Origin of the sequence: Roseovarius sp. 217, assembly GCF_000152845.1 — a bacterium.
Lineage (GTDB): Bacteria > Pseudomonadota > Alphaproteobacteria > Rhodobacterales > Rhodobacteraceae > Roseovarius.
Genome location: NZ_CH902584.1, coordinates 3,243,315 through 3,300,985, shown reverse-complemented (window position 1 = coordinate 3,300,985; position 57,671 = coordinate 3,243,315). Strand labels below are relative to the sequence as shown.

Annotated in this window: 53 protein-coding genes, 1 tRNA gene and 1 other RNA gene (2 of these 55 cut by a window edge); 13 read left to right on the top strand and 42 right to left on the bottom strand. The window is 58.5% G+C overall.

Features of this window, described 5'->3' with window-relative positions; translation table 11 throughout:
* The 9 genes from ROS217_RS15810 to ROS217_RS15775 all read right to left on the bottom strand — a co-directional run.
* Window positions 1-203, bottom strand: the 5' end (the start) of a protein-coding gene (locus ROS217_RS15810) for a helicase-related protein (RefSeq protein WP_083781554.1). Its footprint begins 3,205 nt before the window's first position; 203 of the gene's 3,408 nt are visible here — the first part of the coding sequence; it begins with the start codon at window positions 201-203; its stop codon lies off the left edge, out of view.
* Between the two features lie 297 nt (window positions 204-500).
* Window positions 501-794 carry a tyrosine-type recombinase/integrase gene (locus ROS217_RS25125; RefSeq protein ID WP_009818793.1) on the bottom strand — a complete coding sequence of 98 codons (294 nt, stop codon included), beginning with the start codon at window positions 792-794 and terminating at the stop codon, window positions 501-503.
* A 239-nt stretch (window positions 795-1,033) separates the two neighbouring features.
* Window positions 1,034-1,360 carry a hypothetical protein gene (locus ROS217_RS15800; protein WP_009818792.1) on the bottom strand — a complete coding sequence of 109 codons (327 nt, stop codon included), beginning with the start codon at window positions 1,358-1,360 and terminating at the stop codon, window positions 1,034-1,036.
* 151 nt (window positions 1,361-1,511) lie between these two features.
* Entirely contained in the window at window positions 1,512-2,318 is an 807-nt protein-coding gene (locus ROS217_RS15795) for an NAD(P)H-dependent oxidoreductase (RefSeq protein WP_254656441.1), read from the bottom strand.
* Window positions 2,319-2,485: 167 nt separating this feature from the next.
* On the bottom strand, window positions 2,486-3,064 hold the full coding sequence (locus tag ROS217_RS15790; protein WP_009818790.1) for a peroxidase-related enzyme: 579 nt from the start codon (window positions 3,062-3,064) through the stop codon (window positions 2,486-2,488).
* Entirely contained in the window at window positions 3,057-4,235 is a 1,179-nt protein-coding gene (locus ROS217_RS15785; RefSeq protein WP_009818789.1) for an acyl-CoA dehydrogenase family protein, read from the bottom strand. The genes ROS217_RS15790 and ROS217_RS15785 overlap by 8 nt, the downstream gene beginning before the upstream one ends.
* Window positions 4,232-5,416 carry a M24 family metallopeptidase gene (locus ROS217_RS23220; protein ID WP_050766393.1) on the bottom strand — a complete coding sequence of 395 codons (1,185 nt, stop codon included), beginning with the start codon at window positions 5,414-5,416 and terminating at the stop codon, window positions 4,232-4,234. Before ROS217_RS23220 ends, ROS217_RS15785 begins: the two co-directional genes overlap by 4 nt.
* Window positions 5,417-5,519: 103 nt before the next feature.
* The gene (locus ROS217_RS23625; protein WP_254656440.1) at window positions 5,520-6,944 is read right to left on the bottom strand and encodes an amidohydrolase; all 1,425 of its coding nucleotides are present in this window, start codon (window positions 6,942-6,944) and stop codon (window positions 5,520-5,522) included.
* Window positions 6,945-6,990: 46 nt separating this feature from the next.
* Window positions 6,991-8,085, bottom strand: coding sequence for an ABC transporter substrate-binding protein (locus tag ROS217_RS15775; RefSeq protein ID WP_009818786.1), 1,095 nt, complete (start codon window positions 8,083-8,085; stop codon window positions 6,991-6,993).
* 133 nt (window positions 8,086-8,218) lie between these two features.
* Here ROS217_RS15775 and ROS217_RS15770 point away from each other — a divergent pair, with 133 nt between their 5' ends.
* The gene (locus ROS217_RS15770; RefSeq protein WP_009818785.1) at window positions 8,219-9,163 is read left to right on the top strand and encodes a LysR family transcriptional regulator; all 945 of its coding nucleotides are present in this window, start codon (window positions 8,219-8,221) and stop codon (window positions 9,161-9,163) included.
* On the opposite strand, the gene ROS217_RS15765 is transcribed toward ROS217_RS15770, so the two are convergent.
* The 8 genes from ROS217_RS15765 to ROS217_RS15730 all read right to left on the bottom strand — a co-directional run bounded on the left by ROS217_RS15765 (window position 9,125) and on the right by ROS217_RS15730 (window position 16,663).
* Window positions 9,125-10,897, bottom strand: coding sequence for an ABC transporter permease subunit (locus ROS217_RS15765; RefSeq protein WP_009818784.1), 1,773 nt, complete (start codon window positions 10,895-10,897; stop codon window positions 9,125-9,127). The two genes, ROS217_RS15770 and ROS217_RS15765, sit on opposite strands and share 39 nt — an antisense overlap.
* Entirely contained in the window at window positions 10,894-12,030 is a 1,137-nt protein-coding gene (locus ROS217_RS15760) for an ABC transporter ATP-binding protein (protein WP_198134897.1), read from the bottom strand. The genes ROS217_RS15765 and ROS217_RS15760 overlap by 4 nt, the downstream gene beginning before the upstream one ends.
* 400 nt (window positions 12,031-12,430) lie before the next feature.
* The gene (locus ROS217_RS15755) at window positions 12,431-13,171 is read right to left on the bottom strand and encodes a recombinase family protein (RefSeq protein ID WP_009818781.1); all 741 of its coding nucleotides are present in this window, start codon (window positions 13,169-13,171) and stop codon (window positions 12,431-12,433) included.
* 127 nt (window positions 13,172-13,298) lie between these two features.
* Window positions 13,299-14,111 (bottom strand): class I SAM-dependent methyltransferase, encoded by an 813-nt coding sequence (locus tag ROS217_RS15750; RefSeq protein ID WP_009818780.1) that lies wholly within the window; start codon window positions 14,109-14,111, stop codon window positions 13,299-13,301.
* Window positions 14,112-14,262: 151 nt separating this feature from the next.
* Window positions 14,263-14,751 carry a phage terminase small subunit P27 family gene (locus tag ROS217_RS15745; RefSeq protein WP_050766392.1) on the bottom strand — a complete coding sequence of 163 codons (489 nt, stop codon included), beginning with the start codon at window positions 14,749-14,751 and terminating at the stop codon, window positions 14,263-14,265.
* Window positions 14,748-15,170 carry a hypothetical protein gene (locus tag ROS217_RS15740; protein ID WP_009818778.1) on the bottom strand — a complete coding sequence of 141 codons (423 nt, stop codon included), beginning with the start codon at window positions 15,168-15,170 and terminating at the stop codon, window positions 14,748-14,750. The genes ROS217_RS15745 and ROS217_RS15740 overlap by 4 nt, the downstream gene beginning before the upstream one ends.
* 3 nt (window positions 15,171-15,173) lie before the next feature.
* Entirely contained in the window at window positions 15,174-15,386 is a 213-nt protein-coding gene (locus ROS217_RS15735; protein ID WP_009818777.1) for a DUF7220 family protein, read from the bottom strand.
* Complete coding sequence (locus ROS217_RS15730; protein ID WP_254656439.1) at window positions 15,383-16,663, bottom strand: site-specific DNA-methyltransferase; 1,281 nt, start codon at window positions 16,661-16,663, stop codon at window positions 15,383-15,385. The genes ROS217_RS15735 and ROS217_RS15730 overlap by 4 nt, the downstream gene beginning before the upstream one ends.
* Window positions 16,664-17,112: 449 nt before the next feature.
* On the opposite strand from ROS217_RS15730, the gene ROS217_RS23615 reads away from it, so the two are divergent.
* Window positions 17,113-18,207: a GTP pyrophosphokinase gene (locus ROS217_RS23615; RefSeq protein WP_083781553.1), complete on the top strand. Its 1,095-nt coding sequence runs from the start codon at window positions 17,113-17,115 to the stop codon at window positions 18,205-18,207.
* Window positions 18,208-18,408: 201 nt separating this feature from the next.
* On the opposite strand, the gene ROS217_RS15720 is transcribed toward ROS217_RS23615, so the two are convergent.
* Both ROS217_RS15720 and ROS217_RS15715 read right to left on the bottom strand, forming a co-directional pair.
* A complete protein-coding gene (locus ROS217_RS15720; RefSeq protein ID WP_198134896.1) occupies window positions 18,409-21,393 on the bottom strand; it encodes a bifunctional DNA primase/polymerase in 2,985 nt (994 codons plus the stop codon).
* Between the two features lie 57 nt (window positions 21,394-21,450).
* On the bottom strand, window positions 21,451-21,660 hold the full coding sequence (locus ROS217_RS15715) for a helix-turn-helix transcriptional regulator (RefSeq protein WP_009818772.1): 210 nt from the start codon (window positions 21,658-21,660) through the stop codon (window positions 21,451-21,453).
* A gap of 231 nt (window positions 21,661-21,891) precedes the next feature.
* On the opposite strand from ROS217_RS15715, the gene ROS217_RS15710 reads away from it, so the two are divergent.
* From ROS217_RS15710 to ROS217_RS15690, 5 genes are all read left to right on the top strand, one after another.
* Window positions 21,892-22,782, top strand: coding sequence for a hypothetical protein (locus ROS217_RS15710; RefSeq protein ID WP_009818771.1), 891 nt, complete (start codon window positions 21,892-21,894; stop codon window positions 22,780-22,782).
* A 553-nt stretch (window positions 22,783-23,335) separates the two neighbouring features.
* On the top strand, window positions 23,336-23,782 hold the full coding sequence (locus tag ROS217_RS15705) for a DUF2924 domain-containing protein (RefSeq protein WP_009818770.1): 447 nt from the start codon (window positions 23,336-23,338) through the stop codon (window positions 23,780-23,782).
* A complete protein-coding gene (locus tag ROS217_RS15700) occupies window positions 23,779-25,089 on the top strand; it encodes a recombinase family protein (protein WP_009818769.1) in 1,311 nt (436 codons plus the stop codon). Before ROS217_RS15705 ends, ROS217_RS15700 begins: the two co-directional genes overlap by 4 nt.
* On the top strand, window positions 25,086-25,487 hold the full coding sequence (locus tag ROS217_RS15695; protein ID WP_009818768.1) for a hypothetical protein: 402 nt from the start codon (window positions 25,086-25,088) through the stop codon (window positions 25,485-25,487). Before ROS217_RS15700 ends, ROS217_RS15695 begins: the two co-directional genes overlap by 4 nt.
* Window positions 25,488-25,672: 185 nt before the next feature.
* On the top strand, window positions 25,673-26,431 hold the full coding sequence (locus ROS217_RS15690; RefSeq protein WP_009818767.1) for a GIY-YIG nuclease family protein: 759 nt from the start codon (window positions 25,673-25,675) through the stop codon (window positions 26,429-26,431).
* Here ROS217_RS15690 and ROS217_RS15685 read toward each other — a convergent pair.
* The 5 genes from ROS217_RS15685 to ROS217_RS15665 are packed head-to-tail and all read right to left on the bottom strand — an operon-like array spanning window position 26,428 to window position 32,639.
* Window positions 26,428-27,588 (bottom strand): DNA cytosine methyltransferase, encoded by a 1,161-nt coding sequence (locus ROS217_RS15685; protein ID WP_040651581.1) that lies wholly within the window; start codon window positions 27,586-27,588, stop codon window positions 26,428-26,430. The genes ROS217_RS15690 and ROS217_RS15685 overlap by 4 nt on opposite strands.
* The gene (locus tag ROS217_RS15680) at window positions 27,588-27,998 is read right to left on the bottom strand and encodes a very short patch repair endonuclease (protein ID WP_040650652.1); all 411 of its coding nucleotides are present in this window, start codon (window positions 27,996-27,998) and stop codon (window positions 27,588-27,590) included. Before ROS217_RS15680 ends, ROS217_RS15685 begins: the two co-directional genes overlap by 1 nt.
* A gap of 59 nt (window positions 27,999-28,057) precedes the next feature.
* Window positions 28,058-28,579 (bottom strand): hypothetical protein, encoded by a 522-nt coding sequence (locus ROS217_RS15675; RefSeq protein ID WP_009818764.1) that lies wholly within the window; start codon window positions 28,577-28,579, stop codon window positions 28,058-28,060.
* A complete protein-coding gene (locus ROS217_RS15670; RefSeq protein WP_009818763.1) occupies window positions 28,576-30,249 on the bottom strand; it encodes a DEAD/DEAH box helicase family protein in 1,674 nt (557 codons plus the stop codon). Before ROS217_RS15670 ends, ROS217_RS15675 begins: the two co-directional genes overlap by 4 nt.
* On the bottom strand, window positions 30,246-32,639 hold the full coding sequence (locus tag ROS217_RS15665) for an ATP-binding protein (protein WP_009818762.1): 2,394 nt from the start codon (window positions 32,637-32,639) through the stop codon (window positions 30,246-30,248). Before ROS217_RS15665 ends, ROS217_RS15670 begins: the two co-directional genes overlap by 4 nt.
* Window positions 32,640-32,730: 91 nt before the next feature.
* Between ROS217_RS15665 and ROS217_RS15660 the strand changes: the two genes are divergently transcribed.
* A complete protein-coding gene (locus ROS217_RS15660; RefSeq protein ID WP_157046624.1) occupies window positions 32,731-33,432 on the top strand; it encodes a hypothetical protein in 702 nt (233 codons plus the stop codon).
* A 295-nt stretch (window positions 33,433-33,727) separates the two neighbouring features.
* Here the strand turns inward: ROS217_RS15660 and ROS217_RS15655 are convergent.
* Window positions 33,728-33,817, bottom strand: a tRNA-Ser gene (locus ROS217_RS15655).
* Between the two features lie 205 nt (window positions 33,818-34,022).
* Here ROS217_RS15655 and ROS217_RS15650 point away from each other — a divergent pair.
* The 4 genes from ROS217_RS15650 (at window position 34,023) to ROS217_RS15635 (ending at window position 39,042) form a co-directional block, all read left to right on the top strand.
* Complete coding sequence (locus ROS217_RS15650) at window positions 34,023-35,645, top strand: GMC family oxidoreductase (RefSeq protein ID WP_009818760.1); 1,623 nt, start codon at window positions 34,023-34,025, stop codon at window positions 35,643-35,645.
* A 185-nt stretch (window positions 35,646-35,830) separates the two neighbouring features.
* Window positions 35,831-36,886: an AI-2E family transporter gene (locus ROS217_RS15645; protein ID WP_009818759.1), complete on the top strand. Its 1,056-nt coding sequence runs from the start codon at window positions 35,831-35,833 to the stop codon at window positions 36,884-36,886.
* 148 nt (window positions 36,887-37,034) lie between these two features.
* Window positions 37,035-38,330 carry a histidinol dehydrogenase gene (gene hisD / locus ROS217_RS15640; protein ID WP_009818758.1) on the top strand — a complete coding sequence of 432 codons (1,296 nt, stop codon included), beginning with the start codon at window positions 37,035-37,037 and terminating at the stop codon, window positions 38,328-38,330.
* A gap of 10 nt (window positions 38,331-38,340) precedes the next feature.
* Window positions 38,341-39,042 carry an aspartate/glutamate racemase family protein gene (locus ROS217_RS15635; RefSeq protein WP_009818757.1) on the top strand — a complete coding sequence of 234 codons (702 nt, stop codon included), beginning with the start codon at window positions 38,341-38,343 and terminating at the stop codon, window positions 39,040-39,042.
* Window positions 39,043-39,048: 6 nt separating this feature from the next.
* On the opposite strand, the gene ROS217_RS15630 is transcribed toward ROS217_RS15635, so the two are convergent.
* The 9 genes from ROS217_RS15630 to ROS217_RS15590 all read right to left on the bottom strand — a co-directional run bounded on the left by ROS217_RS15630 (window position 39,049) and on the right by ROS217_RS15590 (window position 50,586).
* Window positions 39,049-39,768 carry an alanyl-tRNA editing protein gene (locus tag ROS217_RS15630; RefSeq protein WP_009818756.1) on the bottom strand — a complete coding sequence of 240 codons (720 nt, stop codon included), beginning with the start codon at window positions 39,766-39,768 and terminating at the stop codon, window positions 39,049-39,051.
* On the bottom strand, window positions 39,765-42,185 hold the full coding sequence (locus ROS217_RS15625) for a DUF3772 domain-containing protein (protein WP_009818755.1): 2,421 nt from the start codon (window positions 42,183-42,185) through the stop codon (window positions 39,765-39,767). The genes ROS217_RS15630 and ROS217_RS15625 overlap by 4 nt, the downstream gene beginning before the upstream one ends.
* Window positions 42,182-43,213 carry a cysteine synthase A gene (locus ROS217_RS15620; RefSeq protein ID WP_009818754.1) on the bottom strand — a complete coding sequence of 344 codons (1,032 nt, stop codon included), beginning with the start codon at window positions 43,211-43,213 and terminating at the stop codon, window positions 42,182-42,184. Before ROS217_RS15620 ends, ROS217_RS15625 begins: the two co-directional genes overlap by 4 nt.
* 57 nt (window positions 43,214-43,270) lie before the next feature.
* Window positions 43,271-44,395, bottom strand: a complete 1,125-nt coding sequence (locus ROS217_RS15615) for an NUDIX domain-containing protein (RefSeq protein ID WP_009818753.1) — start codon at window positions 44,393-44,395, stop codon at window positions 43,271-43,273.
* Window positions 44,371-44,829, bottom strand: coding sequence for a TrgA family protein (locus ROS217_RS15610; protein WP_009818752.1), 459 nt, complete (start codon window positions 44,827-44,829; stop codon window positions 44,371-44,373). The genes ROS217_RS15615 and ROS217_RS15610 overlap by 25 nt, the downstream gene beginning before the upstream one ends.
* Window positions 44,830-46,101, bottom strand: a complete 1,272-nt coding sequence (locus ROS217_RS15605) for an SAM-dependent methyltransferase (protein WP_009818751.1) — start codon at window positions 46,099-46,101, stop codon at window positions 44,830-44,832. It lies immediately after the preceding gene.
* Window positions 46,102-46,104: 3 nt separating this feature from the next.
* Window positions 46,105-47,526, bottom strand: coding sequence for a cryptochrome/photolyase family protein (locus ROS217_RS15600; protein ID WP_009818750.1), 1,422 nt, complete (start codon window positions 47,524-47,526; stop codon window positions 46,105-46,107).
* Between the two features lie 48 nt (window positions 47,527-47,574).
* Window positions 47,575-48,795, bottom strand: coding sequence for an aminotransferase class V-fold PLP-dependent enzyme (locus ROS217_RS15595; protein WP_009818749.1), 1,221 nt, complete (start codon window positions 48,793-48,795; stop codon window positions 47,575-47,577).
* Between the two features lie 93 nt (window positions 48,796-48,888).
* Window positions 48,889-50,586: a BCCT family transporter gene (locus ROS217_RS15590; RefSeq protein WP_009818748.1), complete on the bottom strand. Its 1,698-nt coding sequence runs from the start codon at window positions 50,584-50,586 to the stop codon at window positions 48,889-48,891.
* A 279-nt stretch (window positions 50,587-50,865) separates the two neighbouring features.
* On the opposite strand from ROS217_RS15590, the gene ROS217_RS24905 reads away from it, so the two are divergent.
* Window positions 50,866-50,991, top strand: a complete 126-nt coding sequence (locus ROS217_RS24905) for a hypothetical protein (RefSeq protein WP_009818747.1) — start codon at window positions 50,866-50,868, stop codon at window positions 50,989-50,991.
* 44 nt (window positions 50,992-51,035) lie between these two features.
* On the opposite strand, the gene ROS217_RS15585 is transcribed toward ROS217_RS24905, so the two are convergent.
* From ROS217_RS15585 to ROS217_RS15555, 8 genes are all read right to left on the bottom strand, one after another.
* Entirely contained in the window at window positions 51,036-51,269 is a 234-nt protein-coding gene (locus tag ROS217_RS15585) for a ribbon-helix-helix domain-containing protein (RefSeq protein ID WP_009818746.1), read from the bottom strand.
* Between the two features lie 85 nt (window positions 51,270-51,354).
* Window positions 51,355-51,537: a DUF4169 family protein gene (locus tag ROS217_RS15580; RefSeq protein WP_009818745.1), complete on the bottom strand. Its 183-nt coding sequence runs from the start codon at window positions 51,535-51,537 to the stop codon at window positions 51,355-51,357.
* Window positions 51,534-52,925: a class II fumarate hydratase gene (fumC, locus tag ROS217_RS15575; protein ID WP_040651568.1), complete on the bottom strand. Its 1,392-nt coding sequence runs from the start codon at window positions 52,923-52,925 to the stop codon at window positions 51,534-51,536. The genes ROS217_RS15580 and fumC overlap by 4 nt, the downstream gene beginning before the upstream one ends.
* A 103-nt stretch (window positions 52,926-53,028) precedes the next feature.
* On the bottom strand, window positions 53,029-53,487 hold the full coding sequence (locus ROS217_RS15570) for an SspB family protein (RefSeq protein ID WP_040651566.1): 459 nt from the start codon (window positions 53,485-53,487) through the stop codon (window positions 53,029-53,031).
* A gap of 73 nt (window positions 53,488-53,560) precedes the next feature.
* Complete coding sequence (gene chrA / locus ROS217_RS15565; RefSeq protein ID WP_009818742.1) at window positions 53,561-54,814, bottom strand: chromate efflux transporter; 1,254 nt, start codon at window positions 54,812-54,814, stop codon at window positions 53,561-53,563.
* 87 nt (window positions 54,815-54,901) lie between these two features.
* Window positions 54,902-55,255, bottom strand: a transfer-messenger RNA (tmRNA) gene (ssrA, locus tag ROS217_RS23605).
* A gap of 8 nt (window positions 55,256-55,263) precedes the next feature.
* Window positions 55,264-56,625 (bottom strand): cytochrome P450, encoded by a 1,362-nt coding sequence (locus ROS217_RS15560; RefSeq protein WP_009818741.1) that lies wholly within the window; start codon window positions 56,623-56,625, stop codon window positions 55,264-55,266.
* Window positions 56,622-57,671, bottom strand: the 3' portion of a protein-coding gene (locus tag ROS217_RS15555) for a hypothetical protein (protein ID WP_009818740.1). The gene runs 153 nt beyond the window's last position; only the last 1,050 of its 1,203 coding nucleotides appear in the window; its start codon lies beyond the right edge, outside the window — the gene reads right to left on this strand; it ends in the stop codon at window positions 56,622-56,624. Before ROS217_RS15555 ends, ROS217_RS15560 begins: the two co-directional genes overlap by 4 nt.

Below are 57,671 nucleotides of genomic sequence, written 5' to 3'. Positions count from 1 at the left end.
CCAACAAGAAGACGGCATTGATTGCCCTCCCCTCCCGACCATATCGAAATAAGATCATCAATTGATTTCCAGCCACGAAGATTGAAATAGCCAACGCAGAAGTCACCGCGTTCAGAAACCTGAAGCGTTTGGCGAAGCGCAGGAAGAAGGTCGGCTTCAATGTTGTCAAATACCCTTGGCAATCTCACCTCCAAAAAATGCATGAGTCAGAAAACCACTTCTTACCCTCAGGCAGTTCAGTTGCGATCAAGACGCCAAACGAAACTGCGCTCGCCTGTGTTCCCAAACTTAGCCCTTTGTCGGCCCGTATGTCTTGAAAAACAATAAGAAAGTGCAGGATCTTTAGTGTTCCGGCCAAAACTGTGGATTGAGGCTACGGATTGACCTTTCCTCTATGAGTTCACCACCTTCAAGCTTGGCTGCAGCATCTCCCCCACCGCATTTACTCCGGCGCGCAGCGGCGAGTCGATCAAGTGGGCATAGCGCTGGGCCGTCCCAATCTAGTTGTGACCCAGCAGCCTCCCGATCATTTCCAGCGATGCGCCGACCGATACCAGCAGCGAGACGAAGGTATGGCGCAGGTCGTGGATGCGCACGTCGGGGATGTCGGCCTGCACGCGCATCCGTTCCCAGAACCTCTTGAGGTCAACCACCGGGTGGCCCGGGACGTCGCCGGGGATCAGGAACGGGCAGCGTGTGGGCATGTCGTCGGTACGCAGGTGGGCCCCCATCCCATCTTGGCGATTGAGCCACACCTTTGCTATTGCCGCGACGAGTTCCGATTTCAGGTCCATCTGGCCCAACGAGACCGGCGTCGAAGTGCAATTTCGGCACGCGGAAAACCCGTTAAGGATCAACGCATTACAAGCTCCGCACCAAATCGACGCAGTCATGAGGTCCAGAGAATATCGACCCTGAGAGAGCCCTTCCGTGCCTCATGGCGCCCAAGCCGGTGATCAGCCCCAACCGCATAACCCTCGAATATAACGGGAAAATCCGTCCGCAGGTGGATCGGGAGAACCGTTTCTCTAGGTCAAGTGGCGGAGGGGATGGGCCTGAAAGACAACCTTCTCCACCTTAAGTCATTTATATTTAATGGACATATTAGGCTCTCGAACCCGTCCGCCGCCGCTCCATGCAATTGGAATACGTTCTTTGCCAGATCGACGCCGATGATGGTAACTTCTTCCATGGATGCCCTCTCCTTTAAATTGTGCTTCGACACCACGAGTATGGCACATCGCGATGCCGTCAGGGGGAGAGCGGCATCCACCCCATCTCTGAGTTTTAGTAAGTCTATCAATAACCTATTCGAACGAGCAATCCCTATGCCGTCGCCAATTTTAACCATCTTGGCCATCGGGCACATTCTCACACTGGACAGACTAGCAGAGCACAAGATGAATGGTCGACTTGAGTTATTATTCTTCACTCAGCACGAAGATGATCTTTTTTGTCCTCGTAAGTCTCTGCTTATATTAGATTTATGAAACATGGAGACCAACCTACTGTCAGGTCCTCGTCTTCGGTGCGCTGACTGACTGGCTTGCAATTGCAGATACCGCTCGCCCAAGTGAATCCCAATCGCTCCAGACTGGAAAGCGCAAAGGTTGTTCGTCCATAACGCCGATTAGGCGCCTAGACCACTTGCTCAGCAAACCTTCCAGATAAGCCGACAGACAGTCAGCGGGCTGATAAGAATAGCCGTGTCCCTGCACGCCTGAAGAAAGCATTGGAGCCACAACATCGAAACCCATGTAGTGCAGTGAATACTGGATTGGCCACATCAACGCGTGGATGTCCCCGCCCCGACCGCAGGGTCCGAAAGCCTGCTCTGGCGCGCCGCTGGTGACGGAACATATCGCGCGTTTGCCGCGGAAGTACCCCCTATCGTAACGCATACTACTGGTGTACAAACCGCCGCTCACAAAAACACGGTCAAACCAGCCCTTTAGCATTGCTGGCTGCGCGTGCCACCACAGCGGAAACTGCAAGATGACGAGATCGGCCCATATGAGACGGTCAATCTCGCGTGCGACATCGGCCGGTAGAGTCCCGGTCTTGTACGCATTTCGCTGCTCGTTAAGTGGCGCGAAATTATCATGATCGATACGGTGTCTGTAATGGCGCTCATGTTCGACCGGATCGAAGTCCTGCGCATATAAATCCGAAACAACTACATTGGAGCCAACAGCACGGAGGGTCTCGACGGCCCTTTCGGTCAATGCAGCATTGAAACTGTTCGGGTTGGGGTGGCAGTGGATTATCAAGATGTTCATATCAGCTTGGTCTCTGTGTTTGACAGTTTCAGATTTCACGGGTGTGCCGCTTTAGGTTCCCTCCGGAATTGCGTGCTGTATCGCCCGTGCCTTAGGAGGTCTGAATCCAGCTTGGGCGAAGTCAGGCATACAAACTTCAGGAAACTCTTTAGAATGCTGAACCAGTGCCAGCATCCAAGAGCTCAGCGGCATGCTCAAATTGCTGGTCAGCAGCCACCTTGCGCTCTCCCCATAGCGAAGAATTCGACATTCGGCTGAAGGCACATGAAATTGGCCATCCGGTTAGACATCCCAAAGAAAGAGGCAATTGCTGCAATATCCCAAGCTTCCTCTTGCCCCAAACCTTGAGCGCTCAATTGGTCAAGATCCCTAGGCTCTAAAGTCTCGGCAGATTGTGCAACATTTACCGCAAAATCGAGCATGGCTCGTTGGCGCGGGGTTATATCAGCTTTACGATAATTAGTTGCAATTTGATCGGCGATCAGCGGGTCGTCGGCACGGACTCTCAGTATTGCTCCGTGTGCGATCACGCAATACAGACACTGGTTTAGGGCACTCGTGGCGACAACGATCATCTCGCGTTCGACCTTCGTAAGTGCACCATCTTTTTCCATTAAGATGTCATGATAGTCGAAGAAGGCGCGAAACTCATCTGGGCGACGAGCGAAAGCGATGAAAACATTTGGAATGAATCCAGCTTTCTCGTGGATTTCGTCAATTCGCTTGCGAATGTCCGACGGCATCTCAAAAAGTGCCGGGACGGGAAAGTGACTGATCTCAGCCATTACTTCTCCTCCGTTGCGAGAATTTGCGCCCTAACACCTCTTGGGCAACCTGATTGCGAAGCATTTGAACCGTGCCGCCCCCAATAGTGAACATTCGCACATCTCTCACCATGCGCTCTAAGGGAAGATGACGCGAATAGCCCCTCGCGCCGTGCAATTGCAGGGCGTCGCCCGTCACCTTTACCGCCGTCTCTGCGGCCAGTATTTTGGCTTGGGCTGCATCTTGGAGTGATGGAAACCCGTTGCCCGCCCTTGCTGCTGCGTTTCTTATCAGCGCTTCTGTAGCCGTGAGGGCTATAGACATGTCGGCGATCATCCACTGAAGTCCTTGAAACTCAGCGATAGGGCGGCCGAATTGCTTTCGATCAAGAAGGAAATCACGTGCAAGTTCGAAGGCCCCGACCGCAATACCGTGTGCTACCGTTGCGGCCCCAAGGCGCTGACCATTGTATGCCTGCATCAATGCGCCAAACGTTTTGCCGAAACCCTTCTCGTGACGGATCATCATAGCGTTGGGCACGAACATATCCTGAAAGTGCACTTCCGTTTCAGGTATTCCACGCAGACCCATGGCAGATTCTCTGTTGCCGATATGCAGGCCCTCAGTCTCATCTCGGAAGGCAAGAAATCCGCCAATTCCCTGCCTTTCATCGCCTTCCATTACTTGCGCAAGGACCAAATGAGTACGCGAAACGCCACCACCAGTAATCCAGTGCTTCGTGCCGTTCAGGATATAACCTCCTTCAACCCGGCGAGCGGTTGTTTTCATATCGGAGGCGGCTGAACCAGCATCTTTCTCGGTGATACAAATCGCCGGCTTGTCGCCAGCCAGCACAAGATCAGCCACCTTGGACTTCTGTTCCTTATTACCAAAGGCCATGACGGCGCCTACTGCACCAAGGTTACTTTCGACCAAAATGCGACCGGTGACACCGCAACTACGCGCAAATTGCTCAATCACCAGCACCGCCTCGAGGCAGCCCAAACCCAAACCGCCAAATGTTTTGGGAATGGTCATGCCCATGAAACCTGCGTCTCGCAAGAGTTCAACGTTTTCCCAAGGGTAAGCCTCACTCCGGTCCACCCCAGCGGCGCGCAAGCGGACAGGACCATTCGAGATTTCTCGCGCTTTCCCTAAAATCGCTTGCTGGCTTTGAGTCAGTACGGTCACCTTAATTGCTCCTGCCCTGTGGGTCTGGCATCAATTACGAAGGGTTCACGGGGAATCTCGGTTAAAGACACGGGCCCTGACTCTGTTACCTTTACAGTTTCACTCAACACGTAGCCCTCTTCCGGTTCCCAGATGCCGATAATGAGATGGAAGACCATACCAGGGACAATTTCCGTCTCGTCATCTTCCTGTAAGCTCGCCCCGCCATCGGTCCAGTCGATCCCGATAGAATATCCGATGCGAGACTCTTTGCGGATACCGTGCGGTGCGAAGCGGTTACTGAAGGCGCGCGCCACTTCGCCACAAGTATTACCGGGTCGTAGTGCGTCAAATGCGCCCTCAAAGCCGTCGAGCGCTGCTGCGTGAACGCGACGAAGGCGATCCGGCGCTGTACCAAGAAATGCAGTTCGAGACAAAGCGCAGCAATAACGGTGGCGAAAGGCTCCTATTTCGAAATTGGTCTGAAGACCCCGGGAATAACGCTGGTCGGTCCATTTTAGATGTGGGGCATTGGCTATCTTCGCCACCGGCATGGTTGGAGTTTTTGGTGGCCCTCCAGCGACACTGTCAGTTCCAGCGCAAAGCCTATGCATAATTATCCCGGCCACATCGCTCTCGCGCGCGCCCTCCGTTATAGCGCCGATGCCTTCACGCATCGCTTGGTCAACTATTTGCGCAGCCTCTTCCTGGTAGGCTAGTTCGTTTGGAGACTTCACTTTCTTCAGCTGGGACACCATTCCATCAGCGTTTCTGAACGCCTCGACACCCAGCACTTGGATCAAGTCACGGTGTTGTAGTACCCCAAAACCCGTAGCTGTCAGTTCAACACCCATTCGATGGGAGCTTGTTTGTCCTTGTACAATCTCGGCCAATCTCGCCCAAGGAGAGCCATCTGGCTTGGCAATCAGCGCCTCTTCGTAACCAGTGATGTGGCTGTCGGTGAGCCAACTTGTTGCAGTAGCACATTGCACGTCCATTTCCCGCAGAATTAGATGCGGGACATCGGAGCCTAAGGTCACGAGGGCGGCTTGCGGCACATAATCAGACCAACCTTCGTAGCCGGTCAAATAATTCATATTGGACTCGTTCAATACAAGAAGCGCTTCCATCCCCGCATTTTCCATAAGGCTTTGCAGATTGGCGACTCGTGTTTTGTACTCAGAAATCTCGAAGGCTGGCATTATTGGCTCCTTGCTTTATCTGCAGCCGCGCAACACCGTTCCGTTGCTACAGTGGCATCGGGCTACAAGTCGGTTGTGATAGGGAAACAGATCTAGGGCTTGATCAGGACACAGCCCAAGGCGGATAGGTCACATCGGAAACGGGATTGCGAAACGGTTCATTCTTGACCTTTAGGGCGTGTTCTTCTCTCGCACGTCCTAGAATGTCTGGATCGGCCAAAAGTCTCAGAGCAGTCAATGCCATCGCTTTGGCTGCCTGTACTAAACCCTTGTGAGCCGCACGAGATTTGCCTTGGGCAACTAATTGCCAAGAATGACCCGGTGTCCCGGCGGCGTAGCACGCAACGTGGCACTGCGCTGTGGGCACAACCCAACTAACAGATCCAACATCAGTCGACCCCAAGCCTTGTTGCTTCGGACCTCTAGCAGAAAGCTCTGTTGCAAGAACTGCACCCCGCGAACGATTCAATCCCCTTGCTGCGAATGCTCGATCAACTGCGCCTTCAGGCAACGTACGCGCAATCTCGATGGCGAAAGCCTCGTCAACCGCGTCAAAAACCGGCGGCCCAATATCCTTAAGTGCCTCGAACATCAGACTTTCAAGCACCGAATTGCCGACTAAGTTTGCCTCACCACTCGTTTGTTGCCATTTTACCGTAGTTCCAGTCATTAGTGATGCACCCTCAGCGATTTTGCAAACTCGACTGAACAGGGCCCACATGTCGTTTAAGTTTGCGCCTCGGATGATGTGGCGTGCCGCGGCGTAGGATTGCACCACATTTGGTGCTGTGCCACCAGTGTTTACGATGGCATAATGTAGCCGTGCATGAGGAGGAATATGTTCCCGCAGATAGTTCACACCGACATGCATCAACTCAACAGCATCGAGTGCTGAGCGTCCCTCCTCGGGAGCAACCGCCGCATGACTGGCGACACCATCGAACTCGAAAAGCACCTCCATGCATGCTAGGGAACTCGGCTCCATCAGCCCGGTAAAGGCGGAAGGATGCCAACAAAGTGCGGCACTAACATCATCGAAAGCACCAGATCGAACAAGAAAACTCTTAGCTGAGCCGCCTTCTTCTGCCGGACAGCCAATGTAGCGTACACGTCCGGCGACACCGATCTTTGCAAGACACTCCTTCAGAGCAGCTGCAGCAAGCAGCGAAGCGGCGCCGAGCATGTTGTGTCCGCAACCATGGCCATGACCATTTGGCGAGACTGGGGCTTTTCTTGCAACCCCTGCCTGCTGACTAAGGCCTGGTAAAGCGTCGTATTCACCTAGAATGGCGATAATTGGACCAGTTTCGCCTGCTTCACCGGCCAACGCTGTCGGAATGCCGCCGAATTCTTCGACAACGGTAAAACCCTCTCGGCTCAGCATGCCTGCATGCAGACGAGCACTTTCCCGCTCTTCATAGTTGATCTCTGGCACTTCCCAGATTGAGTCACTGAGTTCAGCATAGTCCTGGCTTCGGCGATCCACGGCGCCAGAGATCATTGCGGTATGATTGCTGAAGTCAATCATGTGTGCTTCCAATCAAAGAGAACCCTAAAAGACCTATCGAGGGGGTTCACAAAGACCACTTGTTCCACCTCTCGATCAAGTGTTCCACATTCGAACGTCCATCATCTCGAGCTGCGGTATACCACGAGGCCTTGATTGGTATGGAATTTGCCACGTAATCCGGATGGCTGGCTAATTGCCGAGCGCGTTCCTCCGGGATGGACTTGTATGCATTTAGATTTGATGGACCGTATGGAATTAACTGTGCGAACTCTGCTTGGCGATCCGCGCGCGTGGCAAACTGAATGAAACGCTGCGCCGCTTCCAGATTAGGACTTCCCTTCGGAATCATCCAGTAGTCCCAATTCAGCTTTGCTTGATTGCGTACAATCTCGATCTCCGCACCCTCGTTGATCAGCAACTGCGCCCGCCCATCGTAAGAATTGGTCACGTCGAAGGCTCCATCGTGCATTATTTGCTGAATCTCAGAACCAACAGTCCACCAGCGTCGAACCTCGGTCTTCACCTTGTCGAGGCTTGTGAAGATGCGATCGATATCCATCGGGTAGACTTCGCCAAGTCCGTCACCTGAAGCCATAGAAGCTTCTTCCCATGGGCCTTCTGTGCCGGAGCGCCCGGACATCAAAGTGCGGATGCCGGGGAAACGCTCTAGATCCCAGTAGTCTCCCCAGCTGCCAGGACGCGGGCCGTCTTTCGGGAACGTTTTGGTGTTCAGCACCATTACATACGAATAAACTAGGGCCGCGACGCCGAAAGGCTTTTTGGCGAAATCAGCAAGGGCTACCTTCTGCGTTTCGCCATAGAGCGAGTAGTCTATGTCTTCAAGCACACCCCTCTTATGCAAGGTTTCTCCGCCAGATTGTCCATAGCTAATGACGTCCACTGCGACATTGCCTGAGCGCGCCATGAGTTCGACCTGCGCCAAATTAACTTGATCACTAATAGCATTGATCTTGATGCCAGTTTCATCCTGAAACGGCTCGACATAGGCGGCAATATTAGCTTTAGCCCAGTCGCCACCTCCGACCAGCACATTGAGTTTTTTCGATTCGCTCGTGCCGAGTGCAGGCATCGGCAGAATCGAAAGTGCGGCAAGAGTACCGCCAGTCTGTAGTAGCTGGCGCCGAGTTGTCTTAGTCATCAGATTTCTCCCGTTACTTTCGTGCGATTTCTCATTCTAAGATCGGGAATGTCATTCAGTCTAATTATGCTTGAGCATCATTGTTATTTACTCTGCGAATGATACAGTGCTCTCATTTACCGTTGGACCATCTATGATCAACCGTCGTTATACTGATCTCAATCTGCTGAGAATTTTCCACGTCGTCATGCTGGAAAGGAATATGACGCGCGCTGCGGCGCGCCTGAATATGACACAACCCTCCGTAAGCAACGCAATCCAGCGCTTGCGCGAGGTTTTGGCCGATGACCTATTCATTAAAGTGTCTGGCGGTGTCGTCCCGACCGCAAAGGCAGAAGCAATATGGCCCACCATCCGCAACTCGATCCAATCACTAATCCAGACTATAGATCCCGAGCGATTCGAGCCCTCAGTCGCGACCGACAGCTTCCGCATTGCTATGTCAGACTTTGTGGCTACTCAATTAATCCTGCCTGTCGCCGGCCCGCTTTTCAATGCCGCGCCTCACGTCTCGCTCGTTCTCTGTCAGAATTCGGTGGACAATATTGTGCCCGGTTTGATTGATGGCCAATTTGATATGGCTGCAGGAGTCATCCCTTACAAGGAAGCTCGCATCCGCTCAATCCTACTAAAAACACTGACATATGTTTGCGCCATGCGGAAGGATCATCCGCTTGCAAAAGAACCACTTACCTTCGCCGATTTTATGGCCGCCCGGCATCTTCAGGTAAGCCTTTCTGGACGGTCAGGTTTCATTGACCGCTACTTGACGGATCGGGGAATGTTCCGAGACATAGCGCTGACAATCAGACATTATACGCTTGCACCGGAGATTCTGAGTTCGACTGATCTAATCGCCATTTTGCCATCTGAAGTCATCAGTCATTCGCACCAATACGACCTTTTGAAAACTACTGCTCCACCGATTCCAGTTTACGAAGACTCCATCTCTTTGCTCTGGCATGAGCGCAATGACGCAATGCCTGCGCACCGCTGGATGCGTGAGAGGCTTATAGACATTGTAAAGGCTCAAACGACTTCAATTGTTCCGTCTTTGGGTAAGCCGCAGGCCCACTAACCCGAGTACCGGAACTAACAACAACAAAGTCGAAACTGCCGCAATGGTCGGATTGATTTCATGGCGGATATCTTCCCACATTTTCATAGGCAAGGTCTTTTCGCCAAATCCACCGATGAAGGTGGCAACTACGACCTCATCGAAGGAATGGATGAATGCAAAGATGGCTCCTGCGATGATTCCATATTGGATTAGTGGCAAAGTGATGCGACGGAATGCCGTGAACGGATGCGCCTTCATTGACAGGGCAGCACGCTCGAGCCGACGGTCAAATCCAGCCAAGGTCGCACTGACAATAATGACGATGTAACTGATCCCTCCTAGTGTATGTGCGAAGATTAGCCCTGCATCCGTCCCGATCAGCCCCCAATCCACGTAGCCGCCATAAAGTGCGACCCCCACTACAACGATGGGAACAATGATCGGGGTCAGCAACAAAGGCATGAGATAATTCGACAGAGTTGGGCTGCGGTCGAGGGCATAGGCCGCGAGAACCCCCAATCCACAGGCGAGAAGCGTGCTTATACAAGCGACATAGACGCTCTTGCCGAGTGCTGCGATCCAACTTGGGTCAGTGAAAAACTCCTCATACCATTGCATCGATAGACCTGAGGGCGGGAATGACAGGAACGGATCACTACTGAAAGACATTACGAGCACGACCAAGCTGGGCAAGATAAGAAACCCAAGGCAGAGCACAGCGTAGGTCATTAGCAGCCCTGGCCGAAATGCTAGGAATGGATCGCGGCGGTAGAGTGACTTTTGCCACTGAGCCAGCCGCCGCTTTCGCATCACCTCTGCTGCCGCAAGGGGAGCGAGTAACGAACGTGCCCAGCGAAAACCCACACCACGCCCGCTAAAGCGCCCGGTGTCACCACCGACCAGGCCAGTGCGAGTGGACGACACATCAGCACCAAAGATTAGCAGGAAGAGAGCCGTTATAACTAATAATACGAACGCAGCAGCGGCAGCTAGTCGAAAATTCATCGCTTGGCTAACCTGAATTTCTATAAGTTCAGACAGAAGGACGTCCGACAACCCGCCAAGCGCAGCCGGTGTGATGTAAAAGCCAATAGCAAGAATGAAAACCAGAATACAGCCAGATCGGATCCCTGGCACAGTCAGCGGAAGAAAAACGCGTAAGAAGGCGCGGAATGGCGGGCAGCCCATGCTTTTCGCGGCGGGAATCAAACGCTTGTCGACCCCGTTCATTACACTCAAGATTGGCAGCACCATGAAAGGCAGCATGATATGCACCATGCCGACATATGCGGCGGTTGAAGTATAGAGAATTTGTACAGGGCGGTCTGTTAACCCTATGAAAATCATCGTTTTATTTACTAGTCCACCGTCTCCTAGCATTACGATCCAAGCATAGGTGCGTACAAGCAGGCTAGTCAAATAGGGCACAATCACAAACAGCAGCATCACAGTCCGTTTCGTGCCGGTTGTCATGTTGATGGCATAGGCCAACGGATAGCCTAAAAGAAAGCAGAGCACCGTGACAGTGATACCTGCTATAACCGTGCGGACCAGAACGGGCAAATAGCCACCGCGTGTAAAAAACTCTGTATAGCTAGCCAGCGAAATGTCTGGCCAACCGATACTCGCAAGAAAGAGGTCAAGCATCGGCAAGGCAAAGAAGGCGAACACAAACGCCACTGCTGGTAAAGCCAATAGCGCGGGCCCTAGGCGTGGAAGCCTGTCTCGGAGGGTTCTCATGTCGGCGCTCATGTCGTAGCGCCCTGTTCAAGCAGCACGAAACTGTCTGCTTGCCAAGAAAGCAAAACAGCATCTCCTACAAGAAAATGTCTGGTGCGTGGCGCAGCCATGCATTTAATCACGACATCCTGTCCCGCAGTTCGCACGGTATAGCGGCTCATTTGACCAAGATAAATCACGTCCACCACCTCGCCCCCAATCTCGACCGAGTCGTTCATTGCGGGCCTTTCCCCCCATTTATGCATTTCGATCTTCTCGGGTCGAACGGCGCCACAGGCTGACCCTTCGGGCGCGCCTGTGCAAACTGGTATAGTAAAACTTTCGTCGTCTGCCCGGAACTCGCTTGCTTCAACGCTGCCTAGAAAAATATTCACATCACCAAAGAATTCCGCCACAAAGCGCGTGCGAGGACGTTCATATAGCTCTACAGGTGCACCAACCTGCTGAATTTTGCCCTCATTCATCACTACGATACGATCAGACATCGTCAGTGCTTCTTCTTGATCGTGAGTCACATAAAGGACGGTAAGCCGCAACCGTTCCTGAATGTGCTTTATTTCAATCTGCATCTCCTCCCGCAAATTCTTGTCGAGTGCGCCAAGCGGTTCATCCATCAGCAGCAGCGGCGGATCGGCCACCAATGCTCGAGCAAGCGCCACACGCTGCTGTTGCCCGCCCGAAAGTTGTCCGGGAAAACGCTCTTGGAATTGTTCGAGCTTCACCATGCGTAGCGCCTCTTGCGTTCTCAATGCGATTTCTTTGCGAGCGATGCCGCGTGTCTCAAGGGGAAACGCGAGGTTCTCTTTGATCGTCATGTGTGGAAACAATGAATAGCTTTGGAACACTATCCCCTGATCTCGTCGCCAAGATGGAACTTTAGAGACGTCTTGACCTCCAATCATTACTCGACCCGAAGTTGGAAATTCGAACCCCGCCAATAGCATCAAAGTGGTAGTTTTACCGGAACCACTGGGGCCAAGCAGCGTGAGGAATTCTCCGGGTCGTATAGTCAAATCGAAGTCTTTCAGTGCCTCAAAGCTGCCATAGGACTTCGATATCTGCCGGAATTCCACCGCCGTGCCACGCATGGTTTGGACCGCTGAGCGCTCCGCTTTGGAGGTTAGAGCGACGATATCTTGTTCCAATTGCTGGATCCTTTCTTCGGGCCTGACGACCTTGTTTCTAGATTGGTTCGTAATTGAACCTATCCGTGCGCAGATAGTCTAATTATCGTTGTGTATAACAATCATTGTTGCCGCTTATGGTGCGACTGGGAGCAACCAAAAGGTGCCAGACAACTACGCAGATTGTTGACGATCACGCCATCGACCCGTCGCAGGTCTTCATCACGGGGATGTCCTCGGGTGGTGCCATGACATCCGTGATGCTGGACCTATCCGGAAGTGTTCGCGGGAGGTGCGATCATCGCAGGACTGCCCTACCGCAGCGCGAACACCCTGATCCCCGCGAGCGCCAGCGCGATGAACACCCAACGCAGCTTGTCGAGATACGGGTCAAGGGGCGGGATGGCCGAATGCGTTTCGGTCAAGAAACGACGCTCAACACTTTCTCATTTGCCATTTCTTTAAACTCTCTCAACCGCATCAGCAGGTTCCGCACGCTGGACACATGCCACCTGCCGCCCCGTCGGGTCATCATAGCGCGCGCGTTCAGCTGGTTGGCAATGGCGCGTAGCGAGCAATGGCCCTCATCGCGGATTGTCGCGAGCACCGGGGCCAATGCCACAGCAAATTCATCGGCGTTCTGACACACCACCGCACGCAAGGCCTCACCCCCCTCCCCGGCCCGCCTGAGCGCCGCAGCCCCGTTCGGGTTACCCAACTTTACCCCACGCGCTTTAGCGGCGGCCAGCGCCTCTTTGGTGCGTCGCGAGATGGCCTCGCGCTCCTGCTGAGCCACAAGCGCCATGATGCCCACTGTCAGATCGTTCGCCTCGGGCATGTCACAGGCGAGGAATCGCACCCCGCTGCCCTGCAGCGTCAGCAGGAAGGCGGCGTTGCGGCTGAGACGGTCCAGTTTGGCAATGACAAGCGTCGCACCAGTGAGTCTGGCGAGATCGAGCGCCTGCTTCAGTTCAGGCCGGTCATTCCTGCCACCGCTTTCAACTTCTGTGAAGCGGGCGAGGACCGTAGCCGCGCGCTCGGCCGCGAAGGCGTCGATGGCCTTGCGCTGCGCCTCGAGGCCAAGCCCGGATCGGCCCTGCCTGGCGGTGGAGACCCGTTCATAAGCAACGAGTTTAAGAGATGGGGCAGTCTCTCTGACCATGTACACACCTGCCTAACGTTGGTTGCGCAGGTTTGTACATGGCTCGACAGGTCTCGGAAGTGTAGCAGGAACTGTCGGAAAGCAGCGATTTGACACTGCCGGTGTGCGGAAAGAGCCAACGTTGGCCTCATATCGAAGCGACGAAAACATGTCCCTGTATCTTGCCAGAAATTGGTCCAACACCAAAAACTCGTTCGATATCGGCCGCCGCCGCCTCTGTAATTTTATCCAGTAAACCGGCGCCACGTTCTTCAATTTCGTTTCTCAAAGGTGTTCCTTGGCAATAGGCGAAGGCAGGAATGTAGGCGTTATCGGCACGACTCTCGGCGGTCACGGTGTTCACATCAACATGAGCGAATCCAGCATTTCTCAAGCCAAGACAGATGGCCTCAGCATCATGGAAACCATGAGGAGTTCGTGCCAAAAAGACTGGAGGATCATCGGGGAAAAAGCGCGCAGCCGTTGCTGTCACACTGTGCGCGAAATGGTTATCTTCGATCCGGTCCCAAACGTTAAAAATAAAGCGACCGTGATCTCGAAGGACTCGGAACGCCTCACGGTACCCCACGGTTTTGTCGGGTAAAAACATCATCCCGAACTGGCAGCATACAACATCAAACGTATCATCACCGTATGGCAATGCCATTGCATCAGCTTGCGCCCATTCTATCCGATCAGCATCAGGCTGCTGTCGTTGTGCGCGACTGAGCATTGGGGGATTCAAATCAGTGACAACATACCGCGTGACTGAAGGCAACAACGGCGCAAGTGCCCTTGTGACCACCCCACTGCCTGCGGCGGTCTCAAGTACACTCTCAGGCATGACGCTTGCAACCCTTCGCGCCATGTCTTGCGCATAGTGTTGAAAAATCAAAGGCACAAGGACGTCGTCATAAATGTCTGGAATTGAACCAGAAAAATTCTTGTCCTGTTCTGACATGGCAGGATGGCCCCATTGGATGCAATACAGTTCGCAAGGCGATTGTAACACAGTTTACTCACTGTGAACCCACTTGAGTCGCTCCCGTTTTCACCCGGTCCTACCATCTGCCCCACCACGTTGCCACGCCAGACAGTCCTCGCATAGGTGTTCAGCCCTCCGACACCCTGACGTTGACCGGCGGAACGTTGAGGTCATCTTCGGCACGGTCGCCGGCAGCAATGAGCGTGATGACTTTGATGCTGGTGCTGTCGTCCGCGCCACTCTCCGGCAGTCGCAACCTGGTGCGGGCCGAGGGGCTCAAGCCCAGTTCCGCCATGAAGCGCCCCATGATCTCCAGCTGCTTGTTGGCGACCGTGAGCCAGGGCGATTGCTGGACATAGCCCGAGGGCGTCTTGATCAGCGCAGCCCCCTTGGCGAGATGCTCCTCCGCCTCCACCCACCGTGCATAAGCCGCGCAGTATGCCGCCAGAGCCGCGCGATCCGCCAGTGTCAGAAGGCCAGCTTCATGCAGAGGTGTGGCCAACCTACGCCATTCCTTGCGCGCCAATTCATTCAGGTGCGCCGGGCATCGTGGTAGCGAAGCCAACGGGCGTGTCACTTGATCGCGCGCACGCGGTATCGGCTTGCGACCTCTCATGACCGGTCATCGTCTTGGTGCGCCCCGAGCTTCATTCGTTCCGAGATTTCCTCGAGACGTTTCTCTAGGCGTTCTCTCGGGCTAACGATTGTGCGGACAATATTCGTGATCCCGGGATTGGCCTGATGCTCGATGTTGGAGGTTTCACGCCAGCCGGCTTGCGTCTTGAGATAGAAAATCGAGGACGCCGTATCCCCGTTTCGTGCCCTCTGCAGCAATCCGTTCGCAACATGCGCGATGGCTTTGGCCTTGCCCTTTTTATAGCGTGCAAGAACATCCGGATCACGGTCGCAGATCGCGCGGAACGTGTTGCGGGCAATGCCGAAATAATCCGCAATCTGATCCTGGTTCAGCAAGGCCGCCAGTGTCTCCACCTCGCGCACCTGATCTGGTGCAAGTGTGCGTTTCGGACGGGCCATGCATTAGCCTCGCAATCGATTGAACACCCGCCGCAGCGCGTAACTTCGGATCAGCGAGCATGCGGTGAACGCCACACCGATCTGCATCGCTTGACGCAGGCTCAGATCAAGCCCCACCGCCGGGAAGATCAGCAACTGCATCAGGACGGCCAACACATAGCCGATGATCACGTTGGTTGCCGCCTCGATCCCCGACATCATGCGTGTCTGGCTCATGCGGTTGCCTCCGCCTTCTGCCGCGCGCCTGCGATTTCCGAGAAGCTGCGGCCATCGCCGTCGAGGACCGCGTCTTGATCGGTGAACGCTTGCCAGCGGAGCACCGCCACGTCGACATAAGCCGGGTCCAGTTCGATAGCGAAGCCGATACGCTTGGTGCTTTGTGCTGCAATCAGGGTGGTTCCGGAGCCACAGAAAGGCTCGTAGACCACCTGACCCGGGCTGGAGTTGTTCAGGATCGGCCTGCGCATGCACTCCACCGGCTTTTGCGTGCCATGACTGGTCTCCGCGTCCTGATCCCTGTTTGGGATCGACCAAAGCGTTGATTGCTTCCGATCCCCGGACCAGTGGCCCTTAGCCCGGACCGCGTACCATGCCGGTTCATGCTGCCAGTGGTAATGCCCGCGCGACAAGACGTGCCGATCCTTGGCCCAGATGATCTGGCTGCGGATATCAAACCCGCTGGCGACAAGGCTCTCGGCGACCGTGGTGGCGTGCAATGCACCATGCCACACATAGGCCACGTCACCGGGAAAGAGCGCCCAGGCGGCGCGCCAGTCCGCGCGATCGTCGTTGAGGACCTTGCCGGTGCGCTTGGTCTCCGAGGCCCCTGCCCGATTACGCCAGTCCGGATCGTACATCACGCCATAAGGCGGATCCGTCACCATCAGATGCGGGCGCACATCCCCCAACAGACGGGCCACGTCGGCCGCCGACGTCGCATCGCCGCAGAGCAGCCGGTGGGGGCCGAGGCACCACAGATCACCCGGACGCGACACCGGATGCGCGGGCGGCGCCGGCGTGGCTTCCTCTCTCGGGTCTGCCTTGTCGAGCGCGAGCAGCTCGTCGAGCTCACCGGCCGCGAAGCCCAGCCCCTCAAGGGCCACCCCGATCCCCGACAGCTCGCCCAGTTCCAGCGCCAGCAGGTCGCGGTCCCAGCCCGCCTGCTCGGCCAGGCGGTTGTCGGCGAGAATATAGGCGCGCTTCTGCGCTTCCGTGAGATGGGCCAGTTCGATCACCGGCACCACGTCCAGACCCAGCTTGCGTGCCGCCAGCACGCGACCGTGCCCGGCAATGATGCCGTTCAATCCATCCACCAGCACCGGGTTATTGAACCCGAACTCCCGGATCGAGCCCGCGATCAGCGCCACCTGCGCCTCGCTGTGCGTGCGCGCGTTGTTGGCATAGGGGATCAGATCGGCCACGCCACGCTGGTCGATAGATCGGGCCCCTGCCCCAGCCCTTGCATCCGTATTTGCTGTCTTGCGCTTCGTCATGACCCCCGCCTTGGGATAGAACCGTCCTTGGGTGCAGGATATCACGAACGGTAAATCATTGTAATCATGACAATAAATGACATAGAATGACATGAACCGCCATTTTGGACACGAACCAGGTCTCTCGCTAACGCTGGATCAATTGCGCCTACCGCAAGAACTCGACGCCAATCTGCAAGGTGAACCTCGCAGCCTCAATTGATCTGCACACTGTGCCTAATGCCTCACGATAGCGGGCTTTCGATGCACGCTATGCAAAGGACCGAGTTGCGGACTTTGCGGACGGTCGCGGCAATTCCGAAGAACTCCTTTGTGGTTACGGCATCACCAGCCTGCAGAGCCAAAAGTCGACGCTCAGTATTTTTGTGCTTGCAATAAGAAAATACCTTGCTTCCAGATAAGGTAGCGGTCACGTTTGAAAACGTAGCTTTTTTCATCCCGGACGGCTCATGCCCTTTCCCATCGACCTAATTTTCCCTGCCGTTGATCGCTATCGTCGAGAACGTGACCGATATGTAAAACTGGCTGATCGTGTGTCAGAGATTTGCCGCAATGACATCTGTGACCAGAATGCCATCCGAGCTCAAGTTACCTTCCGGGTCAAATCACTGAAATCATTCGAAGGCAAGCTACGCCGTTTTTCAATGCATGCAGATCGAAACTATCAAAGCGTAGATGAAATCTTTTCATCGATAAGCGATTTAGCAGGGGTGCGGATTGCAACTTATCAGTATGAAGACTGCGCTAAAGTTGTAGATCATCTTCGCCAAGCTTTTAATGGACCAGATGGGGATATCCAGATCGATGAGAAGGATCGCCACATTCAGGATCGAACCAATTACTACCGTGCTATTCATGCACAAGTTTGTTTGCCTGAAGATGAACTGATTGGGACCTATGACAACATTGCCGACATAAGTTGTGAAGTTCAGATATGCACAATGATCGCCCATGTCTGGAACGAGATTGAGCACGACATAGGCTATAAGCCCGAACTTGGAGGGCCTTCAGATGATGAGAAAAAACTTATCGAGATGCTTGGCCACACGGTGCGCCAAGGCGATCAGCAGATATCTATGCTTCTGGCGGCAAATGCTCGCAGATTAAGTCAATCTTCAAGTTCAACTGAGCCAGACCCTCAAACTCGGCCGTTTCGTGATGTGCATGACTTCGTTAGTAGGATGCAGGATTATCAAGATCGAGCTATGCCGAATTTTGCAAAGAATTCCGGTCAGTTGTTCGATCTGTTAGAAGACCTATCTCTGAACACGCCATCTGTTCTTGGGGAAGCCTTACAACCCTTCGATGCTGCGGCGTTACGCAACGAATCCGACCTGTTTTCAACATTCCTTGGAACAAAGGGCTTGTCGAATGTAGCGCCAGACAATTCCAGCTCCGATCTATTTTTGCTTCGCTTGTTTTGGGACAGACTGGACGCAATACTTGATCTCCATAAAGGACGAGTCGGACGGGGCAGAGGACGGCCAACCCGGCTTTATAGGCTTGCTCGCCAATATCGAGAGTGGAAAGAAGCCCAAGCTTAAGACAAGAATGGCGCCGTCGGCCGAGTAAAGCTTGTTAAGGATAGATTTGCGACTGTCTCCTATGAGGCCGAACACACTGCTGAACTCGTAAAAGGACTCTATTCGCTGCGGCCTGCCTGAATGTCTCTGATGGGCTCGATCTGGCCATTCGCATCGACTTAAAGGAACGGTTGCTTCCAAACCAGCATGTTCAAGTGCGGTCTACTCCGGCTGCCACCTAGCCAAGTCACCCAACACAGCTTCCAGATGCACCCGCACTTTCGCTTCGTCGCCGTCAATCCACCACGTGCGCTGCCAAGACCTTCCCCGACCAGCACGTCTATACGCAGCCGATTTAAGGGTCAGACCCTTTATATATACATAAGGGATTTGACCCTTAAATAGCTCTCTTCGAAACACCGATTTTGCTTGTTCAAGTGAACTGAACATCTCCGGAGAAAGCGCGTAGGCATCTGATGCGCTGTCCACGGCCGCCCCTGCCAATAGCATCTGCTCGTAGATACCCGGCTTTATGCTGTCCCAAGGGAGGATGCGATCGTGAACTAGGGGTAAAGCCACGTCGGCAAGAATATGGACATCGAGGGGACGGTCAGCTTTGCGATTGACGCCCCGACCACGCCCGATAACCTGGATCAGCTCATCATCGCAAATCGCCGCCCGAATGACCTCCGCTTCTGAATTGCCATGCCTCAAGACCCTGATGGTGCGCGAACGGCCATCACGCATCCATAACCCTGCGGCGGTTGCGTGGTACTGGCCCGCAGCCTCGGCCCCAAGATGCACACCTGCCAAAATTGATACGTCGCTATCACGCGGCAATGGACGACCGATAACGATGAGGGCGCGGACGTCCTTCCATGCGTCAATTCCTGCCACCGCGTTGAAATGCGCCGTCGAGATGTTTGACAGCCCCCTGAAGGCTGGCTCGATCTCCTTGTTGGTGACAACCAGGATTTCATTGGGGCCATACGCCCTCGCAATGAGCCGCACGTAATCAACACACTGCGCGAGAAGGCTTCCTGCGCGTACCTGCGTCTCATGCTCCGTGCTCGTCGCAAGTCCCTCGCGCAATTTGGTCTTGCTGAAAGGCCCTGGAACAAGCGTCACCGCCATATCAGGGGCTGTCGCGTCGATCGTGACCTCACGCATCTGTCCCAGAACGGGAGTGACGAGGGCGCTCCGAAAGGTTGCATCCAGATGCAGACTCGGCAGATGTGAAAATTCTGGAGCCATTTTGCGCAACCGGCTGCAATGGATGACGCTGTCTCCTGTTTTCGGGTTGGCTTCTCCGAGGCGCAGGTTGGGGCAGGACTTGGTGTCGCCTTCCAGAAAGGTTTCAAGCGCCGACCAAAGGTCCACCATCGTGTAGACGCGTTCGTTCCAGAGCGCGTCTTCGATGATTTCATTGACGCGGTCTTCATCCTGGCCAGCCGTGGTGCCTCTGGCCCTGAAACGCGTTTCCTCAAGTTCAATGGCCGCGCGACAGGCTGCTGTGTCCAGCCTTTCCTTAACACAGGCAGCACGCTTGATCGGGCCGGAACCGGAGCCCTTGAGAGCTGCGTGCAATTGCGTCCGCAAAGCCACCAGGTCAGCGGCTCGGGATGCACGGCCAATTGGCGAACCTAATGCGCGCCCCGGCGAGACGAGCTCCGCCTTTAGATCTCCAAGGCTGACACCCGATAAGATCGTCGGCGCACGTTGCCAGCAGGCCTCATCAACAACGACCACACCGACGCCTGTCATCGCTCCGGCCAGCTTCTGAAACATCGCATCGTAAGGAGCAACGATCACATCGGCGAGGCCAACCAGACGACGGTTTTCCTGTTTCGGGCATCGAGCGAAATGAGGACACCGTGTGGAAAGGTTCTTCTGACAGGCTGAACTATGGATATCGCGGCGGTTGGCAATCGCCGCCCTCACCGTCCTGAGGTTCCGACACATTGACCGACCAGTCCCAGGTTCGTTCCGCTCGTAGCCGCGCACAACTGCAACTCTAACATCTGTCTCTTCCCAAGCCGCAACCGCTTCCTCTGCCAATGCATGAGAGCTGACGAAGACCACGATGCGGTGAGGAAGACCAGCGTGTCTGAGGCGAAGCTGCAGGGCACTCAGATGCTTTCTGCTGATCACGCTCTTGCCGAGACCGACGGTGGCTCGCATAGCGAGTTTGGGCGGCTCATCCTGCCCTCCGGCTGCGTGCCAAGCGTAAGTAGCCTCGGCAAAAACTGCAATCTCACCGTCGAGTTGGTTGCGGGCTTCCGAGACGGTAAGGGTCGGCACGGCATAGTCAGGAGCGACCTCAGGCCGATCTCTTGACGGCAGAGCACCGGTCGCGTGCAACCGCATCTTGTCGTGAACCTTGCGGACAGCATCCGAGTAGGTGTAAGTCCTAGCGCCGTCCTGCCTGGGACGGGTCAAGTCGGTGCTTTCACCAAACCGCTGCCAGACCTGTGCCGCGAGTTGATCGACATCCAAAGCGTCCTCGGCCTCCAGCAGGTCATGAACGGCATGAAACGCAATCAGGCTAAGCCAGGCATCACGACCATCTGTGACGACACCCTGCGCATCGCGCACCGGATGACCGAACCCCGCGGCCTTTCGGCGCCTGCCACCGGCGTCTGTAATTGAGCGGTGGTCAGTTGGCTCGATCTCGGCAAGGAACGCCGCGATTTCCGTGTGGTCAATCACCGGAAGGTCCGATAGGGCCACATCCAGCGGGGTTTCCCCCAAGGGCCACGCGTACGGTCGGCCCGTACCGGGATGGATGCCGAAGGCCACGAACTGCTGGCCCTGCCCGAGTATTTCAACTTGCCCGGACTTCATCTTGGCGAAGGGTATCTCCGTCCGGTAGATCAGCAGCCGCTTCGGCCAGCACCCTACCCTTACAAGCGTCTCGCCAAACCTTCGCACCGCAAGCGCCTGTACGTCGTGGGCGCGGTCCGGATCGAGGACATCGATATCGATGCCGACGAGGAGGCCCGTTCTCAGCCCGATGCCACAGGACGCATAGCGGCCGCGCCAGTCATCGAGCGCAGCGTCATCGATCACCACGCTGGTCCAGCGGTTCAGCGCGGGCGCTTTTTGTCCCGGCTTGATCGGAATGGGTTCATAACCATTGTCGAGCAGTCGCTCCGCAGCGTTCTCAAATGTGATGTTTCCAGCACTTTCGCGGCGGCCAACGGCCACCTTCTCACTCGTCTGGTTGTTGCGCGGGTCACCGTCCTGGCGGCCCGCGTCCATGGGCTACGGCTGGCTTCGATGTTCGGCCTCCCAAGCCAGAACATCTTGCATTGGATAGCGGATCGAACCACCGATGGTGATCCAAGCGGGACCGTAGGGTTCGGCCCTCCAACGCTCCAGCGTTCGGCCGCTCAACTTCCAGCGCTCAGCCAACTCGTATTGGGTGAGGAACTCGCTGAGGCGCTCGTCTTCTTTGGGGGGTAATTCGTACATAACCGTTTCCGCTTTCGATCAACCTGACGGTCGTTTCTAAACTTGCCGTACGCCTGTTCTGCGCAATACCATCATACCAGAGATAACTAACCCTCTGATAGAATGACAATTTTCGCCAATCTGCGACAACCGGTGCCAATTGTACCGGCCCTCATCAGGAATTTGTGGTTCGTGGCGGTCTGAGTCGGCAAACTGGGAATCAGAGAATGAGTCGCGTGTTGGAGTCGGTAGATGCAGCCTTTGAATGACGAACGGCGTAGTCTCCTTGAGGCAAAGCTTTGTCGCTTCCTCGACTGGAGCAAGCCAGAACTGGTCCCCACGATTGGGCCGAGCGATCCTTCGGTGTTTCTTGAATTCGACGCTTTGGTCCGGTCAGTCACCAAGGCTTGCGTTGATCGCCTATTGAGCTACCCGGATGACCAAATTGCAACACTGCTCAGCGACAATGAAAGTGACCCTTCCGATCTAAGATTGGACTGGGAAAAGTTCGCAACGACGGAAATCGGGCAGATCAAGCGTCAGGAACCACCATGGTTTGGCGGAGGATTTGGCCATCCTGACTATCAGGCAGATTTAGGATATTGGGCACGGATGCCGCACTTTTCGACTGCCGAGATCACATGTCTTTCGGTGGGCATCAATCCTGACGTCTTTTCGGATGATCGGCTCAATAAGCTAGTCAAGCAAAAAACCGACACGCTTTGGCCTGCCATTGTCTTTCTCGCACAGCGTTACAAGCAAATGGTGCGTCAGTTTGGACAAAATGGCCGTGTCTCTGCTGATCGATTTACTTATTGGGTGATTCAGGTGGAATTGGACGTACCACCGCAGTTCCTCGAACTTCTGAAGCGCTATCATGTCACGTCGTTTAGCGAGACCTCGAAAGAGACCGAACCGAGACGTGAGGACAAGCGCGAGATCGACAAGGTTGCCCAACTGTTAGTTGCCATGGCCATAGATGGCTACGGTTACGATCCAGCTGCGAGACGAAGTAGCATTCCACGGGAGATTACGGACGCCGCTGCCGGACTCGGGATCGAAATCCATCCAGACACGATTCGGAAGTACTTCAGAATTGGTGCCGAGTTTCTTTCGCCGGATTGGAAAACGGGCAAAGACTAATCGTTCAACGATTAGCCTCAAATTTTTCTATTTAATATCATGATTTTATATTTCCTCGGACACGGCATTCGGCTCTTCTGATACATTGCCCATTCAGGCTGGCAGGCTTTGACGACAGGCGAAGTCACAGGCGAGCAAATTATGTCTAAAATACTCGATCAGCACCGTACCGTGCCTACGAAACCGTTCATGCTGAGTGAACCGGATCTGGCCGCACGCTGGTGCATATCCCGGCGCACGCTTCAACGATGGCGAGCACAACGGTGCGGGCCGCCATGGCTACTCTTCAGCGGCACGGTTCGATATCGCGTCAGCGACATCCTTGTGTACGAGGACCGGATAAAGCAGGTGGGGCAAACTTCATGAATCCCCTTCCACCATCGCACCTCAGACCCCTCGAGCGCCGCGCTGAACTCTGCCGCATCCTTGCGCTTGGGCTGATCCGGCTGCACATGAGAAATGCAGGACAAGTATCTGCGAAGGATGGAGAATTTCCGCTACACAACTCGACTGACCAGAGCGCTCATGCAACCACCTCAAAACGGAGAAGAGCATGACCGATCCCATCCCTGCCCGCCTGGCGGCGCTGAAGACCACGCCAACGATTGATCTGAAGCAGCAATGGCGCGCGTTGTTCGACAGCGAACCACCACCATTCAATCGTCGGTATCTCGAAAGCCGATTGGCGTATCGCATTCAGGAACTGACCTATGGCGGGTTAAAACCCGAAACGGTGAAACGGCTCGAAGCCCTCGGTGAGCAGCTGGATGGCGGCGACCGCAAGAAAAGCCGCATCCGCGCCGATCAGACACCGATCGTGGGCACACGGCTCCTACGCGAATGGCAGGGCGTCGAGCAGATCGTCACCGTCACTGCAGACGGTTTCGAGTGGCAAGGGCGACCCTACAAGTCGCTGTCCGCCATTGCCCGCGCAATCACCGGCACGCGGTGGAACGGCTGGGTGTTCTTTGGGCTGAAAAACCACCGGAGGGGCGCATGACCACACCCATTGTCAGAAAACTGCGCTGTGCCGTTTACACACGCAAATCCTCCGAAGAAGGGCTGGAGCAGGAATTCAACTCGCTCCACGCCCAACGTGAGGCCTGTGAAGCTTACATTGCCAGCCAGCGGTCGGAGGGTTGGGTGCTGGTGCGCGATCAATACGACGACGGTGGCATCTCCGGCGGCACGTTGGACCGCCCCGGCCTGAAACGTCTGCTCACCGACGTCGAGGATGGCTTGGTCGACGTGGTCGTCGTGTACAAGATCGACCGTCTGTCGCGGTCGCTGATGGATTTTTCCAAACTAGTCGAGGTGTTCGACCGGAATGGGGTGACTTTCGTCTCCGTAACCCAATCGTTCAACACGACCACCTCCATGGGGCGGCTGACGCTGAACATCCTGCTCAGCTTCGCCCAATTCGAGCGTGAGGTCACCGCCGAGCGCATCCGTGATAAGGTCGCCGCCAGCCGGAAAAAGGGTATGTGGATGGGCGGCTGCCCGCCCCTTGGGTACGAGGTGAAGGACCGTAAGCTGATCATAAAGGACGCCGATGCCGCCCACGTCCGCTGGATATTTGCCCGATTCCTCGAGATAGGATCGGGCACCGAACTGGCGCGGGAAGTCAAGGAGCGCGGCATTCGCACCCCGCGGGGCAACCGGATCGACAAGAAATACATCTACCGGCTGCTCAGCAACCGCGCTTACATCGGCGAGGCGGTCCACAAGGGCGACAGCTATCCCGGCGAGCACGATGCCATCATCGACCGCGAGACATGGGACCGCGTCCACGTCATCCTGCAGGAGAGTCCGCGCAAGCGCGCCGCGCGAACCCGCGCAGACACGCCCGCGCTGTTGAAGGGGCTACTGTTCGGCCCCGATGGCGCGGCCTTTTCGCCGACCCACACGCGCAAGGGCGGCAAGCTCTACCGCTACTATGTCAGCCAGACCGTTCTTAAGCACGGTGCAGGATCGTGTTCGGTCGGACGGGTCCCCGCTGGTGAGATCGAGGCCGCCGTAATAAACCAGCTCCGCGCCGTCTTCCGCCAACCCGAGATCGTGGCGGGCACGTGGAAAGAGGCGCGCGCCCACGCCGAAAACATCACCGAGGCCGACGCCCGTGACGCGCTGACCCGTCTTGACCCACTATGGGACGAACTCTTCCCCGCTGAGCAGGCGCGCATCATGGCGCTGCTGGTCGAGCGCGTGGACATCCGCACGGATGGCCTGAAGGTGCGGCTGCGCGTCGACGGCCTCGGCGGCCTCGCCCGCGAAATGCTGACCGGCGACATCGGAGAAGCCGCGTGACTCGCAGCGCGCCGATCCCCGAGACCATCACGCTGCACATCCCGTTCCGCCTCGTGAAGCGCGGTGGGCGGAAGGAGATGCGGTTGCCTGAGGGTGCCACGCAACCGCGCAGGACCGACAGCACGCTGGTCAAGGCGCTGGCCCGCGCGTTCCGCTGGAAGCGCATGCTGGAGTCTGGAGAGTTCGCCACAATCGCAGAAATGGCGGAACGCGAGGGCATCGCACCTTCATATATGACGCGTGTTCTGCGGCTGACGCTGCTCTCGCCCGACCTCGTCGGGGCGATTTTGGAGGGAACACAGGGGCCAGAGGTGACGCTGGTGTCGGTGTTGGAGCGCTTCCCGACCGAGTGGAAGGATCAATTGATGCACTTCAAGCTTGGGGTTCACAGGACGTAAGGCGACCGCCACCCCTTCAAGCAGAAACACTACGGCAATCCAAGAACCTGTGAGAAAGTTCTCCGTGCTTAACCGAGCGCTTTTGATCAACTCAAATTTGACCAGAAAGTTTTTGCCCGCGCAGGAGTGCGCGGATTGTCCCGACGTGCTAGGCATCTGGTGGAGAATGGGAATCGGAGAGACGAGTGGCGGACGGCTTCATCGCGTTCGAGCTGGATTTGATGGGCGCGGTCATGAACCAGCTCGTCCCGACGCTCGATGCCATGGCCAGCGCGCCTCTCTCGCTGCAGAACGCGCAGGCGCTTCCCGATGCCCAAGGAGTGTACCTGCTGATCTATGACGGCGAGGTCCGCTATGTCGGAAAGACCGATGCCGAAGCCGGGCTCCGAACCCGCCTCGCCAGGCACGCTAGAAAGTTCGAGCAGCGGCGCAATGTGCGTCCCGAGGACGTCCAGTTCAAGGCCGCCCAGATCCTCGTTTTGACCGCGATGGATATCGAGTCCAGAGTGATTGCCCACTACGGTTCCGAGTGGAACGGATCCGGCTTTGGGTCGAACGATCCTGGCCGGGAACGCGAAACGACGAACAAGCCCGAACAGGGGTTTGACGCGCGCTTCCCGATCGATATCGACACTCCGCTTGATGTGCTCGAACCTGGACAGACGACCGTCCACGAAGCGTTGGTGGCGCTGAAGATCGCCCTGCCTTACGCGCTGCGGTTTGAGCTCGAGCCCGGTGCCAAGGGCAGCCATTCCTTTAGGTTGCGCCCGCACCCCGACCTCCCGGACGCTCCGCTCACCATCCCCGGGGGTAGATTATCGCTGCGTGACGCCATGGTCCTGATCAAAGCGGCCTTGCCCGCTGGTTGGCAGGCGACCTATTTCGTTAGCCACGTGATCCTCTACAAGGAAAACCGCCAGTATGCTCACGGGGTGCCGATCTAGGCTGCGCTGAGCTTGTGCCGCACACCAGATGCGACGATCCGGGCTAGCTGGCAGGGCACGGCGTTACCGAGCTGCCGCATCGTCTCCGTCCAAGAGCCGTGGAACACCATGTCGTCGGGGAAGGTTTGCAGGCGAGCGCTCTCTCGAATCGTGAAGTAGCGCACCGAGCCATCCGGCCTGCGCAGCATGTTCTCGCCGCCAGGAACACCGTGCACGCCCGCCTTCAGCGTCTTGGCGGGCTCGTCCAGAGGGCTTCCCGTGTGGCCAGCATAGGATCGGGCGCCGGGCTGGAACCTGTGGTCATGAAAGCCGCGCGCCGTGCCCGGTGCGTGTTCTGGATCCGGAAGATCGGAAATCGCGTCGCGCACGGTCAGCCACGGCTCGTCCAGAGGTCGATCCGCGATCTTCAGAGACCGCGCCTTGGCCGCGCCACCTTCCGGCCGGTTCTTGCGAGCGACGCGGTGCAGGTCCCAATAGACCTCGTCGCGCCACTGCGACCAGAGCAGCGCGTCTCGCGAGTGTGTGGGCTTCGGGAAGTGCCACTCGATCCCGGTGTCCGCGCGGAAGCCGACAAGGAAGACGCGCTCGCGCCGTTGGGGAACGCCATAATTTGCCGAGTTCAGAACCCGCATCACCACCCGATAGCGCAGGCCCTTCTCTGTCCCCTTGGTGTGGTGGTCCTCGAGGCGCGCGAGGTGGGCCAGCCATTCTTCGTCCCTCTTGGCAACGAGATCGGGATAGGTCAGCTGCAGACGGATGTATTCGAGGTAGTTCGCAAAGCTGCTGCGCGTGAGCCCCTTCACGTTTTCGAAGATGAACGCTCTCGGTCGGAGCTCGCGCACGGCGCGGATCGCCTGCGGGAACATGTCCCTGCCATCGAGGAACGCCCGGTGGCGTCCGCCCATCGAGAACGGCTGGCAGGGCGGTCCGCCCGTCACCAAGTCAACGGTGCCGTCCACCGTGCCGAAATCGAACTGTCGAATGTCGCCCTCGTGGATCGGCCAGTGCGCGATCGGATCGAGGCCACGTTCCTTGTTCTCGCGAAGGGTATCGCAGGCCCAGCGGTCCCAGTCCATGACGGCGGCCGGTCGGAAGCCCGCTTGGCTTACGCCGATCCCAAGGCCTCCAGCGCCTACGAAGAGTTCGACCGATCTCATCATCCCAGGAACTCCCCGATCCGTGTCTGCAATTCTTCCCGGTTCTTCGTCTGGCATTCCCAGATTACGAGGACGTCCCATCCGAGTTCCGCGAGCAGGACGAGATTACGCTCATCCCGTTCTCTATTCGTTTCCAACTTTGGGCCCCAAAAGTCCAGCTTCGATTTAGGGAGCCTGGCAAGCTTGCACCCAGGGTCCAGGTGCTGGTGCCAGAAGCAGCCATGCACGAAGATCACCTTCATGCGCGACGGGAAGACCAAGTCTGGCGATCCGGGAAGCCCACGTCGGTGCAGCCGGTAGCGATACCCCATACCGTGCGTCAAACGGCGGACCAGCATCTCGGGCTTGGTGTCGCGGCCGCGAACCCGGCTCATACGCTCGCTTCGCTGTTCTGGTGTAAGGATGTCCACGAGTCACCATAGACTAGAGAGCTAAAAAATCGACGTAGAGCCAGCTTCGGCGTGAATATTTAGTCCAGCCAAATCAATCTCTTGATGCCAAGCCTCTCCGCTGCGCTCTCGACAACCGCGCGCTGCGAAGCCAACCCGAATCTTGCGGCGGCTTCGTTCAAGACCGCTGCATAGGGCTCGCCCGCCTCGAACGCACGCTCATGAAGAGCCATCAACGTCAGCTTCCAGTCGGAGGCCTTGCTCCAGGCGATCTGGCGCCCATCAGGAAGGAGGCAGCCATGCGGCTTGATGAACGTTGTACTGACGACCGTAGTCTCTTCAATGCCGAGCACCCTAAAAACGCGCGCAGGGCTGGCTGAGGCCTCCCTCGTGTAGGACTTGAGAAGCGTGTCCTTGATGTAAACGCGGATTTTTCGCGGGTCCATGTACTGACCCAACTTCCCACCAACCGCCTCAGTTTCGGTCCACATCGAATAGTAACGCGATTTATCGGAAGCCGAGAGTGCGGACCAATTGAGCCGATCAGCTTCCGACCACAATCGTTCCTTAATTTCTCGCCGAATGCCAGCAGGCACGCTCATTGCACGCCTCCAGGCTGCGGCGTTGCTGGGAATTCAAACTTCGGTATTTCAAGCTGCGCGTCTCCCTCGCGCAAAATCAGGTCAGCTTGATCCTTCATCCATTCAAGCATAAAGTTGCCTGCCGAGGCATCGCGGAAATTAATGAGATTGTGTCCGAGCGGCAGCCTTTCCAAGGGGCCGACGGAGGCTTTCTCAAGTTCGATTACTTCCGCTACTCGGCGGAGATCGGTCACGAAATCCATTACGATCACCTTGTCTTTCCCATGACTCAGGCGGAGCCCCCGCCCGAGTTGCTGGACAAAGATCCGACGACTGTGCGTCGCGCGCATGAAAACGACGAGATCGACATCAGGCACATCGACGCCTTCATTGAACAAGTCGACACTGGCTAGGACATCAATATCCCCTCGCCGAAACATTGCCATTAGTCGATCCCGCTCACGGGCTTCCTGCCTCGAGGAGATCGCCTCAGCACGCAACCCGTAGCCACGAAGCGTTCCCGCGAAGCTCTCGGCGTGATCGACCGTTGGAGAGAATACAATCCCACCCCGCCGTTTCTCGCCGCCGAACACTTCGACGATGTGCCTGGCCGCCTCCTCGTCTCGAGTTGGCATCAGAAGCTTCTTGTTAAGCTGGTTCAGGGAATAGTTGTGCGAAGAAATTTCCTGTACGAAACCCCAGTCGATATTATCCGCCAGCAATCGGTAGTCGACCTCACTAAGGTATTTCTGCCTTAAGCCGTCCGATATTCCGAGCCGTACGAGTGGCTTACCCAATAGCTCGTCAATGTCGAAGCCATCTCCGCGCCACGGCGTGGCCGTTGCGCCACCAACCATAGGTGGCTCCAGCGCATCGAGGGCACGCCGGAAACTAGTTGAACCGATATGATGTGCTTCGTCGATAAGCACCAAGCCAAAGCTTGGCAAATCATCGATACGTCCAATAACGCTCTGGACTGTTGCAAAGGTGATCCCGTCGTAGAACGATGGGGTCTCATCGCCCGAAAGCATATGCGTAGGAACCCACTTTGGCAGCTGATGCCAAAATCCAAACTGCAATTGCCGAATGAGCTCACGCTTATCGGCAAGAACAAGCACCCGATTGTCACGTATTAGGTTATCTCGATAAAGGTCAGCGACAACTTCCGCCATAACAACCGTTTTACCCAAACCCGTCGCTAGTACAACTTGAGCGCGTCCGGTGTCCGTGAGGCCCTCACGAAATTTACTAACTGCCTCTTGTTGATAGGGCCGGAGTTCGCGCCTCGATTTCGCGTACTCTGGTACTTCTTGAGATAGGTGTGCAAGCCGAGCAGGATCCAGTAGTTCGACGTTGATTCCGATCCGACGATAACGCGCGATTTCAGCCTCGACACCACCACCAATTGCGCGGGAAGTCGCAAGAAGCATTCGGTTAGCGCCGTAGTAGGTTCCCGAGTCGACGACCTCTTGGACCGCTTGCTTCGTGGGTGGGGCAGTCGTGGTGTGCTTGCACTGCACAACCCAGATTTCGCCATTCTTAACGCCTACGACATCTGCGCCCTGATCGCCAGAGCCGCCAACAACGCGCACGTCATCAAAGCCTGCATGCATCAAGAGCCGGGCAACATCGCGCTCGAACGCCTGCCATGGACCACGCAGGAGTCGCCGGTCGTCGAGGAAGTGCTTCATGCAGACGCCTCAACATCTGGCTTAAGTAACTCGAGGGACATGACAGCTCGAATGACCTCACTCCGCGTGCTGCTGGAAAGATCCCCGCTGTCATGCTTGGAGAGCCAGATCGCGTCGTCAACAAGTGCAACATACCGCGCTAACACGCTCGCACGTGCTTCGGCGGTGATTTGCGGGTCGCCATAATCGAGGTCGGCATAAGCGGCATCCCAGATCTTCCCGTCGAAGCAAAGGTCGGGTCGTTTTTCAACGACCATCCGGATGATTTCGAATGGTCCCGCAACGAGGAAGCTGCCGTTTACAGTTGCCTCAGATGGTTTGATCTTCTTCGCTGCCAGCGCGCGCATTACCGCAGTCTGCTCTTGCACACCCAGGTCGTTGAACAGGGCCGCCCGCTCCGCCTCGGGACAAGCCGACACAAGACAACGCGCCACATCAGTCAGGACCGTCGCTGCGCTATTAGGCAATGCCTTAAGGTCAAGAGCCGTCTCTTCGCCATAAGCGCCACGATAGTCTGCGAAAATTCTGGCAAAGTTGGGTTCCTGGCTCGAGTTGCGGGTCTGGTCCGCTGTCATGTACGCAAGATGCGCGAGAAGCGCGTCCTGCGGCGTCATCGTTATTGATTCAAAAGTTGAGTGCTTAGGATTGAATAGAAAATGATAGGTTTTTGTCGGGACGTCGCCCAAGACCATTGTCCACGGAACATCTGTTGGCAACTCGGGATCCTTGGCTTCGACCTCGTACGCGACAACATTCCATTTTATTCCCGTCCCGCCATGATGATAGCGGCGGCTAAGGAGTGGCGATTCGCGGCGCGGCGGCGGCGCGGGCTTGACTGGGGCAGTTGGGGTAACTGGGGTGGGCTCGGGAGCGGTGCCACCGGATGGTTCGCCGCCAAGGAGTCCTGGGGGGAGTCCTCCACCGCCGCCAGACGAGGGTTCCTTGCCGCTCGCGCCACCTCCGATCGTTCCGTAGAGCAACTCACGGTCGGCGGCCTCAACCAACTCCCACCACTTGCTGTCGTCCTGATAGTCAGGATTGCCATCGTGGAAGGCGCTGAGCATTTCGACTGCGCGAACGTTGTCCTTCACGATCAGAATTCGACCGTAAGCGCCTGCCGTCTTGGACTGAGGACTTGTCCGCCGGAAGGCTTTAAAAAGTTGAAAGAGCGGTGAATCGTTCGGGCCATACCCAAGATCCTTGGCCTTCTCAGGACGGAGCGGCCCCTCTCCACGGATGACTCGGTGCATCTCGTCCCATGTTGGGTCAGCTCTGTCGAAGCGGTCCTTCGCATAGCTAACCCGGCAGTGATCGATATGGATCTCGCCGACAATGCGCCCGCGGTTCCGTTGATCATCGATCGGGTATTCCCGCTCGTCGCTTTCATCATCGTTCCAAGAAAATAGATCCTTGTTCCCGATCTCAATCTTCCGTCCGTTGCGAATGAAATCGATCCCAAATTCGGACTGGTCAAGATATCGCTGAATCCCGAGCCAGCCGGTTACCTTCCGCTCGCGTTTAACTACGGAGTTCACTGTTTCGCAGTGGGGGCAGGATCCGCCAACCTCCGCGTCGACGAGCCAACTCATGCAGTTGATACAGTACAATCGTTCAGCGAGCGGGTGGTTGATCCTAATGACTGCGGGAACAGTCGTACCGCCAGGACCTGGCACCAACCTATCCTCATTCCATAGACAATGGCGTCTCGCCTCGACGCGTTTGTGGTTCAAATAGAGCTCAAAACTGATCGGGGTTCCGCGAGGTCGTAGCATCGATGAATAAGCTTGTGCCAGCCGTTTGCGCATTGCGGTCTGGTTCGCGTTTTTTGCCAGCCACTTTCTTTGCTCGGGCTTGAGCTGCTTGATCGTGATTTCGGTTCCGTGCTGCTCAGGATCGGCCTTCGCACGGGACAAACGCGGCGTCCGAAAATGTCGCTGCAGACGCAATTTGTCGAAATCGATCAGGAGACCATGCCATTCGCGCTCGCCCTTACGTGTTGTCCAAACCTCGGTGACCGAACCAAGACGGGCCGTAGCGATATTAAAGCCCATCCCAAAAAGGCCAAGGCTGTCGATCGGGTTGTTCCCCGACCACCCGGCTCGTACGGCACGCTCCAGCATGTCCGGTGTCATGCCCGGGCCATTATCGATGATACGAAGGGTTGCGGCCGGAGCGTCTGCTTGCGGTAAGTGGACATCCACCTTCGCACCAGCGATCGAGCTTCCAGCGCGACTCTCCTTCAGGAATCCGTCAACAGCATTGTCGACGAGCTCCGCGACACAGCGCCACTGGTCGATGTTGATCTCGCCGAGCATCGGCAAGACGCGGGGATCCGGCTCGAGATTGAAGTCGCTTGCTTCCTGCCGACCGTTCGCATCGATGCTCGCCATTACACGTGTTCCCCACTAACCTAAGGAAATCCATCCAGTATCTCAGTACGATATGGCGGCCCAAGGTTGAACACAAGCGAGGGAAGAACACTTGTCGACACGTCCCCCTGTTCCACCGAGCTCGGAACTCGAAAACTACTTCGAGCGCATGCGACCGACAGTGGACGAAACGATCGACAGGCTCGGTGCAGCCCGCTTCAGGGAAGATCCAATCGCAGGGAGGAAGTACTCGCGAGCAACGTCGATCATCAGCTCGGCCTACAAGCGTCATGGCGCGATCCTCCAACGGGCACTCCTCGAAAGACTGAAAGACTGCGCTCGTCTGCGGGTATGGACAGAGGACGACTTCAAGCTGTCGCATGAGTCCCTACGTCAGGTCCGCGTTGCCGAACGGCTCGACTCCTTGTTGCAAGCGCAGCTTCCGTACGGAGATCGCGAGCGCTCTGTGCGCGTCGACATCCTGGTCTTCGACGAGGCACGCCACTCGATTAACGCGTACAATGTGAAACGCGGCAACGGCTCATACGACGGCGGCAAGCGTCGGATCATCCACGAGGAACTCGTACGCACCCAGATGCTTCTTTCCGACTATGGCCGCGGGATCGGGTTAGTGTCGGAGACAAGCCATGCCCACATCATCTTCTATTACGGCCTTCTATCGTTGCCACCGCCACTCGCGATCTCTGGTGACGATCTCGACGAGCATTTTCAGTTTCCTGTTCGTGAGGCGATCGAGTTCGTGAACGCCTACTTCGTTGCTCGGCTATCAGCGTTAATCGAGCAGGAAGACTAGCCTCCACGCGCAGCCTTTTTTGCTCCGCCGTTGTTCGATTCCGGTTCCATTTGAGGCGGATGGGCCTGACATCGAAAGCAACGTTGATCACGGTAAATTATTGTTCAAGTACAGAATCTTACAAGAAATTCACCAAACCCGCGCAGTCATGAGGTCCGGAGAATGTTGGCCGCGAGAGACCGCTTCCAAGCCTCCTAACGTAAAGGCCAGTGCTCAGCCCCACCCCCATAACCTTTGAATATCACGAAAAAATCCGGCCTTAGCCCTATCGGGAGAACAGTTTTTAAGGGCCAAGTGGCGGAGCGGGAGGGATTCGAACCCTCGAGACGGTTCCCCGCCTACACACTTTCCAGGCGTGCGCCTTCGACCACTCGGCCACCGCTCCATCGGGCGGGTTCTAGCCGCAGGGGGGCGGGGTTTGCAAGGGGGAGTTTGCGTAGGCAGGCGGGAAAAAATTGGGGTGTCGCTTTGACGCTGATTGCCGCAAGGTTCTGTCGGAAATTTGTCAGGGCTGCCGCTTTTTGGCATTTCGGGGGTAGATCGCTTTTGTAACCCTGCCCCTCAAGCATAAGGCAAAGGCAGGACAGGCTGTGACGGGTTATGATTATGTTATCGTCGGCGCAGGCTCGGCTGGCTCTGTGCTGGCGGACCGGCTGAGCGCGAGCGGGCAGTATTCCGTCCTGATCCTCGAAGCTGGTGGTCGGGGACGCAGCCCTTGGATCGCCCTGCCCCTTGGCTATGGCAAAACCTTCTTTAACGAGCGCGTGAACTGGAAATACGAGTCTGAGCCAGAAGAGACACTGAACGGTCGCCGAGGCTATTGGCCACGCGGCAAGACCGTGGGCGGATCGGGCGCAATCAACGCGCTGGTCTACGCCCGAGGCCTGCCGCATGATTTTGATGACTGGGAGGCTGCCGGCGCTACCGGCTGGGGCTGGGAACAAGTCCGCCAAACCTATGAGGCACTGGAGACCCTCGTGGCTCCTGATGGAGCCCGGCGCGGCAACGGGCCGATTACGGTGCAGGATGTGTCGGATCAGATCCATCCGGTGAACCGGCACTATTTCGCAGCGCTCGACGAGCTGGGCCTGCCCCGCACCGAGAACATCAACGACCCTGCGGGCGAAGGGGGCGCGGTCTACCAGATCAACACGGCAGGCGGTTTGCGCAATTCCTCGGCGCGCGCCTGCCTGAAGCCGGCGCTGAAACGCAGCAATGTGACGCTGGTGACCGGCGCCTTGGTGGAGCGGATCGCGTTTGACGGGACGCAGGCGGTGGCGGTGCACTATCGGCGCGGCACCCACGCGCATGTGGTGCGGGCCGGACGTGAAATCATCCTGAGTGCCGGGGCTGTCACCTCGCCGCGCCTTTTGCAACTCTCTGGGATCGGCCCTGCAGACCTGCTGCAGCAGCATGGCATCACACCGCTGCGCGATTGCGCCGATGTCGGGGGCAATTTGCAGGATCATCTGGGGATCAACTACTATTTCCGCGCGACAGAGCGCACGCTCAACAACGATCTGGCCCCGTTCATGGGCAAGGTGCGGGCGGCGTTGCGGTTTGCGTTGACGCGGCGCGGGCCTCTGGCCCTGTCGGTCAACCAATGCGGTGGCTTCTTTCGCTCAACGCCCGGCCAGAACCGGCCCGATCAGCAACTCTATTTCAACCCAGTTACGTATACGACCACACCCGCGGGCACCCGGTCTGTGGTGCGGCCTGATCCCTTTCCAGGCTTTATTATCTGCTTTCAACCCGCGCGCCCGACCAGCCGGGGGCGGATCGACATCAGCGGTCCCGATCCAGAGGCCCCGCCCCTGATCCGGCCCAATTCGCTGGCGACCCAAGAGGACTGCGCGCAGGTGATAGCCGGGGGCAGGCTCTGTCAGCGGCTGATGTCCACAAAGGCGCTCGTCGGTCTGGTCGAGAGCGCGATGTACGAGGACCTGCGGACCATGGACGACGCCGCCCTCCTTGCGGATTTCCGCAAGCGCAGCGGTACGGTCTTTCATCCGGTGGGCACCTGCCGGATGGGTTGGGATGCCAGTCACTCTGTGGTCGATCCGCGTCTCAGGGTGCATGGCGTGACAGGGTTGCGGGTGGTCGACGCCTCGGTGTTTCCCAATGTCACCTCCGGCAATACGAACGCTCCCACGATGATGTTGGCGTGGCGGGCGGCAGATCTGATCCTCGAGGATGCCCGAGCGCCACTTTAAATCGCAGCAGAGCGGTGAAATACCTGATTTTACCACTTAAATGCGTCGTTCGGCGATTGTCACCTGCCCTGAAATTCCCGATACTCGGGCGCAACAGCATGCCAAGGACAGGCCAGACCGTGACCGCAAGAGAGCACGACCACCACCCCGGCCCGAGCACGCCGGAATTTCAACGTATTCGCACTGTGGCACAGATCATCATTGCCTTTGCGGTGGTGCTGTTTTTGTTGGTCCAAGCGCGGTTCCTGCTGATCTCGTTGGCCACAGCGATTATCCTCTTCAGCCTGACGTCGGATGCGATCAATTCCATTGCCCGCCTGCGGCTCGGTCCGGTGCGGGTGCCCAACTGGCTGGCCAGCATTGTGGCCTTGCTGCTGATCTCGGCGGCGCTGCTCAGCCTCTCGGCGGTGATCCTGTCACAGCTCAACACGGTGCTGTCGACGACGCTGGCCTATACCGACCGCGCACCACAGGCGATGTCCGCAATGGTGGCATGGTTGGGACCGGATGCCGAAAAAGCGGTGTTCAACGCGGTGGCGACGCTGGATGTGGCAGGGTATCTGCGCACCCTGGCCGGGCAGGCTGGCGGTCTCATGCAGGCCACGGTTCTGGTGATCCTCTTCGTCGGCTTCCTCTTTGCCGAACGCATCTGGTTCACAACCAAGCTCGAGAGCCTCTTTGGCGATGCAAAACAGGCCGAACGGGTGGGCCGGATCGTCAGCTCCATCATTCACCGCGTGAACTATTATCTTCTGGTCAAAACCCTCGTCAGCGTCGTGACCGGCCTCATGGTTTACGGTGTCGCGCGCTACTTCGCGCTCGATCTGGCCGGGGCCTTGGGGATTCTCACCTTCGTGCTCAATTACATCCCCTCGATCGGCTCGATCGTGGCGACGGTGCTCGTGGCTCTGGTGGCCTATGTGCAATTGGCCGATGGCACCCTCGCGCTGGTGATCTTTCTGATCGTCGGGATCATCCAATTCTTGAACGGCAACATCATCGACCCGATGCTCATGGGCCGCGCGCTGCGGGTCTCCTCCTTTGGCATCATCATCAGCCTTGCCTTCTGGGCGGCGGTCTGGGGGATACCGGGGATGTTTCTGGCAGTGCCGATTATGGTGGCACTGATGATCGTGTGCAGCCATGTGCCGGGGCTCCGCGCCATCGCCATCCTGCTGTCCCGCGAAGGGCTGCCCGAAACCGATCAGGATCTGGATGCCCCGACCCGTAGGCGTGGGTAAGGCGTAAAGGGCTGGCCTGAGGCGATGTTTCTTTTCGGGAAATCCGAAGCAGCCTTTCAGCGCCTGAAAAAACCGGATCGCCGCCCCGGCAAATCCCTTGCTCCACGTCGCTGCACGGCCCATTCCTCATAGGAAAGGAGACCCTGCCATGTCGATCACCCCCTTGAAAACCGCCCCCGGAGAGCCGCCACAGACCGCGCATGACGTGGCCGATACCGTCCAGATCATGCTGGCCCGGCTGCGCACCGGCGGCGCGCAGGTGGCGCTGGAATATGCACGGCACCTGGATGGCTGGCCCGGGGCAATCACGGTCACGCGCGCTGAAATCGACGGGGCAATCGCCCGCGTACCGCAATCGCTCAGGGATGATATCGCATGGGCGCATGACAATATCTCGCGCTTTGCCGCTGCACAGCGCGCCACGGCACAGGATATGGAGATCGAATTGCGTCCGGGGCTGCGCGCCGGTCAGCGCCAGATCCCGCTGCAGGCTGCAGGCTGCTACGTGCCGGGCGGGCGCTATAGCCATATCGCCTCGGCGCTGATGACCATCGGCACGGCACGCGAGGCGGGTGTCGCCGATATCACCGCCTGTTCGCCCCCCTGCGGCAATCAGGGGATTCCCGATGCCATGCTCTATGCGATGGATCTGGCCGGAGCCACGCGCATCCTGACCATCGGCGGGGTGCAGGGCATCGCCGCCATGGCCCTTGGCCTCTTTGGCGCGCCCGCGGCGGATATTCTCGTCGGTCCCGGCAATGCCTATGTGGCCGAGGCCAAGCGGCAACTCTTTGGTCCCATCGGCATCGACATGTTCGCAGGCCCGACTGACAGCCTGATCCTTGCCGATGACACGGCCTGCGCCGAAACGGTCGCCGCGGATCTGGTCGGACAGGCGGAGCATGGCGCGAATTCACCGGTCTGGCTTGCCACCACTCACGAACCCTTGGCCAGATCGGTGATCTCCCGCGTGCCCACCCTCATCACCAGCCTACCGGAGCCAAATCGAAGCGCGGCTGCCGCCGCGTGGCGCGATCTTGCAGAAGTCGTGCTCTGCGACACCCCCGAGGATATGGCGCAATATGCAGATCAAAAGGCACCCGAACATTTGCATGTGCAGGCGCGCGACCTGCCGTGGTGGCTGGGCCGCCTGCGCGTCTATGGCTCGCTCTTTCTGGGCGAGACCACCACCGTCGCCTTTGGCGACAAGGCGGCGGGGCCCAACCACGTCTTGCCCACCTCTGGGGCCGCGCGGTATACAGGAGGACTATCTGTGCATAAGTTCCTGAAAACCGTCACGTGGCAAGAGGTGGACGAGCGCGCGCTGCCTGATCTCGCGCGTGTCACGGCCAGCCTGAGCCGGGCCGAGCGGATGGAAGGCCACGCGCGCAGCGCCGACATCCGTTTGACCACCGCACCCGTCGCGGCAACCTCCACAGGGTAAAGTCCAAGCTATGAAAACTGTTGGCATTCTCGGGGGTATGGGCCCCGAAGCGACCATTCTTCTGATGCAGAAACTGCTGGCCGCCGTGCCCGCACGCGACGACAGCGATCACATTCCGCTAATCGTTCACCAGAACCCACAGGTTCCCAGCCGCATCAAGGCCCTGATCGAGGGCACAGGAGAAGACCCCGGCCCGACCTTGGCGCGCATGGCGCGGGATCTCGAGGCAGCGGGTGCGCAGGCACTGGCGATGCCCTGCAACACCGCGCATCATTATGCGCCAGCCGTGGTGGCGGCCACATCCCTGCCGTTTCTCAATATGTTGGACCTCACAGCCGCTGCGCTCGCCGCCCAAGGCGCGCGCCGGATCGGTATGCTCGCCTCGCCTGCGACGCGGCTTGCGGGCGTCTTTGCCGCGCCCTTTGCCGCCCACGGGCTGACACCCGTCTTCTTGCCTGACGACAGCGATCTTCTGACGCTCATCCGCGCGGTCAAAGCCGGAGAAGCGGCTGCGTCCCTCAAACCCCGGCTCACCCATGAGGCAGAGGCGCTCTTGGCCGAAGGGGCGGATCATTTGCTCGTGGCCTGTACGGAGCTGTCCTTGATGACAGACGCCCTGCCCCGGACGGCCCCGCATACCGACAGCTTGGATTGCCTGACCGTTGCAATTGCGCGTTTTGCGCAGAATGGAGCGCCGCAAGAGCGCCTCTGACGGCTCTCAGCCGTCCAGATGCAGATAGACCCGGCGGTTCTGGCGGCCCTTCTTTTCGAATTTGCCCAGTCTGAGCCGTCCGATCTCGCCGGTGCGCGCCACATGTGTGCCGCCGCAGGGTTGCAGATCAACCTGGTCTCTCCCCTGCCCGATCCGCACCAAGCGCACCCGGCCAGAGCCCATGGGCGGTGCCACCGACATTGTCTTGATCAGTCCCGGATTGGCGCGCAGTGCGTCATCGGTGATCCAGTCTTCTGTCACCGGCAGATCCCGGTCTACCAGTTGATTGAGATAATCCTCAAGCGTGTCACGGTCGGTCGGCGCCTCGGGCATATCGAAATCAAGACGGCTGCGTTCCTCGGCGACGGCCCCGCCCGAGACGGGCAATGGGATCACCACCGACAAGAGGTGCAGCGCCGTGTGCATACGCATCAGGCGGTGCCGTCTTGGCCAGTCGATCGTTTGCCGCAAAGCTGTTCCGACGGCTGGCAAAGGCTGCGGCTCTGCCGCGACAAGGGCGATGGCCGCACCGTCGGCCTTGACCGCCGTGGCAATCGGCAGGCTACGCCCCCGCCACTCAAGCCGCCCACTGTCGCCCGGCTGCCCACCACCGGCGGGATAGAACAGGCAATGGTCCAGCACAATGCCCCCCTCCGGCGTGTGGGCGGTCACGACCGCCTCGGCCTCGGTCTGATAGGCATCCTGCCGAAAGAGCGCTATGGTCATCGCCCATCCCCCCCACCGTCGCCGTCAACATCGCCTTCGGTCAGGCCGGCTGGCGCGCGGCTGGTCTGGCCTTCGGCCTCAACAGGGCGCTCTTGAGGCGTGCTTGTTGGGGTGCGAAACCAGATATCCTGTTGCGGGAATGGGATCTCGATCCCCTCCTCGGCAAAGCGGCGCGCGATTTCGTGGTTCATATCGGATTTCACGCTGGCCACCCAATTCACATCGCGCAGGATGGCGCGGATCTCGAAATCCAGCGAACTTGCCCCGAAACTCTGGAACAGCACCGTCGGCGGCGGCTGCATCAGCACCATCGGATGCGCCTCGGCCACCTCGCGCAGGATCCTTTCCACCCGGCGCGTGTCTGTGCCATAGGCCACGCCCACCGGCACAATCACCCGGCCCACGGTATTGCCTCGGGTATAGTTCGTCACCGTGCCACTGACGAAATCGGCATTGGGCACGATCACATCGGTGCGGTCAAAGGTCTCGATCCGGGTCGAGCGCACCGAGATCGAACGCACATAGCCATGCTGGCCGCCCACTTCGATCCAATCCCCTTCCGAGATCGGTCGCTCGATCAACAGGATGATGCCCGAGACAAAGTTGGACACGATGTTCTGCAGACCGAAACCGATGCCCACAGAGAGCGCACCGGCCACGATGGCCAGCGAACTGAGGTCAATGCCGGCACTGGTGATCGCGATCAGCGAAGCAAGGAATATCCCGATATATCCGACGCCCGACACAATGGCATTGCGCCCGCCCATATCGAGTTTGGTCTTGGGCAGGATCGAGTTCTTGAGGGTCCCCTGAACCAACCGCGTGAGCAAATAACCGATCGTAAAGACCGCCGCGAGCGTGAGAAACCCGGTGGGCGAAATGGTGATGCCGCCAAAGCTGACGCCTTGGGTAAATTGCAACCACGCCTCATGCAGCTGTGCAGGCCGCGCCCCCCAGATAAGAGCAAAGATCGGCACCGACGCCAGCACAAAGACAAAACCGAGCAGCACTGGAAAGAGCGACTCCTCGGCGTTCTGCGAATTGCCGCGCAGCATGATGTAAACTTCGGTCAGGATGCGTTGCAACAACAGCAGGGCCGCGATCATCATCAGCGACAGCAGCGCAGGCAGCATCATCGCCTCGGCAGCAGCCACATACCCGATGGCGGCCAACACGGGCGCAAGGATCGCCAAGGCCCAGAGCACGCGGGCCAGAATACGCACCAGTTTGCTGCGGAACCCAAGCTCGGTTTCCACCTCATCCGCCGTGGCGCGGTTGTGCTGCATCAAGAGCCGTGCCAGTCGCCACAACAGCAGCGACGCCACAACCATGATCGGGAAAATCAGAACGTTTCTCGCCTCTTCGGACCATCCAAATCCATTGGCAAGATCCTGAACATAGGCAAAACCCCCAATCACGAGGCCCAGCATCGCCCCATAAAGCCGCCCGGCATAGCGCTCGGCGGTCTCGAGGTTGAGCAGGGACATTTGCAGGTCGTCACGTGGAAAGACACGCAACGCCAACCAGCGCGCCAAGAGGAAAATGAAAATCGCCGACGGGATGGACCCGATCACCAAAAGCCCCTTAGAGCCGAGCAATCCGGTCAAAGCCGCCGCAGCAACCAAAGCGATGGTGCCCAGATAGGGCAGCAGCCAGTCCCCGAGCGATATGGCAAAGGCAGAAAGACGCCGTCCTGCGGTCGGGGTCGATCCCAGAACGCGCGCGTAAAGACGGGTCGTCCAGATACGTCCCCGGCTGATCAGGAAAATCCCGATCAGACAGAGAACAAACACGCCCGGCAGACTGCCTTGGAACCGTTCCCGGCGAAAGGCGCTCTGCCAGTTGGTGGCGGTTTCTGCACGCAACGTCTCTACAGTGCGATAGAGCGTCTTGACCGCCTCGGGCCAATGCAATGGATTGACGGGCGACGGACCAAGGCGCAACAGAGCCTCGGTCTGGCGGTTGCTGATCACCCGGTCAATCGCGCTCACCAGCCCTTCGGCACGGCTGCGGGCCAGTTCAGCCAGCTTCACCGGAGCCTCGAGCCGCGCAAGGCGGCGCTTCAATTCCTCGCGTTGTGCAGAGATGTCTTCGGGTTCTTCGCCGCTTTCAGGCACCGGCCCAAGCGAGTCAATCTGACTGCGCACCGTGGCTATCGCGGCGGCGTTGCTGCCTTGCATGTCCACGAATTGCTGACGCCAGCCATTGACCTGACTGCGCATGCTTTCGAGATCTTCGGTCGAGGCATCGCCATTTGCGAGCATCTCGTCGGCGCTGGTCGCGAGATCTTCCCAGGCGACGTAATCAGGAGCGTTCGGGCTATGTTGGCCCTGCGCCAGACCGGATGGGACGTGACCAACCGCCGCGCTGAATGCCAGACAGAGGATCAGGCCTAGTTGCCGTAGCACCCGTGTCACCCTGCGAACACTCCGGGAATGGAGCGTGGCGCCTGATCGAGCCAATCCGGTGTCGGCAGGCTGTTGGCGCGCAGAAATTCAGGATTGAAGAGCTTGGATTGATAGCGCGTGCCGTAATCGCAGAGGATCGTCACGATAGTATGGCCGGGCCCCATCTCGCGGGCCATGCGGATGGCCCCGGCGATATTGACACCGGTCGAAGCGCCCATGCACAGCCCCTCGTATTGAAGGAGATCAAAGACGATGGGCAGCGCCTCGGCATCGGGAACCTGACAGGCGAAATCGGGGGTGAACCCCTCAAGATTGGCTGTGATGCGGACCTGCCCGATACCTTCGGCGATGGACGACCCTTCGCTCTCCAACTCGCCCTTGGTGTACCAGGAATAGAGCTTGGCCCCCATCGGATCGGCGATGCCCACCTTGACGCCCTTGGGTTGCAGCGCCATGCCGACCCCCGCCAATGTGCCGCCCGATCCCACCGCGCAGATGAACCCATCGACCTTACCACCCGTCTGATCCCATATCTCGGGTCCGGTGGTCTCGATATGCGCCTGACGATTGGCCACGTTGTCGAACTGGTTGGCCCAAATCACCCCGTTGGGTTCGGTTCTGGCAAGCTCGGATGCCAGCCGCTCGGAATAGCGCACAAAGTTGTTGGGGTTGGAATAGGGCGCTGCGGGCACCTGAACCAGATCGGCTCCGGCGAGGCGCAGCATGTCCTTTTTCTCCTGACTCTGCGTCTCGGGGATCACGATCACTGTCTTGAACCCAAGCGAGGCCCCAACCAGCGCCAGACCGATGCCGGTGTTGCCAGCGGTGCCTTCGACAATCGTGCCGCCGGGTTTCAGGTCACCGCGCGCAATGGCGTCACGGATGATGAATAGGGCAGCCCGGTCCTTGACCGATTGACCGGGGTTCAGAAATTCGCATTTGCCGAGGATTTCACAGCCGGTTTCCTCACTGGCGCGACGCAAACGAATAAGGGGAGTATTTCCCACGGCTGCGGCCAGATCCTGTGCGATGCGCATCTCTCATGCTCCTGTGGTCAAACTGTTGTCTTGGTTTAGGCGGTCGGATGCTGGAACTCAAGGCGATGCGCGCAGGCGCGCGCGTTCGCGCTCGAGCCAGATCAAGCTCAGGATCAGCGGACCGTTGTTCGCTTCGCCAGTCCGAAGCAGTGCCATTGCACGTTCAAAATCAATGACATGGGTGCGGATGTCTTCATGTTCCGTGGCCAACCCGCCCTGGCCCGTATCGGTATCGGGCAAGTCGCAAACGCCAAGGAAAATATGGAAGAACTCCGTAGAGTAGCCCGGTGTGCAGTAATGCGCGGAAATCTTCTCGAGATGGCGCAGTGTCAGCCCCGCTTCTTCCAGACATTCGCGCCGTGCCGCCTCTTCCGGTGACTCGCCGCCATCTATCCGGCCTGCGACGGGTTCCAGCATCCACGGGTGCGGATCGCCGCGCCCATAGGGGCCCATGCGAAACTGTTCAACAAGCAGCACCCGGTCGCGGACTGGATCATAGGGCAGCACCAACGCGGCGTCTGTGGCGACAAAAACCTCACGTCCCAAGGTGGCGCTCATGGTCCCGTCAAAGCGCGGATGGCGCAGCGTATAGGCACGAGACAGAAAGAAACCCACGTGGGTGATCTCGCACGCCATATCCTGAACCTGATCGGCATGGGTTGCGCTGCGCAGGCTGGCCGGGGCCGATTGGCGCGCGGCAACCCTGCCACCCGCGCGCGACAGGATCATTGGCAGGCGGGCCGCCAGATCAGCGGCGGGCACGCGGTCTTTGACTGTCATGATTTCACGCGCAGCCGCTTGCAGGATGGCCCCTGATTTTGCCACCCACTCTTGGGGATGCCACGCGCAGCGCCCCGGTCGACCGGGAAACACGAGCGCCTCGCGCTCTGTCCCATCCTGCAGGACCACAAGTCTCTCAGCCGGGCCCAACCCCAGCACCTGTGCGAGATAAGAGAGCCGCGCCACGGCGTCAGCACCCGAGATCAAGAGACCCTCGGCGTTGCCCTGCCCCGCGCTCAGGCCTGAAACCGGCACGGGTTCATCACACAGGGTGATCGCAAGGTCCGGCGCTTGAGCTGGCCGGACATCCGCATCGCCGATCACGGTCTGAAGCAACATCGGGGTAGCCAGCGGACCATAGACAAAGAGCGGTTCCGTCAGGACCACCTGTGCGACACCCATTCCGAAACGATTCCGACCACAATCCCGCCCGTGACCAGCAGACCGATCAGCGGTCCGTTGATCATCAGGCTGCCATATTCCACAATCAGTTCAAACATCGAGATAACGCCCTCGACGACCCCGTCGTACCGAGTGTCGAGGGCGCGTTTGAGCATCTCGTTGAGGCTCTGGAGAAACAGCGCCCAGAACACCAGCGCGCCGACACCCGTCAACCCGGCGCTGAACCCCTCGGCATAGCCAAAGCCAAGCCGCTTGCCGGTCACGCGCCAGCCGCAAATCGCGCCAAGGACAACGTTGACCACATTGAACCAACCGAAATTGGTATCTTCGGGCATGAGCGGGCGAAAGAGCTCTGATCCGTACCACCCCAAAGCGCCCAGTCCGATCGCTGCGACCAGCCTCCCGGCAGTTGGCATGTGATCTGTGAGGGGCATCTATCCGGGCCTTGCGATGGTGATCTGTGTCACATCGCAACTACCCCCTTTAAAGGCCCCCGCGCAAGAGGTCAGGTAGAAATTCCACATCCGGCGAAAGCGCTCGTCAAAGCCCATTTCGGCAATTGCGTCCCATTTGTCGTTGAAAGTCTGGTGCCACCGGCGCAGGGTCTGGCTGTAACTCTCACCAAACTCGATGGAGCGCGCGACGTTGAGACCTGCCCGCTCGATTTCGGCGCGCAGCGCGGTGGGGCTGGGCAGCATGCCACCCGGAAAGATGTACTTCTGGATGAAATCCACATCGCTGCGGTAGCTTTCCCACCGCTTGTCCTCGACCGTGATGATCTGCAATGTGGCCAGAGCTCCGGGATTAAGGCGCTCGCGCAAGCTGTTGAAAAACACCGGCCAATAGCGTTCTCCCACCGCCTCGAACATCTCGATACTGGCAATGCCATCGTAGGTACCGCGCTCGTCGCGATAGTCCTGCAACTTGAGCGTGACCCGATCCGACAATCCCGCGCGCGCCATCCGGTCGCGCGCATATTTCAACTGCTCCGCGCTGATCGTGAGGCCGGTCACGCGCAGCCCGCGTTCCTTGGCGGCATATTCGGCAAAGCCACCCCAGCCACAGCCGATTTCCAGCACGTGATCGCCGGGTTTCACCCCCATCTGATCGACCATGCTGGCATATTTGGCGATCTGCGCCTGTTCGAGACTGTTTTGGCCGGGCTGAAAGATCGCGCTGGAATAGGTCATCGTTTCATCCAGCCAGAGGCTGTAGAACTCATTACCCAGATCGTAGTGATAGCTGATGTTGCGGCGCGCTTGCGTCTTGGAATTACGCTTGAACCAGAACCGGATGCGCTCGTAAATCTGCGCCAGTCGCTGACCGGGATAGCCGTTGTAAATCCCGTCATTGTCATCGTTGAGCAGATCCATAAAGGACTGAAGATCCGGCGTGGACCAATCGCCATCAAGATAGGCCTCGCAAAAGCCCAGATACCCCTCGCGCACCAGCCGTGCAAAAACCTCGGTGTCGTGGATCTCCAGAACGGCCACCGGTCCGGGCCGATTGCCTTCGGCGCGGAACACGCGACCATCGGGCAAGCGGATATCAAGCCGCCCGGCGTCGATCTGACGGGCCACACCGAAGCAACGGGAAAAATAGCGCGGCAGGCCGGTCTGGCCGTTGTTATCGGTCAGGATCATGCGGTCTGTCCTCTTGTTATCGGTCAGTGCAGCAGCCGTTGGCCCAGCGGTCAAGTCAGTCATGGCTCAGAACTCCCGTGCTTCATAAGCCGCAAGTGCGCGGTTTCGGCCTCCGGCAAGATCGACCAACCGGTTGGGATAGGAGGATGTCGACGACAGACTCCAACGGCGGGGAATGGCCTTGAAATAGTCAAGCGCCGTCGCCTGTGGTTGCCCCTGTCCCTCGGCGATCCATCGACGGGTATAGGCACCGTCACGGTCGAATTTTTCCAGCTGCGTTTCGGGGTTGAAGACCCGGAAATAAGGGGCGGCATCCGGGCCGCACCCCGCCGCCCATTGCCACCCCATCGCGTTCGAGGCCGGGTCCCAATCCGTGAGGCAGTCGGCGAACCAGTCCAGACCGACCTTCCAATGGGTCATCAGGTGCTTGGTCAGATAGGACGCCACGATCATCCGCGCGCGGTTGTGCATCTTGCCTGTGACATACATCTCGCGCATGGCGGCATCGACAAAAGGCTCTCCGGTGCGGCCCTGTTTCCACGCAATGACGTCGGGATGATCGGCATCGGTGGACCACGGAAAGGCATCCCAATCCGTCCGCCAATTGTCCGTCAGGATATGTGGCGTGTGATACATGAGATGATAGGCAAACTCGCGCCAGACCAACTCTTTCAGCCAATGTTCCGCGCCTTGTGCCCCGGCATGCAAAGCCCTCTGCCCGGCATGCCAACATTGCCGGGGCGACACTTCCCCGTAGGTCAGGTTCTCCGAGAGGCTGGATGTAGCCTCCACCGCCGGAAAATTGCGCGCGTCCTTGTAGTCCGAGATGGCTCCGTCGGTGAAGGCGTGAAGGCGATCCATGGCCGCCGCTTCGCCCACGCGCTGATAGGGCAGGCAAACCTCTGCGCCGCGCACCATCGCCGCCCCCATATGCCAGTCATCCAGACCATCACTGACGGGCCACATATCCGGGGCCAGGATCGTTGACGGTGCCCGAAGAGGCACTGCCACCTCGCGATCCTTCACCGCGCGCCACATCGGACTGTAGACGCGGTAGAACCCGCCGGTCTTGGTCTCGACGGTCCAAGGCTCGAACATCACATGACCCGCATGGCTCTGCGCGGCTGCGCCATCCTCACGCAGCGCGGATTTAACCGCCTTGTCGCGTTCAATTGCCTGCGGATCATAGAGCCGGGACCAATGCACGGCCCCGGCCCCGGTCTCAGCCACCAGTGCGCGCAAGACCTCAAGGGCGGAACCGCGACGCAGGATCAGACGGCTGCCCCTGTCCTCCAGATCGCGCGCCAAAGATGCCAGCGACAGGCCCAGCCGCCATTTCGGCGCAGCACCCAGACCCGCCACGCTGTCATCATGGATAAACACCGGTATGATCGGCCCACCGCCCTCGATCGCGGCACAGAGCGCCGGGTGGTCCGCCAGACGCAAATCGCGTCTGAACCATACGAGTATTGGTGGTTTCACCGTCATCCCCTGCCCCGGTCTTTGGTGGGTATACGGTGCGTATCAGCAGACGGATCAAAGAATATCATCAAGCGCGGTCAAGAGTTTGTCCACCTCGGCACGGGTCGTGTAATGCACGAAACTCAGCCGCAAAACGCCACGCTCGGGGTCTACCCCCATGGCTGTCAGAGGCCGCACAGCATAGAAATCGCCACCCCCCGCCATGATCCCATGCCCCGCCAATTGCGCCGCCGCCTCGGCCGCCGCCCGGTTGAGGGCGACGGCCACGGTCGGTGCCTTATGCTCGGCCTCGAACGGGCCGATCAGCCGCGCCGAATTGCGCTCCTTGAGAAAATCCAAGAGCGGCTGCAAAAGTGCTGTTTCATGCGCCCGCATGAGATCATGCACCCCTGCCGCCCGTGTCACGGCACCGCCCGTGATCCCGTGATGCGCTGCCAGATCGTCGATATAATCCGCCATGCCCGCACTTGCGGCAACCTGCGCATGATCCGGGCCCGCCGGCGTGAAGCGTTTGTAGAGCGTGCCTGCGTTGAAATAATGCGCCTGATTGGGCAAGAGATTGCCCAATTCCCGCCGGATCACCATGATGCCCTGATGCGGCCCATAGGTCTTGTAGGCCGAGAAAAGGTAGATATCCGGCCCCATCCCGCCCACATCGGGCAGACCATGCGGCGCGTAGCTGACCCCATCGACACAGACAAAGGCCCCGGCGGCATGCGCCAGCGCCGTAATCTCGACCACCGGGTTGATCGCCCCCACCACGTTGGAGCAATGCGGAAAACACACCAGCCGCACCCGGTCATCGAGCAGGTTCTCGAGGTCTGCGGGATCAAGCAATCCGCTCTCGGGGTTGATCTTCCACTCGCGGACTTCGAACCCCGCATCGGCCAACCGCCGCCACGGCCCGGAATTGGCCTCGTGATCCTGATTGGTGACGATGATCGCATCGCCGGGCTCCATCCACTGCCGGAACGCTTGCGCCAGAACATAGGTGTTCTGCGTGGTCGAGGGGCCGAAACTCAGCTCATCCGCCGCCACGCCCATCATTGCCGCCAGCCGCGCCCGCGCCTCGTCCATCTCGGCGCCCGCCAGTTGGCTGGCCGCATAGGGCGCATAGGGCTGCACCTTGCGTTGCCGGTAATACCGCTCCAACCGCGCGATCACAGGCGCGCAAGTATAAGAGCCGCCCGCATTCTCGAAAAACGCCTGTCCCACAAGGCTCGGTTCGGCAAAAGCCGGAAATTGCGCGCGCACGAAATCGGTGTCGAGTGTCATACTTGTCCCCAGTGTCCCTTTTTGTCGCCACAAAACAACAAAGCCCCCCGGCACGCAAGCGTCGGGGGCTTCAAGATTACACTCTTTAGAGTGTTACAGGCTTTTCATTTCGCTCTGCAAGCCACGAAAGATCGCCCAGCACATCACCAAGAGCACCAAAGTAAAGGGTAGCCCCGTCGAAATCACCGCCGATTGCAGCGCCGCAAGGCCTCCGCCGATCAAGAGCACGATGGCAACCGCCCCCTCAAAGATGCACCAGAACACCCGCTGCGCGACCGGCGCATCAACCTTGCCACCCGCCGTGATCGTATCAATCACCAGCGAGCCGGAATCCGAGGAGGTGACAAAGAACACCACCACGAGGATGATGCCGATGGTCGAGGTGATCGTCGCCAAGGGCAACACATCGAGCATCTGAAAGAGCTTGAGCTCCAGCGGCGCAGTCATGGCCGCGTCATACCCATCCGCAATTACCTGATTGAGTGCTGTGCCGCCGAACACACTCATCCAGAGCACGCAAACCAGCGACGGAATGAGCAGCACGCAGATCAGGAACTCCCGCACCGTGCGGCCCCGGCTCACCCGGGCGATGAACATGCCCACAAAGGGCGACCAGCTGATCCACCACGCCCAATAAAACGCGGTCCAACCCTGCATGAAATTGGTGTCCTCACGCCCGAACGGATTGGAGAGCGCCAGGAGGTTCTGCAGATAGGCCCAGAGGCTGTCAAAGAAGAACGTCAGCAGGAAAATTGGCCCGCCCACAAAGAACACAAAGATCAGCAGCAGGCCAGCCAGCCCCATATTGATCTCGGACAGCACCTTGACGCCGCCATCAAGACCCCGCACCACCGAAATGAGCGCAATCGACGTGATGCCGGTAATCAGCAGCACCAAGAGCAGGCTGGAATCCGGCACGCCACTGTCCTCGGTATTGCCATAGGTGATACCAAGGAAACTGCGCGTTCCCTCTGCCGCGTCGCCAGAGCCAAACAGGAACGTCAGACCCGAAGCGGCCTGTTCCGCGCCAAAACCGAGCGATGTCGCGAGGCCAAAGAGCGTGGCAAAGACCGCCAGCGTGTCGATGGCATGTCCCCACCAGCCCCAGACCCGCTCGCCCAGAATTGGATAAAACGCCGAGCGGAGCGTGAGCGGCAGGCCCTTGTTATAGCTAAACAGCGCCAGCGCGAGGGCAACAACCGCGTAGATCGCCCAAGGATGCAGACCCCAGTGAAAAATTGTCGCCGCCATGCCCAATCGCGTTGCCGCTTGCGGATCCCCTCCTGCGGCACCGAGAGGCGCCCAATCGCTACGCGCCGCGCCCTCCATCGCCGTGCCGCCCAAGGCACTGGAAAAATGGCTCATCGGCTCTGACACGCCAAAGAACATGAGGCCAATACCCATGCCAGCGGCAAACAACATCGCGAACCAGCCGATATAGCTGTAATCCGGTGTCGCCTCGTCGCCCCCCAGCCGCACCTTGCCGAACGGGCTGACAATCAGAAAGAGACAAAAGATCACAAAGACATTCGCGGCACTCAGGAAGAACCAGTCAAAGCCCTTGGTAACGGCCGAAAAGAGCCAGTCAAACACGCTCGCCGCCTGATCCGGCAGAACCAGAGCATAGAAAACGAAGATCACGATCGACATCCCGGAAATGAAAAAGACCGGGTTGTGAATATCAAGGCCGAAAGGCCCGACATTGTCCTGCCCGATCGTATACTCCGTATCGATCACATCCGACTGCCCCTCCGGCGCGGGTATGCCTTGGTTTGTTGTTTCGTCGGCCATCTGGCCTCCTTTTCCTGTTTTTTTGGCTGCCAGCCCTGTCCCGTCGCGGGGGATGGTCACCGCTCCGGCGCGGCGTGTGGCAGCGTTTCGGGTTCGGGCGCACGGCATGCCCCTGCGCGAGCCGGGCCTCAGAGGCCGGTGTCTGTCTCTGGCTTTTAGCAAAAAACCGCCAAGGCTCGCAACCCAATGACGTGAAACATGTAACTTTTCCGCCATTCCAATGTCGCAAAACATCCTGCTCTTGGGGAGTCGCACAGGTCGTCGCACAGGTCTTCGCACATGGCAATTCGGGTACTCCCGTTTGCCATCGTGATGCTGCTGATGGTCATATCGCTGACCAAGGCGCTTTACCGCGACCATCTGCGCGAAAGACACGGCGTTATGGCCGAGCAACCGGCGGAGTGATCATAGAGACGTAAAACCAAAAGACGCCGCGCCCCCGCGCGGCGTCATTCTTTTTGACGTGCCCGGTCCCGATAATAGGCCAAGACATAGAGCCGGATCGCCGTGGCCAAGCCTGCGTCAACCCCGCGCCTTTCATCAATTTCGGCCGCCAAGACATTGAGAGCCATAGATTTTTCCTCGGAAATCTCGCGAAATGCCTGCCAGAATTCATCCTCAAGCGACACGCTGGTGCGATGGCCGCGCAAGGTGAGCGAGCGTTTGACGGGGCGCGCGCTCATCGCGGCCAAGGTTTGGGGGCTCTGCCCCCGTCCCGGACCGGGTCCCGGCCTCCCCCGAGGGATTTCAGGTCAGATGAAACCGCCATCAATCCTTGTCCAGGCGATGGTCATCGAGGGCGGCGCGCGCCTTGTCGGCCTGCGCTTGCTCAATCGTCTTCTGCGCCTTGGTTCGGCCAAAGCGCGCGGCATTCTCCTCCGCGCGGGCCTTGTCAGCGGCCCGCGCCTTTTGCTTGCGCACCCGGTTCAGATTGACCGGGCCCTCGCTCATTTCGGTCCGACCATGTCTTCGGGGCGCACCACGCGGTCAAAGGTTTCGCCATCGACAAAGCCAAGCGCAATCGCCTCTTCCCGCAGGGTCGTGCCGTTCTTATGCGCGGTCTTGGCGACCTTGGTGGCATTGTCATAGCCGATAGTCGGCGCCAGTGCCGTCACCAGCATCAGGCTTTCCTGCATCAGCTTTTCGATGCGCGGGCCATTGGCCTCGATGCCATTGAGCATCCGCTCGGTGAAACTGTCGGCGGCATCGCCCAAAAGCTGCATGGATTGCAAGAGGTTATAGGCCATCATCGGATTGTAGACATTCAATTCGAAATGTCCCTGACTGCCTGCAAATTTAATCGCCGCGTCATTGCCCATGACATGCGCCGCCACCTGCGTCAGCGCCTCGGCCTGCGTCGGGTTGACCTTGCCCGGCATGATCGACGATCCCGGTTCGTTCTCGGGCAGGATCAATTCGCCCAGACCCGAGCGCGGACCAGACCCGAGAAAGCGGATGTCATTGGCGATCTTGTAGCAAGAGCCCGCCACGGTCGCGAGCGCGCCGGACATGAAGACCATCGCGTCATGGGCGGCCAGCGCCTCGAACTTGTTGGGGGCGGTGACGAACGGCAGACCAGTGATCTCGGCCATCTGCGCCGCCACTGTCGTATCCCAGCCTTTGGCGGTATTCAGGCCGGTGCCCACGGCGGTTCCGCCCTGCGCCAGCTCGTAAATGCCGGGAAGGCAGAGGTTCACCCGCGCGATCCCCTGCCGGATCTGATGGGCATAGCCCGAGAATTCCTGACCCAAGGTTAGCGGCGTGGCATCCTGCGTATGGGTGCGGCCGATCTTGATGATATCCTTGAACTCTTCCGACTTGGCCTCGAGCCCTGCCAAGAGTTTTCCCAGCCCCGGCAAAAGCACGTCGCGTGCAGTCATCGCTGCGGCGATGTGCATGGCCGTCGGGAACGTATCGTTGGACGATTGCCCCATATTCACATGGTCATTGGGATGCACCGGGTCCTTGGTGCCGATCACACCGCCCAGAATTTCAATCGCGCGGTTGGCGATGACCTCATTGGCGTTCATGTTGGATTGCGTGCCCGATCCCGTCTGCCAGACCACCAGCGGGAAATTGTCGTCGAACTTGCCCGAAATCACCTCTTGCGCGGCCTGAATAATCGCGTCGGCCAGACGCGCGTCTAGCGTACCACTGGCCTTGTTGGCCTGCGCACAGGCCTGTTTGATCACACCGAGTGCGCGCACAATCGCGATGGGCTGCTTCTCCCAGCCGATCGGGAAATTCTGGATCGAGCGCTGCGTCTGCGCCCCCCAATATTTATCGGTCGGCACCTCAAGAGGGCCAAAGCTGTCGGTTTCGGTGCGGGTGGCGGTCATGGCAAAGCCTTTCGTGACAAGTTTGCCCCGTTCATACCGCAGTTGCACGAAATATCAATGCTGTATACGACGGAATACAACGGGTCGCACCAGCGCATTCCGCCTATGACTTGCGGAAACTGTCGAGGCTCACCACCTCGGCCTTGTTCGGACTCGGGTCATCATCCGGTGGCTCGGTATCGTCGAGGTCGTCGTCTTCCTCATCGACCTCTTGCGTCTCGAACCGCAGCCCGAATTCCACGGAGGGATCGACAAAAGTCTGTATCGCGTCATAGGGCACATAAAGTCGCTCTGGCGCGTCGCCGAAATTCAGGGTTACGGCAAATCCGTCATTGGTCACCTTGAGATCGTCATACCAATGCTGCATCACGACCGTCATCTCGGATGGATAGCGCTGTTTCAACCAGTTGGCGAGTTTGGCCTCGGGATGTTTGGTGTCGAAGGTGATGAAAAAATGGTGTGCGCCCGGCAACCCCTCGGATTGCACCTTGCTCAACACCTCTTGGATGAGGCCGCGCATGGCACGGTGCATAAGATTTCCATAGTCGATTGATCGAGACATGTTGGACCCCGGGGAATTGCTGCACGTCAGCATAGGGGATTCTAAGCAAAACAAAAGACCTGCAATGCGCGGCTCAAGTCAAAACATGCCACGCGCCCGAGAGCGCCGCCATCAGCGCCAGACCCAAGACCATCGGCAGACGAAATACCAGCAAGAGAACGCCTGCGAGGGCCACAAATGTCGCATCGAGCGGCGAGAAGCTGCTGAGCTCTGGACGTGGTCCGAGACGCGTCATCGCCACCTCCGCAAACAGCACATGGAGCGCGAACCAGACCGACAGGTTGAGGATCACACCCACAACCGCCGCAGAAATCCCCGCCAAGGCCCCCTTGAGTCGGGGGCGCGCCAGAATGCGCTCGATATAGGGCGCACCCGTGAAAATCCAAAGAAAACAGGGCGTGAATGTCACCCAGACGGTCAGAACTGCCGCTGTGATTGCCATCCCTGCCCCGCCCTGCGCATATCCGGCCAATAGCCCGACGAACTCGGTCACAAGGATCAGTGGTCCCGGTGTGGTCTCGGCCAGCCCGAGTGCGTCGATCATTTCGGCGGTGGTCAGCCAGCCCTTGGTCGCCACCACCGTATCGGTCATATAGGCCAGCACCGCATAGGCTCCGCCAAAGGTCACGACCGCCAGCTTGCTGAAGAAGAGCGCCAGATCGGTGAGAAACGTGGCTCCCATGCCCCAGGCGAGCAGCACCGGTGCCGCCCAGAGCGCGCCCCAGACCAGCGCCGTGGTCACGGTCCCGGAGAGCGGCACAGCCGCTGGGGTGACGAGGCTCAGATCCGCCGCCATGTCCCGATGGGACCACCACCCCCAGAAAGCAGCAGAAGCAATGATCAGCGGGAAAGGCACCGACAAAAAGAACATCGCAACAAAGCCAAGGCCCGCCAGCACCCAACTGTCCAGCCGCAGAAGTGCCCGACGCGCCAGCTTGAGCAGCGCTTGCAGCACGATAACCACCACCGCCGCCTTGACGCCCAGAAACACCGCCTGCACCAGCGGCAGATCGCCGTAAGTGGCATAGCCAAGGCCAAGCGCCAGGATCACCGCCGCCCCCGGCAGCACAAAGAGAAGCCCGGCAATCAGCCCCCCCAGCACCCCGCGCAGCCGCCAACCGGCGTAGGTGCAAAGCTGCATCGCCTCTGGCCCCGGCAAGAGCATGCAAAACGACAGCGCGCCCAGAAATTGCTGCTCGGTCAGCCAGCCGCGCCGCTCCACCAATTCATCATGCATCATCGAAATCTGCGCCGCAGGCCCGCCAAAGCTCAGGAGGCCAATCCGCAGAAAGCTGCGGCATAACAGGGAAAGGGGCGGCGCGCTCATGTCTCTTTGTCGCGCGGCGCAAGCCTATACGCAAGACATAGTTTAATGACGAAAATTCAGCGTCTTAGGGATCATAGTTGAGGTGAAAGTGCAGGCTTCTGTTGCCAGGTGCCTGCGAACCCCGCCTTACGCGGCTAAGCGCAAGGGCTTAAGTTTCGGTTTGGTTACTGCTTACGCAGCAACGGCCACCGGAGCACGGTTGTCATTTGCAACTGTACGTTTCGGACCGATAACGGTGGTACCTCACCGAGACAAAGCATAACCCCTTTAGACGTTCGTCGATCCTGTTTCGACCCCATGATCCCCAAAATGAAGGATGTTTGGTGGAGTCGCCGGGTACCGCCCCCGGGTCCGATCCGCGTATTACGAGCGCGTTTATGTCCATAGTCCGCTTGCGCGAACACCCTATACATAGGCGCTCTGATCCCGCTTGCAAAGGGGGTGTCGGATCACCGTGGCAAAAGTTTCAGCCAGATGCCATCGCGTCCCCGCACCGTCAGATGCGCCACCGGCACCGGCGGACGCTCTGCCACCACGTCAAATCGATAGGCCCGCACCAGCATCGCCAGCAAGAGCGGCCCCTCGATCATGGCAAATCCCGCCCCGGTGCAGACCCGTTGCCCAGCGGAAAACGGAATGAACGCCTCGCGCAGACAGGTCTTGCCATTCTCGGTGCTATAGCGCGCCGGATCGAACCCGTCAGGATTATCCCAGAGCCGTTCATGTCGATGCAAATGCCAAGGGCTGATCACCACCTGCGCGCCAGGGGCAATGTCGCGATCTCGGAACCGCTCGGGACAGGTCGTCTCGCGCACCATCATCGGCACCGGCGGATAGAGGCGCAGCGTCTCGCGGAAGACATCGCGGGTGATGCGCAGTCCGGACATGTCGGAAAACTCTGGCGGGCCTGCGCCAAAGACCGCGTCTGCCTCCGCCGCAACCCGCTCCTGCCACTCCGGGTAAAGCGCCAGCAGATAGAGCGCCCAAGCCAGCGCCGATGCACTAGTTTCATGCCCCGCGAGAAAGAAAATCGCGACCTGATCGACCATTTCCTCAGTCTCGAACCGGTCACCTGTGACCGGATCAGCGGTGGTCATGATCTTGGTCGCCAGATCGTCGGGCGCTGTTCCCGCTTCGATCTCGGCACGCCTTTTGGTCGTCAACCCAGTGATGAGCGCCCGGATAGAGCGGGCAGTGGCCCGCGTCTGGCGACGGTGAAACCGGGGAAACCATTGCGGCAAAGGGATAAAAGCCGCAAGATTGAGCACCGGCTGCGTGCGTTGATGCGCTTTGAACTGCTCGAACACCTCTGCAGCTGTCGTGTTCTCGATCGGGATAGAAACCAAGGTGCGAAAGATCACATCGGCGGCGGCGTGGCTGGTGTGAAACTCGATCTCTAGCGGCGTGCCATCGGCCAAAGGGGCAAGGCGTGTCACCGCCCCCTGCCCGGCTGTGACCATAGCCGCGAACGTATCGCGCAGCCGCCCACCCTCAAACGCGGGGTCGATGATACGGCGTTGGCGCTTCCATGTCTCGCCATTGGTGACGAACACCGATTGCCCAAGCAGAGGACGCAACCCCTCGGAAACACGGGTGGATTTCGGAAAATCATCAGGGCGTTGCTTAAGCACCAGATCGACCAGCGCGGTGTCATTACAGAGGTAGGATCGAAAGAACGGCGTGCGAAATTCAGCCATCCAGGCCCGGTAAAGACGTGCCGGCTGTGCCGAGAGGATATCGGCGCGAAAGAGCCGCAGATAGCGCCAGAGCGTCACGCGGTTCGGGCGCGCGGGCGGCTTGGGCGGGATCATGGCGCAAGGCTCGTGTAGCGCGAGGTGGCGCGTTCGATCCGGCTTTTCGACGGTGGGCGGTCGCGGAATCGTTCAGCCAAAGTCAAAGGCCCTGCCGTGATGCGGAAATAATCGTAGTCGTTGGGCCGGTCAAAGGCGCAGAGGTATTGAAAATGCAGCCGAAAAAAGCGCCATCGCAAAGCGCGCCACCGCTCGGGGCTCAGCGTCTGCGTGAACGCCGCCGAAATGACCAGCGGCCAACGTTTGTTGGCCGGGGCCACCCCTGAAACGCTGACGGGATCACAGAGGGCAAAGGCGCAGCCATCGCCGGGGGCGGTGACATCGACCCAGGTCAATTCGTCCCGCACGCTCAGATAGGCCAGGTCCGCCCGCAGCCTGTGTGCGCGCGGCAGAAACGACACCATCGGCACGACCTGCCCGAGGCTCAGGAACGACAGCACCGGGCCTGTCTTGGGCACCTGTCCGCCGCGGATCAGATCGGCCAGAATCGACACCCCCAGATGCGCGCCAGAGGAATGGCCAACAATCAGAACCTCGTCGTTATCCCCTTGTAATGCCGTCGCAATTTCAGTGGTAAACGCCGCCATCCGCGCCTCCAACTCGGGCGGATTGGCCCCAAGATACTGCGCTGAATAGGCGTAATCGTGCATCAGGTAATAGGCAAAGAACCGGCCATCCTGCCGCCGGAACCATTCGAGGATGAATGGCACGACAATGAGACCGCCCCATATGGCCCAAGGATGCCAGAGCGCCAGCACGCGGCCCAGTCCCCAGGCTGCCAAGAGCGCCAAGGCCAATTGCGCCAGAAGGAATCCCACCGGATAAAGCGCTGCAATCACTGGACCTTTTCGCAATCGCATGAGGCGAAAGAGTGCGCCGCTGCCGATGTAGATGGCCGCAGTGCGGATCAAGGTCAGATAGGTGGCCAAAATCCCCTGATCCATGCTGCCCTTGACGATGTCGGACCAGACCAACACTTCAAAGCTGCTCTCGACCTCCGCATCTTCGATCCGCGCGACCACATTCCAACCGAACCTAACCTGAGC

Excerpts from the sequence above, each read along its gene's own strand:
- ROS217_RS25125 (WP_009818793.1), bottom strand. The coding sequence starts at position 794 with ATGGACCTGAAATCGGAACTCGTCGCGGCAATAGCAAAGGTGTGGCTC.
- ROS217_RS15800 (WP_009818792.1), bottom strand. The coding sequence starts at position 1,360 with ATGGCCAAGATGGTTAAAATTGGCGACGGCATAGGGATTGCTCGTTCG.
- ROS217_RS15790 (WP_009818790.1), bottom strand. The coding sequence starts at position 3,064 with ATGGCTGAGATCAGTCACTTTCCCGTCCCGGCACTTTTTGAGATGCCG.
- ROS217_RS23220 (WP_050766393.1), bottom strand. The coding sequence starts at position 5,416 with ATGCCAGCCTTCGAGATTTCTGAGTACAAAACACGAGTCGCCAATCTG.
- ROS217_RS23625 (WP_254656440.1), bottom strand. The coding sequence starts at position 6,944 with ATGATTGACTTCAGCAATCATACCGCAATGATCTCTGGCGCCGTGGAT.
- ROS217_RS15775 (WP_009818786.1), bottom strand. The coding sequence starts at position 8,085 with ATGACTAAGACAACTCGGCGCCAGCTACTACAGACTGGCGGTACTCTT.
- ROS217_RS15770 (WP_009818785.1), top strand. The coding sequence starts at position 8,219 with ATGATCAACCGTCGTTATACTGATCTCAATCTGCTGAGAATTTTCCAC.
- ROS217_RS15765 (WP_009818784.1), bottom strand. The coding sequence starts at position 10,897 with ATGAGCGCCGACATGAGAACCCTCCGAGACAGGCTTCCACGCCTAGGG.
- ROS217_RS15755 (WP_009818781.1), bottom strand. The coding sequence starts at position 13,171 with ATGGTCAGAGAGACTGCCCCATCTCTTAAACTCGTTGCTTATGAACGG.
- ROS217_RS15750 (WP_009818780.1), bottom strand. The coding sequence starts at position 14,111 with ATGTCAGAACAGGACAAGAATTTTTCTGGTTCAATTCCAGACATTTAT.
- ROS217_RS15745 (WP_050766392.1), bottom strand. The coding sequence starts at position 14,751 with ATGAGAGGTCGCAAGCCGATACCGCGTGCGCGCGATCAAGTGACACGC.
- ROS217_RS15740 (WP_009818778.1), bottom strand. The coding sequence starts at position 15,170 with ATGGCCCGTCCGAAACGCACACTTGCACCAGATCAGGTGCGCGAGGTG.
- ROS217_RS15735 (WP_009818777.1), bottom strand. The coding sequence starts at position 15,386 with ATGAGCCAGACACGCATGATGTCGGGGATCGAGGCGGCAACCAACGTG.
- ROS217_RS15730 (WP_254656439.1), bottom strand. The coding sequence starts at position 16,663 with ATGACGAAGCGCAAGACAGCAAATACGGATGCAAGGGCTGGGGCAGGG.
- ROS217_RS23615 (WP_083781553.1), top strand. The coding sequence starts at position 17,113 with ATGCCCTTTCCCATCGACCTAATTTTCCCTGCCGTTGATCGCTATCGT.
- ROS217_RS15715 (WP_009818772.1), bottom strand. The coding sequence starts at position 21,660 with ATGTACGAATTACCCCCCAAAGAAGACGAGCGCCTCAGCGAGTTCCTC.
- ROS217_RS15710 (WP_009818771.1), top strand. The coding sequence starts at position 21,892 with ATGCAGCCTTTGAATGACGAACGGCGTAGTCTCCTTGAGGCAAAGCTT.
- ROS217_RS15705 (WP_009818770.1), top strand. The coding sequence starts at position 23,336 with ATGACCGATCCCATCCCTGCCCGCCTGGCGGCGCTGAAGACCACGCCA.
- ROS217_RS15700 (WP_009818769.1), top strand. The coding sequence starts at position 23,779 with ATGACCACACCCATTGTCAGAAAACTGCGCTGTGCCGTTTACACACGC.
- ROS217_RS15685 (WP_040651581.1), bottom strand. The coding sequence starts at position 27,588 with ATGAGATCGGTCGAACTCTTCGTAGGCGCTGGAGGCCTTGGGATCGGC.
- ROS217_RS15675 (WP_009818764.1), bottom strand. The coding sequence starts at position 28,579 with ATGAGCGTGCCTGCTGGCATTCGGCGAGAAATTAAGGAACGATTGTGG.
- ROS217_RS15670 (WP_009818763.1), bottom strand. The coding sequence starts at position 30,249 with ATGAAGCACTTCCTCGACGACCGGCGACTCCTGCGTGGTCCATGGCAG.
- ROS217_RS15665 (WP_009818762.1), bottom strand. The coding sequence starts at position 32,639 with ATGGCGAGCATCGATGCGAACGGTCGGCAGGAAGCAAGCGACTTCAAT.
- hisD (WP_009818758.1), top strand. The coding sequence starts at position 37,035 with ATGTCGATCACCCCCTTGAAAACCGCCCCCGGAGAGCCGCCACAGACC.
- ROS217_RS15635 (WP_009818757.1), top strand. The coding sequence starts at position 38,341 with ATGAAAACTGTTGGCATTCTCGGGGGTATGGGCCCCGAAGCGACCATT.
- ROS217_RS15630 (WP_009818756.1), bottom strand. The coding sequence starts at position 39,768 with ATGACCATAGCGCTCTTTCGGCAGGATGCCTATCAGACCGAGGCCGAG.
- ROS217_RS15620 (WP_009818754.1), bottom strand. The coding sequence starts at position 43,213 with ATGCGCATCGCACAGGATCTGGCCGCAGCCGTGGGAAATACTCCCCTT.
- ROS217_RS15615 (WP_009818753.1), bottom strand. The coding sequence starts at position 44,395 with ATGGGTGTCGCACAGGTGGTCCTGACGGAACCGCTCTTTGTCTATGGT.
- ROS217_RS15610 (WP_009818752.1), bottom strand. The coding sequence starts at position 44,829 with ATGCCCCTCACAGATCACATGCCAACTGCCGGGAGGCTGGTCGCAGCG.
- ROS217_RS15605 (WP_009818751.1), bottom strand. The coding sequence starts at position 46,101 with ATGACTGACTTGACCGCTGGGCCAACGGCTGCTGCACTGACCGATAAC.
- ROS217_RS15600 (WP_009818750.1), bottom strand. The coding sequence starts at position 47,526 with ATGACGGTGAAACCACCAATACTCGTATGGTTCAGACGCGATTTGCGT.
- ROS217_RS15595 (WP_009818749.1), bottom strand. The coding sequence starts at position 48,795 with ATGACACTCGACACCGATTTCGTGCGCGCGCAATTTCCGGCTTTTGCC.
- ROS217_RS15590 (WP_009818748.1), bottom strand. The coding sequence starts at position 50,586 with ATGGCCGACGAAACAACAAACCAAGGCATACCCGCGCCGGAGGGGCAG.
- ROS217_RS24905 (WP_009818747.1), top strand. The coding sequence starts at position 50,866 with ATGGCAATTCGGGTACTCCCGTTTGCCATCGTGATGCTGCTGATGGTC.
- ROS217_RS15585 (WP_009818746.1), bottom strand. The coding sequence starts at position 51,269 with ATGAGCGCGCGCCCCGTCAAACGCTCGCTCACCTTGCGCGGCCATCGC.
- ROS217_RS15580 (WP_009818745.1), bottom strand. The coding sequence starts at position 51,537 with ATGAGCGAGGGCCCGGTCAATCTGAACCGGGTGCGCAAGCAAAAGGCG.
- fumC (WP_040651568.1), bottom strand. The coding sequence starts at position 52,925 with ATGACCGCCACCCGCACCGAAACCGACAGCTTTGGCCCTCTTGAGGTG.
- ROS217_RS15570 (WP_040651566.1), bottom strand. The coding sequence starts at position 53,487 with ATGTCTCGATCAATCGACTATGGAAATCTTATGCACCGTGCCATGCGC.
- chrA (WP_009818742.1), bottom strand. The coding sequence starts at position 54,814 with ATGAGCGCGCCGCCCCTTTCCCTGTTATGCCGCAGCTTTCTGCGGATT.
- ROS217_RS15560 (WP_009818741.1), bottom strand. The coding sequence starts at position 56,625 with ATGATCCCGCCCAAGCCGCCCGCGCGCCCGAACCGCGTGACGCTCTGG.